This is a genomic window from Halobiforma nitratireducens JCM 10879, assembly GCF_000337895.1.
Classification (GTDB): domain Archaea; phylum Halobacteriota; class Halobacteria; order Halobacteriales; family Natrialbaceae; genus Natronobacterium; species Natronobacterium nitratireducens.
The window spans coordinates 1-56,866 of record NZ_AOMA01000070.1 but is presented as its reverse complement, the minus strand read 5'-3'; the positions used below and the strand labels follow the sequence as shown (position 1 = coordinate 56,866).

At 64.4% G+C, this 56,866-nt stretch carries 52 protein-coding genes, 1 tRNA gene and 3 pseudogenes (1 of these 56 cut by a window edge); 27 read left to right on the top strand and 29 right to left on the bottom strand.

Going from position 1 to position 56,866, the window contains the following annotated elements:
• Positions 1–670: the 3' portion of a threonine ammonia-lyase gene (gene ilvA, locus C446_RS06750; RefSeq protein WP_006672332.1), read on the top strand. Its footprint begins 575 nt before the window's first position; the window shows 670 of its 1,245 coding nt (coding positions 576–1,245); its start codon lies off the left edge, out of view; it ends in the stop codon at positions 668–670.
• 114 nt (positions 671–784) lie between these two features.
• Here ilvA and samp2 read toward each other — a convergent pair whose 3' ends face one another.
• Entirely contained in the window at positions 785–1,012 is a 228-nt protein-coding gene (gene samp2, locus C446_RS06745) for a ubiquitin-like small modifier protein SAMP2 (protein WP_006672331.1), read from the bottom strand.
• Positions 1,013–1,062: 50 nt separating this feature from the next.
• A complete protein-coding gene (locus tag C446_RS06740; RefSeq protein ID WP_006672330.1) occupies positions 1,063–2,223 on the bottom strand; it encodes a bactofilin family protein in 1,161 nt (386 codons plus the stop codon).
• A 131-nt stretch (positions 2,224–2,354) separates the two neighbouring features.
• On the opposite strand from C446_RS06740, the gene C446_RS06735 reads away from it, so the two are divergent.
• A complete protein-coding gene (locus C446_RS06735; RefSeq protein WP_006672329.1) occupies positions 2,355–3,362 on the top strand; it encodes a replication factor C small subunit in 1,008 nt (335 codons plus the stop codon).
• Between the two features lie 68 nt (positions 3,363–3,430).
• On the opposite strand, the pseudogene C446_RS20450 reads toward C446_RS06735, so the two are convergent.
• Positions 3,431–3,597: pseudogene (locus C446_RS20450) on the bottom strand (type II toxin-antitoxin system RelE family toxin); the annotation flags it as partial.
• 199 nt (positions 3,598–3,796) lie between these two features.
• Positions 3,797–6,190 (bottom strand): PAS domain-containing protein, encoded by a 2,394-nt coding sequence (locus C446_RS06720; RefSeq protein WP_006672327.1) that lies wholly within the window; start codon positions 6,188–6,190, stop codon positions 3,797–3,799.
• A 359-nt stretch (positions 6,191–6,549) separates the two neighbouring features.
• On the opposite strand from C446_RS06720, the gene alaS reads away from it, so the two are divergent.
• The 4 genes from alaS to C446_RS06700 all read left to right on the top strand — a co-directional run bounded on the left by alaS (position 6,550) and on the right by C446_RS06700 (position 13,236).
• Positions 6,550–9,324, top strand: coding sequence for an alanine--tRNA ligase (gene alaS, locus C446_RS06715; protein ID WP_006672326.1), 2,775 nt, complete (start codon positions 6,550–6,552; stop codon positions 9,322–9,324).
• A 204-nt stretch (positions 9,325–9,528) separates the two neighbouring features.
• A complete protein-coding gene (locus C446_RS06710; RefSeq protein ID WP_193363527.1) occupies positions 9,529–10,581 on the top strand; it encodes a Bug family tripartite tricarboxylate transporter substrate binding protein in 1,053 nt (350 codons plus the stop codon).
• A 172-nt stretch (positions 10,582–10,753) separates the two neighbouring features.
• Positions 10,754–11,722 carry a hypothetical protein gene (locus tag C446_RS06705; RefSeq protein ID WP_239639472.1) on the top strand — a complete coding sequence of 323 codons (969 nt, stop codon included), beginning with the start codon at positions 10,754–10,756 and terminating at the stop codon, positions 11,720–11,722.
• Positions 11,719–13,236: a tripartite tricarboxylate transporter permease gene (locus C446_RS06700; RefSeq protein WP_006672323.1), complete on the top strand. Its 1,518-nt coding sequence runs from the start codon at positions 11,719–11,721 to the stop codon at positions 13,234–13,236. Before C446_RS06705 ends, C446_RS06700 begins: the two co-directional genes overlap by 4 nt.
• Before the next feature lie 243 nt (positions 13,237–13,479).
• On the opposite strand, the gene C446_RS06695 is transcribed toward C446_RS06700, so the two are convergent.
• Positions 13,480–14,409 (bottom strand): hypothetical protein, encoded by a 930-nt coding sequence (locus C446_RS06695; protein ID WP_006672322.1) that lies wholly within the window; start codon positions 14,407–14,409, stop codon positions 13,480–13,482.
• 187 nt (positions 14,410–14,596) lie between these two features.
• Here C446_RS06695 and C446_RS06690 point away from each other — a divergent pair, with 187 nt between their 5' ends.
• The 3 genes from C446_RS06690 to C446_RS06680 all read left to right on the top strand — a co-directional run bounded on the left by C446_RS06690 (position 14,597) and on the right by C446_RS06680 (position 17,822).
• Positions 14,597–16,087, top strand: coding sequence for a glycosyltransferase family 87 protein (locus C446_RS06690; RefSeq protein ID WP_006672321.1), 1,491 nt, complete (start codon positions 14,597–14,599; stop codon positions 16,085–16,087).
• A gap of 68 nt (positions 16,088–16,155) precedes the next feature.
• Positions 16,156–16,980, top strand: coding sequence for an alpha/beta fold hydrolase (locus tag C446_RS06685; protein WP_006672320.1), 825 nt, complete (start codon positions 16,156–16,158; stop codon positions 16,978–16,980).
• An 86-nt stretch (positions 16,981–17,066) separates the two neighbouring features.
• Entirely contained in the window at positions 17,067–17,822 is a 756-nt protein-coding gene (locus tag C446_RS06680) for a type 1 glutamine amidotransferase (protein WP_006672319.1), read from the top strand.
• A 41-nt stretch (positions 17,823–17,863) separates the two neighbouring features.
• Here the strand turns inward: C446_RS06680 and thrC are convergent, their stop codons facing one another.
• Positions 17,864–19,123, bottom strand: coding sequence for a threonine synthase (thrC, locus tag C446_RS06675; protein WP_006672318.1), 1,260 nt, complete (start codon positions 19,121–19,123; stop codon positions 17,864–17,866).
• A gap of 596 nt (positions 19,124–19,719) precedes the next feature.
• Here thrC and C446_RS06670 point away from each other — a divergent pair.
• On the top strand, positions 19,720–20,220 hold the full coding sequence (locus C446_RS06670; protein ID WP_006672317.1) for a hypothetical protein: 501 nt from the start codon (positions 19,720–19,722) through the stop codon (positions 20,218–20,220).
• Between the two features lie 156 nt (positions 20,221–20,376).
• Here C446_RS06670 and argF read toward each other — a convergent pair whose 3' ends face one another.
• The 10 genes from argF to C446_RS06620 form a co-directional block, all read right to left on the bottom strand.
• The gene (gene argF, locus C446_RS06665; protein ID WP_006672316.1) at positions 20,377–21,288 is read right to left on the bottom strand and encodes an ornithine carbamoyltransferase; all 912 of its coding nucleotides are present in this window, start codon (positions 21,286–21,288) and stop codon (positions 20,377–20,379) included.
• Positions 21,285–22,448: a [LysW]-lysine hydrolase gene (locus C446_RS06660; RefSeq protein ID WP_006672315.1), complete on the bottom strand. Its 1,164-nt coding sequence runs from the start codon at positions 22,446–22,448 to the stop codon at positions 21,285–21,287. The genes argF and C446_RS06660 overlap by 4 nt, the downstream gene beginning before the upstream one ends.
• Positions 22,445–23,599, bottom strand: coding sequence for an aspartate aminotransferase family protein (locus C446_RS06655; protein ID WP_006672314.1), 1,155 nt, complete (start codon positions 23,597–23,599; stop codon positions 22,445–22,447). Before C446_RS06655 ends, C446_RS06660 begins: the two co-directional genes overlap by 4 nt.
• Positions 23,596–24,450: an acetylglutamate/acetylaminoadipate kinase gene (locus C446_RS06650; RefSeq protein ID WP_006672313.1), complete on the bottom strand. Its 855-nt coding sequence runs from the start codon at positions 24,448–24,450 to the stop codon at positions 23,596–23,598. Before C446_RS06650 ends, C446_RS06655 begins: the two co-directional genes overlap by 4 nt.
• Position 24,451: 1 nt before the next feature.
• Positions 24,452–25,534, bottom strand: a complete 1,083-nt coding sequence (gene argC / locus C446_RS06645; RefSeq protein ID WP_006672312.1) for an N-acetyl-gamma-glutamyl-phosphate reductase — start codon at positions 25,532–25,534, stop codon at positions 24,452–24,454.
• Entirely contained in the window at positions 25,534–26,460 is a 927-nt protein-coding gene (lysX, locus tag C446_RS06640) for a lysine biosynthesis protein LysX (protein ID WP_049920076.1), read from the bottom strand. The genes argC and lysX overlap by 1 nt, the downstream gene beginning before the upstream one ends.
• Complete coding sequence (gene lysW / locus C446_RS06635) at positions 26,457–26,621, bottom strand: lysine biosynthesis protein LysW (RefSeq protein ID WP_006672310.1); 165 nt, start codon at positions 26,619–26,621, stop codon at positions 26,457–26,459. Before lysW ends, lysX begins: the two co-directional genes overlap by 4 nt.
• A gap of 251 nt (positions 26,622–26,872) precedes the next feature.
• A complete protein-coding gene (gene argH, locus C446_RS06630) occupies positions 26,873–28,360 on the bottom strand; it encodes an argininosuccinate lyase (RefSeq protein WP_006672309.1) in 1,488 nt (495 codons plus the stop codon).
• 2 nt (positions 28,361–28,362) lie between these two features.
• On the bottom strand, positions 28,363–29,616 hold the full coding sequence (locus tag C446_RS06625; RefSeq protein WP_006672308.1) for an argininosuccinate synthase: 1,254 nt from the start codon (positions 29,614–29,616) through the stop codon (positions 28,363–28,365).
• A gap of 312 nt (positions 29,617–29,928) precedes the next feature.
• Positions 29,929–31,152: a helix-turn-helix transcriptional regulator gene (locus C446_RS06620; RefSeq protein WP_049920075.1), complete on the bottom strand. Its 1,224-nt coding sequence runs from the start codon at positions 31,150–31,152 to the stop codon at positions 29,929–29,931.
• A gap of 111 nt (positions 31,153–31,263) precedes the next feature.
• On the opposite strand from C446_RS06620, the gene C446_RS06615 reads away from it, so the two are divergent.
• The 3 genes and pseudogenes from C446_RS06615 (at position 31,264) to C446_RS06605 (ending at position 32,425) form a co-directional block, all read left to right on the top strand.
• Positions 31,264–31,449: a DUF7554 family protein gene (locus tag C446_RS06615; protein WP_006672306.1), complete on the top strand. Its 186-nt coding sequence runs from the start codon at positions 31,264–31,266 to the stop codon at positions 31,447–31,449.
• Positions 31,450–31,537: 88 nt separating this feature from the next.
• Positions 31,538–31,934: pseudogene (locus C446_RS17875) on the top strand (2'-5' RNA ligase family protein).
• A 140-nt stretch (positions 31,935–32,074) separates the two neighbouring features.
• On the top strand, positions 32,075–32,425 hold the full coding sequence (locus C446_RS06605) for a hypothetical protein (RefSeq protein WP_006672304.1): 351 nt from the start codon (positions 32,075–32,077) through the stop codon (positions 32,423–32,425).
• A 16-nt stretch (positions 32,426–32,441) separates the two neighbouring features.
• Here the strand turns inward: C446_RS06605 and C446_RS06600 are convergent, their stop codons facing one another.
• Positions 32,442–34,619, bottom strand: coding sequence for an ATP-dependent DNA helicase (locus C446_RS06600; protein ID WP_006672303.1), 2,178 nt, complete (start codon positions 34,617–34,619; stop codon positions 32,442–32,444).
• Positions 34,620–35,000: 381 nt separating this feature from the next.
• Between C446_RS06600 and C446_RS06595 the strand changes: the two genes are divergently transcribed.
• The 3 genes from C446_RS06595 to C446_RS20240 all read left to right on the top strand — a co-directional run bounded on the left by C446_RS06595 (position 35,001) and on the right by C446_RS20240 (position 37,035).
• Entirely contained in the window at positions 35,001–35,444 is a 444-nt protein-coding gene (locus C446_RS06595; protein WP_006672302.1) for a hypothetical protein, read from the top strand.
• Positions 35,445–35,512: 68 nt separating this feature from the next.
• Positions 35,513–36,088, top strand: coding sequence for a metallophosphoesterase (locus tag C446_RS06590; protein ID WP_006672301.1), 576 nt, complete (start codon positions 35,513–35,515; stop codon positions 36,086–36,088).
• An 815-nt stretch (positions 36,089–36,903) separates the two neighbouring features.
• Positions 36,904–37,035: a DUF7859 family protein gene (locus C446_RS20240; RefSeq protein ID WP_006672299.1), complete on the top strand. Its 132-nt coding sequence runs from the start codon at positions 36,904–36,906 to the stop codon at positions 37,033–37,035.
• Here the strand turns inward: C446_RS20240 and C446_RS06580 are convergent.
• Positions 37,032–38,045 carry a threonine aldolase family protein gene (locus tag C446_RS06580; RefSeq protein WP_006672298.1) on the bottom strand — a complete coding sequence of 338 codons (1,014 nt, stop codon included), beginning with the start codon at positions 38,043–38,045 and terminating at the stop codon, positions 37,032–37,034. The genes C446_RS20240 and C446_RS06580 overlap by 4 nt on opposite strands.
• Positions 38,046–38,219: 174 nt before the next feature.
• On the opposite strand from C446_RS06580, the gene C446_RS06575 reads away from it, so the two are divergent.
• The 4 genes from C446_RS06575 (at position 38,220) to C446_RS06560 (ending at position 41,206) form a co-directional block, all read left to right on the top strand.
• Positions 38,220–39,233 (top strand): hypothetical protein, encoded by a 1,014-nt coding sequence (locus tag C446_RS06575; protein ID WP_152419390.1) that lies wholly within the window; start codon positions 38,220–38,222, stop codon positions 39,231–39,233.
• Positions 39,230–39,469 carry a hypothetical protein gene (locus C446_RS06570; protein ID WP_006672296.1) on the top strand — a complete coding sequence of 80 codons (240 nt, stop codon included), beginning with the start codon at positions 39,230–39,232 and terminating at the stop codon, positions 39,467–39,469. The genes C446_RS06575 and C446_RS06570 overlap by 4 nt, the downstream gene beginning before the upstream one ends.
• A gap of 73 nt (positions 39,470–39,542) precedes the next feature.
• On the top strand, positions 39,543–40,646 hold the full coding sequence (locus C446_RS06565; RefSeq protein WP_006672295.1) for an aminopeptidase: 1,104 nt from the start codon (positions 39,543–39,545) through the stop codon (positions 40,644–40,646).
• Positions 40,647–40,783: 137 nt separating this feature from the next.
• Positions 40,784–41,206, top strand: a complete 423-nt coding sequence (locus C446_RS06560; protein ID WP_006672294.1) for a universal stress protein — start codon at positions 40,784–40,786, stop codon at positions 41,204–41,206.
• A gap of 255 nt (positions 41,207–41,461) precedes the next feature.
• Here C446_RS06560 and C446_RS06555 read toward each other — a convergent pair whose 3' ends face one another.
• A complete protein-coding gene (locus C446_RS06555) occupies positions 41,462–41,977 on the bottom strand; it encodes a hypothetical protein (protein ID WP_006672293.1) in 516 nt (171 codons plus the stop codon).
• 182 nt (positions 41,978–42,159) lie between these two features.
• Between C446_RS06555 and C446_RS06550 the strand changes: the two genes are divergently transcribed.
• Positions 42,160–42,522 carry a hypothetical protein gene (locus C446_RS06550; RefSeq protein ID WP_006672292.1) on the top strand — a complete coding sequence of 121 codons (363 nt, stop codon included), beginning with the start codon at positions 42,160–42,162 and terminating at the stop codon, positions 42,520–42,522.
• Between the two features lie 237 nt (positions 42,523–42,759).
• On the opposite strand, the gene cysE is transcribed toward C446_RS06550, so the two are convergent.
• Both cysE and C446_RS06540 read right to left on the bottom strand, forming a co-directional pair.
• Complete coding sequence (cysE, locus tag C446_RS06545) at positions 42,760–43,287, bottom strand: serine O-acetyltransferase (RefSeq protein ID WP_006672291.1); 528 nt, start codon at positions 43,285–43,287, stop codon at positions 42,760–42,762.
• 61 nt (positions 43,288–43,348) lie between these two features.
• Complete coding sequence (locus tag C446_RS06540; protein WP_006672290.1) at positions 43,349–44,017, bottom strand: metallophosphoesterase family protein; 669 nt, start codon at positions 44,015–44,017, stop codon at positions 43,349–43,351.
• Positions 44,018–44,170: 153 nt separating this feature from the next.
• On the opposite strand from C446_RS06540, the gene C446_RS19505 reads away from it, so the two are divergent.
• Positions 44,171–44,629: a hypothetical protein gene (locus C446_RS19505; protein ID WP_239639471.1), complete on the top strand. Its 459-nt coding sequence runs from the start codon at positions 44,171–44,173 to the stop codon at positions 44,627–44,629.
• Between the two features lie 213 nt (positions 44,630–44,842).
• Positions 44,843–45,154: a hypothetical protein gene (locus tag C446_RS06530; protein ID WP_152419388.1), complete on the top strand. Its 312-nt coding sequence runs from the start codon at positions 44,843–44,845 to the stop codon at positions 45,152–45,154.
• A gap of 146 nt (positions 45,155–45,300) precedes the next feature.
• On the opposite strand, the gene C446_RS06525 is transcribed toward C446_RS06530, so the two are convergent.
• A complete protein-coding gene (locus C446_RS06525) occupies positions 45,301–45,891 on the bottom strand; it encodes an IMP cyclohydrolase (RefSeq protein ID WP_006672287.1) in 591 nt (196 codons plus the stop codon).
• 234 nt (positions 45,892–46,125) lie between these two features.
• Here C446_RS06525 and C446_RS06520 point away from each other — a divergent pair.
• Positions 46,126–46,198 (top strand) — tRNA-Gln (locus C446_RS06520).
• A 150-nt stretch (positions 46,199–46,348) separates the two neighbouring features.
• Here the strand turns inward: C446_RS06520 and C446_RS06515 are convergent.
• Entirely contained in the window at positions 46,349–47,728 is a 1,380-nt protein-coding gene (locus C446_RS06515; RefSeq protein ID WP_006672286.1) for an oxidoreductase, read from the bottom strand.
• A gap of 121 nt (positions 47,729–47,849) precedes the next feature.
• Here C446_RS06515 and C446_RS06510 point away from each other — a divergent pair, with 121 nt between their 5' ends.
• Positions 47,850–48,125, top strand: a complete 276-nt coding sequence (locus tag C446_RS06510) for a DUF211 domain-containing protein (RefSeq protein ID WP_006672285.1) — start codon at positions 47,850–47,852, stop codon at positions 48,123–48,125.
• A 2-nt stretch (positions 48,126–48,127) separates the two neighbouring features.
• Entirely contained in the window at positions 48,128–48,709 is a 582-nt protein-coding gene (locus C446_RS06505; RefSeq protein ID WP_006672284.1) for a VIT1/CCC1 transporter family protein, read from the top strand.
• A 137-nt stretch (positions 48,710–48,846) separates the two neighbouring features.
• Here the strand turns inward: C446_RS06505 and C446_RS06500 are convergent, their stop codons facing one another.
• The 3 genes from C446_RS06500 to C446_RS06490 all read right to left on the bottom strand — a co-directional run bounded on the left by C446_RS06500 (position 48,847) and on the right by C446_RS06490 (position 53,139).
• A complete protein-coding gene (locus C446_RS06500; protein WP_006672283.1) occupies positions 48,847–49,989 on the bottom strand; it encodes a hypothetical protein in 1,143 nt (380 codons plus the stop codon).
• A 161-nt stretch (positions 49,990–50,150) separates the two neighbouring features.
• Positions 50,151–50,663 (bottom strand): KEOPS complex subunit Cgi121, encoded by a 513-nt coding sequence (gene cgi121, locus C446_RS06495; RefSeq protein ID WP_006672282.1) that lies wholly within the window; start codon positions 50,661–50,663, stop codon positions 50,151–50,153.
• Positions 50,664–50,757: 94 nt separating this feature from the next.
• Positions 50,758–53,139, bottom strand: coding sequence for an ATP-dependent DNA helicase (locus C446_RS06490; RefSeq protein ID WP_006672281.1), 2,382 nt, complete (start codon positions 53,137–53,139; stop codon positions 50,758–50,760).
• Positions 53,140–53,382: 243 nt separating this feature from the next.
• Between C446_RS06490 and C446_RS06485 the strand changes: the two genes are divergently transcribed.
• Positions 53,383–53,991, top strand: a complete 609-nt coding sequence (locus tag C446_RS06485) for a hypothetical protein (RefSeq protein ID WP_006672280.1) — start codon at positions 53,383–53,385, stop codon at positions 53,989–53,991.
• Positions 53,992–54,431: 440 nt separating this feature from the next.
• Here the strand turns inward: C446_RS06485 and C446_RS19930 are convergent, their stop codons facing one another.
• The 3 genes and pseudogenes from C446_RS19930 to C446_RS06480 form a co-directional block, all read right to left on the bottom strand.
• On the bottom strand, positions 54,432–55,082 hold the full coding sequence (locus C446_RS19930; RefSeq protein ID WP_152419387.1) for a DUF6498-containing protein: 651 nt from the start codon (positions 55,080–55,082) through the stop codon (positions 54,432–54,434).
• 49 nt (positions 55,083–55,131) lie between these two features.
• A complete protein-coding gene (locus tag C446_RS18620; protein ID WP_152419386.1) occupies positions 55,132–55,890 on the bottom strand; it encodes a hypothetical protein in 759 nt (252 codons plus the stop codon).
• 224 nt (positions 55,891–56,114) lie between these two features.
• A pseudogene (locus C446_RS06480) lies at positions 56,115–56,866 on the bottom strand (hypothetical protein); the annotation flags it as partial.

Sequence of the window (56,866 nt, the reverse complement as noted above, 5' to 3'; positions counted from 1 at the left end):
CATCTCGGGGATCGCGACCGCATTCGCCGAACTCTCCCCGGAGACTCGCGTCGTCGGCGTCCAGGCCTCGGACGCGGCGACGGTACCGGACAGCCTCCAGAAAGGGACGCCGGTCTCGCTCGAGTCGGTCGACACGATCGCGGACGGGATCGCTACGGGCGGGATTTCCGATCTCACTCTCTCGTTGATCGAGGACCACGTCGACGAGGTGGTGACGGTGACCGACGGCGAGATCGCACGGGCGATCCTGCTTCTGTTAGAACGTGCGAAACAGGTCGTCGAAGGCGCGGGTGCGGCCTCGGTCGCAGCTATCATCAGCGACCAGCTGGACGTCACCGGCGAGACGGTGATGCCGCTGCTCTGTGGTGGCAACCTGGATATGACGATGCTCCAGACGGTACTGGTTCACGCGATGAGTGACCGGGATCAGTTGCTCCGTCTGCGGGTACGGATCGACGATCAGGCTGGGCGGATGGAGGAGATTTCGGGCCTGATCGCCAAACACAACGCCAACATTCGCAACGTCCGCCACGATCGGTCGGCTCCGGAACTCGATGTCGGCGAGGCCCACCTCGTCTTCCAGATCGAGACCAGTGGTGCGGGCCAGTCCCGCGCGATTATCCGTTCGATCCGGGACAACGGGTACGAAGTCAAACACGTCAACGCCTGAAACTGTTAGTCGGAACGACCGGCGTCGTCTCGACTGCTGTCCGACAGTCCGACTGGTTCTGTCTCCGCTGTCGTTGTCGGTACCGGGCACCCGTGAGTCGCTTGCCCAACGACGCTACTGCCGTCCGCCTTTGATCAGCCGCAACACCGTCACCTCGTCGCTCTCGACGGGCTGGTCCTCCGGCACCGGACGACCGTCGACGAGGACGCTCACCTCGTGGGGACTGAGATCGACTTCCCCGAGCAGGTCGGCGTAGGTCGGGTCCGCTCTACGGTCCGTATCCAGCTTCTCGAGGTCGATCTCGTGGCTCCTTTCGCCCTTGACGTCGACGGTGACGCGCATAGGCGCAGTTACGGTGGCGCGGACTTGAGCGCGTCGCTCGCCGTCAGTTTCTAGCCCGATTCGGGCCCTGGCCCGCGCTCGCCCCCGCCGTCGCCCTCGTGGTCGTAATCGTGGTCGTGGTCGTCGAGACCAGCCCGTCGCCGACGCTCTCGAACGGTCCGTCGGTGGCCGTACAGCCCCCAGGCTAGCGCGCCGAGACCGAGCAGGAAGATCAGCAGGTTGAACAGCCCACCGATCCACGGCACCTGGGCGAGCAACGCACCCCCGACGAGGCCGACGACCAAAGCGAGCCACCGGTTCTCGACGCCGCCCACCGAGAGCAGCCACGCCGCGACGGCGAACCGCCCGTAGACGATCCCAACCCAGAGCACCAGCAGGAACGCGAACAGCCCGATCACCGCCAGCGGAATCCCGATCACCGTGATCATGGTGGCGATCAGGAGTATCGGAACGCCGATCAGGACGCCCACTCCGAGCAGCCCCGTCCGCACTGGATCGCTCGCGACCCGATCGGCGACGCCCGCTGAGAACCGCGGAAACAGCGCGAGCAACGCTGCGCCCAACAGCAGGTTCAACACGAGAGCGTACAGCGAGAACAGCCACGAGGCGAGCGGCTGGATCGTCGGCGCGATTTCTTCGCCGACGGCAAGCGTCGAGTCGCGTTCGATCTCGCCTGCGACCGCGTCGGTGTTGCCCTCGAGCGAGCCTCCGTACCGGAGATCGCCCTCGAGTGTGGCCGCCTCACCCAGTTGGATCGTCTCAGCGCCGATCGCCACGTTGTTCGAGACCGTCCCGTCGATCACGACGGTTCCGGCCCCGGCCGAGAGCGTGCCGCCGACGGTCGCCCCGTCGAGAATCTCGAGGCTGCCGGTCGCGGCCTCGACGTTGCCGTCCACGTCGCCACCGATCGTCACGCTCCCGCCGGCAGCCTCGACGTCCCCGCCGACCTCGCCGTCGATCCGGACGTCACCTGCGACGGCGTTTACGTCCCCGGTGACGGTCCCCTCGACGATGACCGTCCCCGCGAACGCCTCGAGGTCGTCGACGGTCTCGCCCTCCTCGACGACGACCGTTGCGCCCGCCTGTGGGCCCATCTGGGCGGCGGTTGCGGTGGTCGCGGCCGTCGCCGGCATCACACAGAGCAGCAGTGCGAGTACCACGACGGTGATCGTCCCCGTCCGCGATCTCGACGGTAGTTGTTCGAACGACATGTTCGCACCTACCTCGAGCAGTTACAAATTACTGTGTGGGGTCACACGAGCGTCGCGACGTTGGGAGTTGGCGGCGAACGGTCGACGGCGGCCTTCGGTCGATTTATTTCCGGGCCGCGCGTTGAGCCGGTATGAGCGAGGCCGACGCCGAGGCGGCGGAGCCGACACCCGGCAAGACCGAAGTCTGGATCGAGAAGTACCGGCCGGAACGGCTCGACGATATCAAGGGCCACGAGAACATCGTGCCGCGGCTCACGCGGTACGTCGAGCAGGACGACCTGCCCCACCTCATGTTCGCGGGGCCGGCGGGTACCGGCAAGACGACCGCAGCACAAGCCATCGCCCGCGAGGTCTACGAGGACGACTGGCAGGAAAACTTCCTCGAGTTGAACGCCTCCGACCAGCGCGGAATCGACGTCGTCCGTGATCGGATCAAGGACTTCGCGCGCTCGTCGTTCGGCGGCTACGACCACCGTATCATCTTCTTAGACGAGGCCGACGCGCTGACCAGCGACGCCCAGTCCGCCCTGCGTCGCACGATGGAGCAGTTCTCGAGCAACACTCGGTTTATCCTCTCGTGTAACTACTCGAGCCAGATCATCGATCCCATCCAGTCGCGGTGTGCGGTCTTTCGCTTTACCGAGTTGACGGACGACGCGATCGAAGCGCAGGTCCGTGAGATCGCCACCGAAGAGGGGATCGAGCTCACCGACGACGGCGTCGACGCCCTGGTCTACGCGGCCGACGGCGACATGCGAAAGGGGATCAACGGTCTCCAGGCTGCGGCCGTGATGGGCGAGACCGTCGACGAGGACACGGTCTTCGCGATCACCTCGACTGCCCGGCCCGAGGAGGTCGAGGAGATGGTCGACCACGCCATCGACGGGGACTTCACCGCCGCGCGAGCCGCCCTGGAGGACCTGCTGATGGACCGCGGACTCGCCGGCGGCGACGTCATCGACCAGCTCCACCGGTCGGCCTGGGAGTTCGACATCCCCGAGCAGGCGACCGTGCGCCTGCTCGAGCGACTGGGTGAAGTCGATTACCGGATTACGGAAGGGGCGAACGAACGGCTGCAACTCGAGGCGATGCTGGCGTCGCTGGCGCTGGAAAACCCCGACGAGGGGCTCGATTCGTAGGACGCTCCCGCTTGGAGCTTCGGTTTCGGTTCCGACCGTTTCGACAGGAAAGAGTGACTGGCGAAGTGGTCACCGACTCGGAGTTTGTATCCGGGATGGTTCTTCAACCGATCGAGAAGGTGGCCTGGAAACTCCCCAATGTCGTCTCACTCGTTGGGAATCCGTTCGTCGTCCTGTCGTTCGAACTGTGCTCGCCTCTCACCCACGTCTCCGTCGGGACGATCTCGTGAGCCACCGTTCAGCCATCACTCCTCGCTGTCGTCCTCGATACCGAGTCGGTCCCTCGCTTCCGCGACCGACATCGTTCGTCCCGCTGTACGTCCGGATAGCTCCGATCGGTCAGTATTCGGACAGAACTGTATCGAGGACAGATTCGGAATTCCGATGGAGTCACAATTGGTGGCGACCGGAGTCTCGAGTGCTCTTCTCACCGATCAGGCCAGATCGAGCGCGTCGACCCCGCGGAACGCGAAGGCCGTGCCGTCCTCGTCCTCCGCGACGCCGACATCCCAGCCGTGATCCGCGGCGATCTCTTCGACGAGATCGAGCTGGAGGCCGGCACCGTCGGCACCGTCGAGTCGACCCGGCGTCGGCGCTTCCTGACGGCCCTCCGGTCCGTCCTCGTTTGCGGGCCGATCGCCGGCGACGTAGAAGCCGTCGTCGGTCGCGCCGACGGTGACGGTGATCGGCTCCGACTCGGCGTCGCCGGCGACCTCCGCGTCGACCGCCGTCTCGAGCACGTACTCGAATAGCTCCCGCAGTCGCTCGCGGTCGGCCTCGAGAACGAGATCGCTTTCGGTGACCAGTTGGGCGTCGCCCGTGTCGACGGTCGCCCAGGCACGTCTCGCCACGTCGCTGACGGCGACGGGCTCGGCCGCCTCCGTATCGGCGACCGTCTCGAGGGCGGTGACTCCCTCCGCGAGCCGGTCGTGTGCGTCGGCGATCGTCCGGAAGTGCTCCTTTTCGCCGGTCTCTTCGGCGAGTTCGAGGTAGCTCCGGGCGACGGTCAGCGACGGGTCGACCTCCTCCCCGAGGAGATCGGTGATCGTCTCGAGGCGGTGGGTCGCGGCGGCGTGCTCGAGTTCGCGGCGCTTGCGTTCGGTCACGTCGTCGTAGACGAGCAGGCCGGTCTCCGTCAGGAGCTGGCCGCCGTCCTCGGTTTCGTCGTCACTGCTTCCCTCCTCGACGACCGTCTCGAGGGGAACCGCCGTCAGCACGAAGTCCTGGACGCCCTCGACGGTCTCCCGGCGGTGGATCAACAGCTGTCGGTCGCCCGATCGCAGCGCCGCCGACAGCGTCTCGGCCCGCTCCTCGAGCCCATCGGGGACGGTGTACTCGGCGATCGGCTCGCCGATCAGCGCGTTCGGATCGGCGTCGAACGTTTCGGCGAAGGCCGCGTTGACGGCCCGGATCACTGCCTGACCGTCCTCGAGTTCGTACCTGACTACGGGATCGGGGACGTTCTCGAACACCCGCTGGAGGCGATCGCGTTCGGCCTCGAGTCGCGTGCAGGCGTCGGCCAGTACGTCGCGTTCGGCTTCCAGTCGCTCCTGTTCCCGACGGACGCGGTCGCGTTCGTTGATCAGCCCTCGCTCGCCCCAGTTGCGCTCGAGGATCGTGGCGGCGTACTCACACAGCGACTCGAGAATCTCGAGGTCTGATTCGTCGCTCGACTGGGCGTACCGATCGGTTTCGACGGCCCCACCGTCGCTCGCGGCTGGGCGTTTCGCCCTCTCGGCTGCGTCACCGGGCGAGTCCACGACCACCTGCAACACACCGACGTCGCCGACCGGCACGCTGTACAGCGACCGAGCGTTCTCGCTGGGTCGCTCGAGTACGTCGTGGAGACCGAGATCGATTCTGACGGCGGAGTCGTTCCGGAACGCACGCCCGAACGGGCTTCGGACCGGCGTCTCGCCGATCGTCTCCTCCGGGATCGCCGGCGCGGTCGCCCGCGGCACGAGGTCGCCGAACTTGACCGTCGCGATCCAGCAGTACTCGTAGCCGAGTACCTCGACTACCTCTTCGATTAGTTGCTCGAAGAGTCGTTCACGGTCCCGACACTCGGCGATTCGCGCCGCGGCCTCGAGGACTGCAGTAGTCGCGCCGCTCGTTTCGCCGTCCCCGGACTCGTCGTCGCCGTCGGCTTCGCCGGTGTCGGCTGTATCCGGTGGGTCGGGGGCGTCCATCCCCGGCGGCGCGTTCGGTCGTTCCTCGAGCCGTCCGGCTCTTTCTCCGTCACCGTCGGCCGGGTCTGACGGGGGTGGGGCCACGCTTTCCCCGGTCGCTCGTTGGGTATCGGTTCTGGTCCCGGTCTGCATCCCGGTCGCTCGTTGGGTATCGGTTCTGGTCCCGGTCTGCATCCCGGTCGCGACGGCGTGACACGCCTTCTCTACCTCGTCGGCCAGGTGGCAGATCGCGTCGTCGGTCCCGCGACGGACGTAACCGTCGACGCCGCCGGCCGCCCGTGCGATCGTCGAGCTGTACGCGTCGTCGGTGAAAACCACGAGCGGCGTCTCGACGCAGGCGTCGGCCACCTCGAGCAGGTCGACGGCGCTTGCCGGTCCGAACCCGGGATTGTCGTTCCCTCGGCGGTCTTCTGCTCGTTCGGCGAACACGACACAGTCGGCTTCCGGCGCGAGTTCGCGGAGCCGCTCGGGGGTTCCGATCGGGTGGACCGTCGGTTCCCGGCTGGCTTCCGTCTCGTCGGTCGTCTCGACGAGCCGTCGTTCGAGTGCCGCTGCTCCCTCGCGGGCCGCCGTTTCGGTCGTGGCCGCGTAGAGGAGTGTTCGGGGGCGGGGACGCGGACGCGGTGACGAGTGTGCCATCGATGACTTCCCAATTGATCGTCTATAGTACTGTCCGTCAGACCGGGGTAAAGGTTCTCTGGCCGCGTCCGACGATTATTTCTACCTGATCTGGATACTATCATTTCTCCACAGAGAGAAATTTGAACTGAGGCCCGGAAAAACATGCATCTGAGACGACGCCGGCTCACTCGAGAGGAGTGGGACCCGTCGACGCGGGCGCTGTCTCCGGACGGCCCTACTTCGAAATGCCTGCGAGACGGCCCCGGCGTCGGCCTGTTTGCGGTTCCACTCCGCCCGTCCGCAACGCCGAGACCGACGTTCTCCACGTGTGAACGTTGCGGAACTGTTTTAGGCGCTGGCTGGTCAACACACGTACAATGAGCGAACTGGCGGACGAGTACCGCCTCGAGTACTTCGAGGAGGAAGGATTTACGCGCAAGGAGTGTCCTACGTGTGGGAACCACTTCTGGACGCGCGACGAAACCCGGGAGACCTGTGGTGAGCCGCCGTGCGAGGAGTACGACTTCATCGGGAACCCCGGTTTCGACGAGGAGTACAGCCTCGAAGAGATGCGGGAGGCATTTCTCTCGTTTTTCGAGGATCACGACCACGACCGGATCGACCCCTACCCCGTCGCGGCCAACCGGTGGCGCGACGACGTCTTGCTGACCCAGGCGTCGATCTACGACTTCCAGCCGCTGGTCACCAGCGGCGAGACGCCCCCGCCGGCCAACCCGCTTACCGTGAGCCAGCCCTGTATCCGGATGCAAGACATCGACAACGTCGGCAAGACGGGCCGACACACGATGGCCTTCGAGATGATGGCCCACCACGCGTTCAACGCCCGCGAGGACGCCGACGCCGAGTACGCCTACGAGGGCGAGGTCTACTGGAAGGACCGCACCGTCGAACTCTGTGATACGTTGCTCGAGGAGATGGGTGCCGACATCGCGGACGTCACCTACATCGAGGACCCCTGGGTCGGCGGCGGCAACGCCGGCCCCGCGATCGAGGTCATCTACAAGGGCCTCGAACTCGCGACGCTCGTGTTCATGTGTATGGAGCAAGACCCCGACGGCGAGTACGAACTCAAAGACGGGAACACCTACTCCTACATGGACACCTACGTCGTCGACACCGGCTACGGCCTCGAGCGGTGGACCTGGATGAGCCAGGGGACGCCGACGGTCTACGAGGCGATCTATCCCGAGATGATCGACTTCCTCAAGGACAACGCGGGGATCGACCACACCGAAGAGGAAGCCGACCTCGTCGCCCGTGCCGCCCGGCTCTCCGGCAACCTGGACATCGACGACGTCGACGATGTCGAGGCCGCCCGCGACGACATCGCCGACCAACTCGGCGTCTCCACCGCGGAGCTTCGCGACCTCGTCGAACCCCTCGAGGACGTCTATGCTATCGCCGACCACTGCCGGACTCTCGCGTACATGCTCGGGGACGGGATCGTTCCCTCGAACGTCGGGACCGGCTATCTCGCCCGGATGGTCCTCCGGCGGACGAAACGGCTCTGTGACAACGTCGGCGTCGACGCGCCGCTGGACGAACTCGTCGACATGCAGGCCGAGCGCCTGGGGTACGAGAACCGCGACACCGTCCGGGATATCGTTCGCACCGAGGTCGAGAAGTACCGCGAGACCCTCGAGCGCGGTGGCCGTCGCGTCGAGAGCCTCGCCGAGGAGTACGCCGAGAAAGGCGAACCGATTCCCCGGGCGGAGCTGATCGAACTCTACGACTCCCACGGCATCCAGCCCGACATGGTCGAAGAGATCGCCGCGGAGGCCGGTGCCGATGTCGATGTACCGGACGACTTCTACAGCCTGGTCGCGGATCGCCACGACACGTCCGAGGCCGTCGAGGAGATGACCGAGGACGAAGACGCGCGGTTCGGGGATCTCCCGGAAACGGAGAAGCTCTACTACGACGATCAACAGCGCACCCAGTTCGAGGCGGTCGTGCTCGATGTCTTCGAGCGTGAGGAGGGCTACGACGTCGTCCTCGACCAGACGATGTTCTACCCCGAAGGCGGTGGCCAGCCCGCCGACACCGGGACGCTCTCGACGGACGATACCACGGTCGAGGTAACGGATGTCCAGATCGAGGACGACGTTATCCTCCACCGGACCGACGAAGACCCCGGCAAGGGTGAGTTCGTCAACGGACAGGTCGACGCTGCCCGTCGCCGCCAGCTTATGAGACACCACACGGCGACCCACGTCGTCATCCACGCCGCTCGTGAGGTACTCGGCGATCACGTCCGTCAGGCCGGCGCACAGAAGGGTGTCGACTCCTCGCGGATCGATCTGCGCCACTACGAGCGGCTCACCCGTACAGACATCAAAGAGATCGAGCGGGTCGCAAACGAGATCGTGATGGAAAACACTGCAGTCACCCAGGAGTGGCCCGATCGCCACGAGGCCGAAGCCGAACACGGCTTCGACCTCTATCAGGGGGGTATCCCGCCGGGCGAACAGATCCGGCTCATCCACGTCGACGAAGACGTCCAGGCCTGTGGCGGTACTCACGTCGCTCGTACCGGCGACATCGGCTCGATCAAAGTCCTCTCGACCGAACGCGTCCAGGACGGCGTCGAGCGTATTACGTTCGCCGCCGGTGGGGCCGCTCTCGAGGCGACCCAGGACAAAGAGGACGCCCTCTACGAGGCCGCCGATATCCTCGATGTCTCGCCGCCAGCGGTCCCCGAGACGGCCGAACGATTCTTCGAGGAGTGGAAGGACCGTGGCAAGCGTATCGAGGACCTCAAAGAACAGCTTGCGGAAGCCAGGGCCGGCGGCGGTGGCGACGCATCGGAAGTCGAACTCGACGGCACGACGGCCGTCGTCGACCGGATCGATGCGGACATGGACGAACTCCGTGCGACGGCAAACGCCATCAGCGAGGACGGGAAGATCGCCGTCATCGGTAGCGGTCTGAGCGGTGCCCAGTTCGTCGTCTCCGTTCCCGACGGCGTCGGCGTCAACGCCGGCGAAGTAGTCGGCGAACTCGCCGCCAAGGTCGGCGGCGGCGGCGGTGGTCCACCGGACTTCGCACAGGGTGGCGGACCGGACGTCGAAGCGCTGGACGACGCCCTCGAGGACGCGCCTGCCGTCCTGCAGAACGTACTGAACGCCTGAGGACGCCTCGGGCGCTGGGTTCCGACGTTGCGCTTCCGAACGGATGTCCGAAGCCGTGTCCGTTTTTGGCTGAATCGAAACCGTTCGAGGCCGGGGTCTTGCTACACACCAGTACCGTCGGTTGACCCCTGATTGATTTCTCTATACCATGTGTGGAATTTTGCAAAGCGTTATATGGGAGTATGACACATGTCCACAAGAATCATGGAGAGACGGCATTTCATCACAGCTGCTGGTGGGACGGCTGCGACCGGATTGCTAGCCGGGTGCCTCGGTGACGAAAACGGTGACGGCGACGATGGCACAGAACCGGCAAACGGCGACGACTTCCCGACGGATTCGCTGACGTGGATGATCCCGTGGGGTGAGGGCGGCGGAACGGACACCTACGCACGTCAGATGGCTCCCCACATGGAGGAGCCGCTCGGTCAATCGATCGAAATCGACAACCGCGAGGGGGCCGGCAGCATGCTCGGCAGCGAGTGGTTAGTCCAGCAGGATTCCGACGGGTACACGTTCGGAACGGTCAATCCGCCGGGATGGAGCTTCACCTGGCGAGCCCAGGAGGTCGACGGCTGGCATCCCGACGACCTCGAGCCGATCGCCCATTCGGGCATTTTCGGCTACACGCTGATCGTCAACGACCAGTACGACATCGAATCGTTCGACGAGCTCCGGGACGCCTACGCCGACGGTGAGATCAGCGGGTTCGGGTACCAGGGAGCCGGCAGCGACAGCCACCTGACGACGTTGATACTGCAGGAAGAGTACGGGCTGGAGTACGATACCGCGGTGCCGTACGACGGCGGCGGCCCGACGATGGAAGCGGTCATCTCCGACGAGGTAGCCGCTGGCTTCGCGACGAATACCTCGGCGGTCGCCGCGGAGGAGTCCGGCGAGGCCAGCGCCGTCGTGAACCTCATGGACATCGACCTCGACGACGTGTTCCCGGGGATCGACCCCATCACCGACTACGGGGACAGCCTCGCTTGGATCACGGAGTTCTACCAGGTACAGGTCGCGCCGCCGGACACCCCAGCAGACGTCCGCGAGACTCTCTCGGACGCGGTACGTCACGCCTGCGAGCACGAGGACACCCAGGAGTGGTCCGAGGAGACCGGCAATATCGTCGAATACGGCGATATGGACGACGCCGCGGACCAGTACGTCGGCAGCGTCGACGAGATCGAACAACAGGTCGACGACGTCATCGGCGGCTTCGACGAATTCCAAGAAATGGTCGAAGCGGAAGACTGAAACCTGTTGACTTCTCTCTCACGAGAGAGCGGAACGCGCTTCCGGGAGGAGTCTCGAGTACATCCTCCCGGGGGAGAAGGTCGCTACTATGGAACGGAACCAGTCTACGATAGATTCGATACGCCGTCGTCTTCGTGTCGCGTTCGACGTCGTTCTCGACGTCGGTGAGAGAGTGCTTCGCGAGCGACCGACCATGGAGCACGTGCTGTTGCTGTCGTTCCTGTTCGTCGGCCTCTACATGTATCGGGGTGCCGGCGAGTTCGCGCCGGCCGCACAGACGTTCCCGCGGCTGATGGCCGGCGGAACGATCCTCCTCTCCGTGCTGTTGCTCGCGCGTAACTACCTCCGGATCGCCGGCCCACTGGTCGGTGCGGTTCTGGGTGTGTACCTCCTGTACGGCGGCATGACGACGTACACGGGAGAGGGCGAGTTCACGGCACAGTTGATCGGCGGATTCGTACTGCTCGCTGTGGCGCTCGTCTTTCGCGAGCGTTTCGGCGCTGCGGTCGAATCGTTCGTCGCGGAATCCGTGCAGGTGATGGGCGACGACGGCACACCGGTCGACGAATCGACGGCGGAGGGTGACGGTCCCGACGCCGCTGGAACTGACCCGACGGACCCAGCCACGGACGAACTCGAGTCCGAGCCGACCCCCACGGCCGAGGAGCCCAAACGCGGCGAGCGGGTCGAACACCTCGAGGCGGACGAATCGGCCGAGACGGCGGCGTCCGACGTAGACACCGATGTCGACCAGCCCGACGCGACGGACGACGAGACCGACTCGGAGGCGATGTACACCTACGACATCGACGATCCGCGTGGCCCTGTCGTCACGGCCCTGCTCTGTGTCGGGTACATGGGGCTGACGTTCACGATCGGGATGCTGTACGCGACGCCGATCTTCGTCGCCGCGTGGGCCCTGTGGGCCAGGATGGACGCGGCCAGGGGCGGAGCACTCGTCGTCCTCAGCTTCGCCGTCGCGTACGCCTTCTACGACCTCATCCAGGACGACATCGCCGTCGGGTGGCTCACCGGCTGGGAGTTGCCACCGCCCGACGAGTTGCTCGAGCTACTCGGGCTCTCGGCCCACGCGGCTGACGCTCTGGGAATCGCGGTGAGAGCGGCGGTGATCGTCCTGTGACGGTCGAATCGTTCTTCGGGGCGGTCGAATCGCTGCTGGTGCTGGAAACGATGCTGTGGTTGCTCGCGGGCGTCCTCGTCGGCATCGTCATCGGCGCGTTGCCCGGTCTCGGGCCGCCGCTAGGGATGGCGATCATCCTGCCGTTGACGTTGCCGCTGGGGGAGATCAACGCGATCATCCTGCTGGTCGGCGTCTACAGCGGCTCGATGTACGGCGGCTCGATCGCCGCCGTGTTGATCAACACGCCGGGGGTGTCGTCGTCAGCGGCGACGATGTTCGACGGCTATCCGATGTCGAAACAGGGGCGAGCAGCCACGGCGCTGTCGATCTCGGCGACGGCGTCGGCGATCGGCGGTCTGTTCACGATCACGGCGCTGATCCTGTTTTCGCCCGCGCTGATCGAGATGGTCCTCGCCGTCGGGACGCCGGAACGGTTCCTCGTCGCGATTCTCGGATTGGCGATGATCACGGTGGTCACTCGCGGATCGATGGCGAAGGGACTGCTCGCCGGCGTCGCCGGGTTGCTGGTCACGACCGTCGGCATCGCCCCGATGTCGCTCGACCAGCGCTACGCCGACACGATGTATCTCTACGACGGGATCGACTTCGTCGCCGTCCTCATCGGCCTGTTTGCGATCGCGGAGATGATGAAACTCGCTGGCCAGAAAGGCGGTATCGCGGACGCCGACGTCACGATCAGCTGGGACGGGGTGGCCGAGGGCGTCAGGACGACGCTCAAACACCCGATTACGCTGTTCAAGTCCGCTAACATCGGGATGATCGTTGGCGCGATCCCCGGTGCGGGCGCGACGGTCTCGAACTTCGTCGCCTACTCCGAGGCGGTCCGTTCCTCCGACGATCCCGACTCGTTTGGCTCCGGAAACGAGGTCGGCGTCATCGCTTCCGAGTCCTCGAACAACGGCACCGTCGCAGGATCGCTCGTGCCCGCGATTTCGTTTGGCATTCCGGGCAGTTCCTCGACTGCCGTCCTGATCGGCGGCCTGCTCATGCACGGCCTCCAGCCCGGTCCGAGCATGTTCCAGCCGGAAGGCGAACTCCAGCTTACGTACGCGATGTTGCTCGCGTTGCTCGTCGGTAACGTCGTGATCATCGTCTTCGGGCTCTCGATGGTGACGCAGCTGGGGTACCTGACGAAGCTCGATACCGACTACATCATTCCGATGGTCGTCGTCCTCTCGTTCCTCGGGACCTACGCGCTCCGGATCAACCCGATCGACATCCTGACCGTGATCGTCTTCGGCATCGTCGGCTTCTACATGGTGCGGTACAACTACTCGGTGATCGCGTTCGTTCTCGGGGTGGTCCTGGGCGATATCGCGGAGGAGAACCTCTATACCGCGCTCCAGCTCTCCGACGGCTCCTTTATGATCTTCGTCAACCCCTTCGAGTACGGTCACTGGCTCGCGCCGATTCTGACGTTCCTGATCGTCGCGATCCTGTTCGGGCCGTTCGTGAAACGGTGGGTTACGACCCGACTCGAGGCGTCGTCCTGAGCGTGGCTATTTTTAAGCAGCGAGAGAATGGCGGCGTTGACGCCGTCATCAGAAATCACAGGTTTCTGATTGCCCGCCAGACGTAGTCCGACGACCGGGCGTGAATCGCGTCACTCGACTCCACAATCCCGAGAAAGCCCGCCTTCCACCCGACCGCAACACGCTATTCGTGTCCCATTCGTGTCTGTCCATTCGGACGGCGTTTCGTGCTTGCAGCGGATGTAGTGTGGCCAACTCCGGCTGTCAGAGCCCGTCGATTGCCGCTTCCATCGCGTCGAGCTGTTCGTCCATCTCGTCCCAGTCCCCGTCGTCCGCTGCTTCGACGGCTTGCTGGAAGTGTCCGATCGCATCGCTGAGCGCCGTCGCCTCCGCGTTCAGTTCGATGACGTCTGCCTCCATGTGAGCCGGCACGTCAGGGTCGGCTTCCAGCTCGTCGAACTGGTCGGCGACGTCTTCGAACTCGCTTTTGGCGTCCGTGACGTGCGTGTCGGCTTTGTCGAACTCTTCCTCCTCGAGCGCCTCGAGTCCCGCCTCGAAAGCCTGCAACCCTCTTGCCATCCCCTCGAGTGCACTGACGATCTCCTCGAGCACGTCCAGCTCGTCGTCGGCCGTCTCGAGTTTGTCCACGCTCACGAGAAGGTCGACGCGGTCTTGAATGGCATCGTGGTCTTCGTCGATCTCCGCTAGGGTGTCGATCAGGCTCGAAAGAGCGTCGTTAGCGGTTTCGAGGGCTTGCTGGCCGTCTTCGGCTGCCTCGATAGCTTCGTCGTGTTGGTCCGCCGCGAGACGGGCGTCGAACACGTCGAGAGCGTTCATCGCGTCGATCAGTGCTTCGGAGAAGCGGGCTGCATCCCGCTGGAACTCGACGAGATCGAGTCCAAGCTCGATCGCATCCTGGAGTTCGTCGTCTTCGGCTCCATCCTCGGCCGCGATCAAGAGCGCTTCCGCTTCGTCGGCCCGCTCTCTAACGCCGCTTATCTCCGCCTGGTCCGGGAGTTCCTCTTCCTCGAGTTCGTCGAACTCACCGATGACCTGGAAGTTCTCGTCGAGTAGCTCGAACGCCTCGTCGACGTCTGCTGTTTCCTCCGCTCCGAGACAGCCCGCAACCACGCCGGTCCCAGCGGCCGTAGCAGCAACCGCCCCCCGTCGGATGACCTCACGCCGTGTGTGCATGCTCGACCGAGTGAACTGGAATCAATTACTTCTTTTTGCCGTTTCTATCATGTAGGAACGAGTGCCCGGAGATAAGAGGCTTCGTACTGAACGCCCTCGGGCGTCGGTGGCTTTTCGACGAGGTCCGGACCTCGAGCCCGAAACACGAACCACAAAAAACGTATACGATCCATTTGATGGCGAGCGTATGAGTCGTCCGATCGTCTCCCGACCCTATCTCGGCGCGTGGCTCGTCCTCCTCTGGTCGGCCGCCGTCGGCTACAGCTCCTACGTCAGTTTTCTTGGGCTCTCGTTCAACCCACTCGAGTGGAGCCCCGACGACCGTCTCGGCGTCAACTACTACGTCTACCACTACTCCGCCGAGGCGTTGCTGGCCGGTGAGGACTTCTATACGGCGACTCCACCCGGCTTCGGTGACCACTTTACCTATCTATACCCTCCGATCACGATCCTCACCTGGGTGCCGTTCACCGCGCTCGATTCCTTCCACGGCTTCCTGTTGTTGACCGCGATCACGATCGCGGTCTCGGCCGCCTCGGCTGTCGCTATCGTCCGCTATATCGAACGCTGGGACCTGACGCTCGGCTGGCTCGACGTCGGGGCGATCTTCGTGTTTTTCCTCGGCGTTCACTCGACGGGGACGCTCAACTTCGGCAACATCAATCTCCTGCTTGCCGCCGGAATCGTCTTCGGCTTTTTCGCGCTCGATCGCGGCCGAGAGATCACCGCTGGCGTCCTCTTCGGCGCGGTCGCGTTGATGAAGGTGTTCCCGGCGCTGGTCGGCCTCTACCTGCTTCGGGTACGCTCGTGGGCCGCTATCGCAGGTGCGACGGCGACCGGTCTGGGAGGGTTGGCCGCCTCCGCGCTCGTCTTCGGTCCCGACACGCTCTACCGCTTTTTCTTCGAAATCCTGCTTCCGCGTAGCGACACGGCCGACTTCGTCGGCGGCTACGCCCCCGACGACACCTACTACGTGACGATCCAGCGGCCGCTCTCTCATCTCATCTGGAACGTCTACCCCGACGCGCCGGCTGCCGTCCTCCCGGTCGCGGCCGCGCTCGTGCTCGGTGCCGTCCTCGCGTACTGTTTCCTCCGACTCGAGACTCGGACCGACCACCTCGTGGCGATCCACGCGACGCTGACGGCGACTGTCATCTTCATGTCCTCGCTGCGGTTCTACCTGGCGCTCGTGTTTTTCTCGTGGGTATCGCTGCTGTACGTCTGGCACGACGAGCCCGACGACCAGCGCCGAGGCCAGGGGGTCGTCCTCGGTATCGGGCTGCTCGCGGTCGCTTACCTCTGGTATGGATCGCTGATCTGGTCGTACTGGCCGCTCGTCGTCGCCTTCTTCACGGCCGGGATCGCGTTGCTGTACGTCTGGTTCGAGGACGCCGTTCCCACACTGTTCGTCGTCGGCGGGCTCGTCGCGAGCATCACGAACCGTCCGTCCTCGATGGTCGCTCAGGTCGAGGGCTACCCCGGCCCGCTCCCGACGATCCTCGAGCCGATCGTCGCCGTCGGCACGCTCCAGTTGTACGGACTGTTGCTCATGCTCGGAGCCTGTCTGCTCTACAAGTACCGCCAGGGGGTCGGCGTCGCCGATGTCCGTGCCGCTGGGCGGACGATCCGTCACGACCTCGAGACCGGGGCGAAGACGGTGCGGGCGCGGTTCGAGTAACGGACTCGTAACGACGAGCGGCGATCGAAACCGTCGCTTTTCTCCCCGCCGCGCCCGTCGGGACGGGTATGCCGACCGCATCGAACGGCGACGTTTCCCTGTTCTACGAACGCGACGGCGACGGCGACGGCGACGAGACCGTCGTCTTCGTCCCCGAGGCCGGCCTCGGCGGCTGGTCGTGGGGGTGGCAACACGCCGCCCTGACCGGTCCCTTCGAGGCCGTCGTCTGGGACCTTCGCGGAACCGGCCGCTCGGACGCCCCGCCCGGCCCCTACGACCTCGAGACGCTGGCTGCCGACTTAGAGGCCGTTCTCGCCGACTGCGGCGTTCGGACGGCCCACGTCGTCGGGCTCGGTCTCGGTGGCACGATCGCGCTGGCGGCCGCCCGTGACTCGAGTTCGAGTTCGAGTTCGAGTTCGAGTCGCATCGAAACCCTATCGCTCGTCGGGACCGCTCCACGCGGGTCGGCGTTCGACCTCGAGTCGCTGTTTGCCCCTCCTGACGACCGAGACGCGCTGCGAAACACGCTCGAGACGACTCTCTCGGCGGAGTTCCGCGAGAAACAGCCGGACGTGATAGACGGCGTCGTCGACTGGCGTGTCGACGGCGACGCCGACCGCGACGGCTGGGACGCACAGGTCGCCGCGCTCGAGGGGTTCGACGCGAGCGAGTGGCTCGTCGAGGTGACCCAGCCCGCGCAGGTGCTCCACGGGACCGACGACGGCCTCGTTCCCGCCGACGCCGGCCGCGACCTCGCACGGGGACTCCCGCGGGGCGAGTTCGTCCCGCTTGAGGGGGCAGGCCATCTCGCGACGATCGAACGATCCCGGACGGTCAACGACCTGCTCGCGGGCTTTCTCGAAGCGCACGCGGAGTTGGACCGCGAGAACTGAGTCGGGGGTGAAACGGGCGTCACCAGTTGCGGCAACGTCGGCACGTCCCCGAAGGCCTATTTTCGTCCAGCACCCAGGGAGTCCCAATGGATCGACTGCGTATTGCCGTCCTGAACGCGGCACATCGGGACGAGAACACGACGCGGAACTTCCGGCGCGAACTCGACGCGTCCCTCTCCGAGTTCGACGTTACCGACGGCGAGGTCCCTAGCGGCTACGACTACGACGGTGCGGTCGTCACCGGATCGCGCTCCTCGGTCTACTGGGACGAGGAGTGGATCGACGCCACCAAAGGCTGGGTCAGCGAAGCGATCGACCGCGGCGTTCCGTTTCTCGGGGTCTGTTGGGGGCACCAGCTGCTGGCCGACGTGTTAGGTGGCACCGTCGAGGACATGGGTGCCTACGAGGTCGGCTACAGTCACATCGAGCGAACCGCCGACTCGCGGCTGTTCGACGGCGTTCCCGAGGAGTTCCTCGCTTTCACCAGTCACTCCGACGAGGTCTCGGATCTCCCACCCGGAGCCGACCCCCTCGCCGAGAACGAGTACTCGAACCACGGCTTCCGGAAAGACCACGTCTTCGGTGTCCAGTTTCACCCCGAGTACGACTCGAAGACCGCACGAGAGCTAGTCCACCGGAAGGAACTCTCCGACGAGCGGCTCGAGTCCATTCTCGCCGAAATCACCCAGGAAAACTACCGCCGGGCCTGCCCAGCGAAACTCGTCTTCGCCAACTTCCTCGGGTACGTCCGTGAGGTTCGAACCGGTTCGGAGTCGGCGGCGAACGCTGCCGGCTCGACGCTCGAGGCCGACGCCGGAACGGAAGCGTCTCGCTCGGATTGACGCGTCGGACGGAGGACGTATCCGTCACGCACGGTTCGCGTTCAATTCTGTACGTGATCCAGGACGCCGTCCGTCTCCGCTGGAACCGGTTCCGGATCGCTTCCCGCGGCCGCGGCGGCGTCGGGATCTTTGAGCAGGTGGCCCGTCGTCAGGCAGGCGACGCGCTCGTCGTCGTCGACGATTCCCTCGGCGCGCAGCTTCCGGAGGCCGGCGACGGAGGCCGCGGAGGCGGGTTCGACGCCGACGCCCTCACTGGCGAGATCACGCTGGGCCTCGGTGATCGCCGCGTCGGAGACGGCGACGGCAGTGCCGCCGGTTTCCCGGATTCCCGGCAGGGCCTTCGGCGCGTTGACCGGGTTCCCGATCCGGATCGCGGTCGCGCGGGTCTCGACGTCGTCCCACCGTCGAACCTCGTCTGCGCCGTTTTCGACTGCTTCGACCATCGGCGCGGCTCCCTCGGCCTGGACGCCAGTCAGTTTCGGCACCTCGCTCTCGGCGAGTGCGCCCGCCTGGACGAGTTCCCGGAACGCCTTGTACAGCGCCGCGGTGTTGCCCGCGTTCCCGACGGGGAGGACGATCCGGTCGGGGAACGCATCGTAGTCCTCGCGGAACGCCTCGAGGATCTCGAGTCCGATCGTCTTCTGGCCTTCGAGCCGGAAGGGGTTCAGGGAGTTCAGCAGGTAGGCCTCGCCCTGCTGGGCGAGGTCCTGGACGATATCGAGACAGGCGTCGAAGTTGCCGTCGACCTCCAGGATGCGAGCCCCGTGGAGACTCGCCTGGGCGACCTTCCCGGCGGCTACTTTTCCCGCTGGCAGCAGGACCAGCGTCTCCATCCCGCCGCGGGAGCCGTAGGCCGCCAGCGCCGCGCTCGTGTTCCCCGTCGACGCACAGGCGAGTCGGTCGACGCCCAGTTCCGTCGCGACGGCGACGCCGACGGTCATCCCGCGATCCTTGAACGATCCCGTCGGGTTCATTCCCTCGTGTTTGATCCGCACTGCCTGGACGCCGATCGACTCCTCGAGCCGGGGCACCTCGTATAACGGCGTCGCGCCCTCCTGGGCCGTCACGCCCTCGGAAAGCGGCAGGGCGTCGGCGTAGCGCCAGACGCCCCTCCCCTCGAAGTCATCGAAGGTCGGGTGGTCCGCGTAGCGCACTTCGAGGAGTCCGTCGCAGTCGTCACAGGTGTAGCGAACGTCCTCGAAGGGAGCAAACGTCGCGCCGCAGTCGATACACTCGAGCCAGACCCCGTCGTCCGCGTCCGCCGGGACGGCCGGCTGTTCGGCCGAGAGACTGAGACTCATTGTCGTCCGGGAGGGTGGCAAAGATAAAAAACGCGTGGATTGCGGCCGCTTCTGACTCCGACCGATAGCGGTTCGTCCGTCACCATCCTACTCGAACCCCACCGTCAACGTGGTTGTGCCGGAGGCGACCGCTATAGTAGCCACTGCAAGTCAGTGCACATCTGATCGCCAGACGGATCGGCGATCAGTGTGCAAATCCCTGCAGTCGGTACTACAGACCCGTCCGGCCGTCGGTGCACAGCCGACCGTGTTCGTGCTACCAATGGTAGCCGATCACGTCAGGTGAAAGGCCAGCAGCGCGGCTGGACCGAGAAGCAGGATGAGCACGCCGAGTAGCTCCCTGAACGACATACTCGTCGTTCGCCGACAGCGACAAATAACCGCTGTCGATAGTTCAACGAAAAGATATCCGTGAAGGCCGCTTCAACAGGCTGTTGACTGCCGCAACGAAGCGTTTCCCCTTCGTCCGTAGCTGCTCGAGCCCGGACAGCCGGTCACGTTTGTTGTCGTCGGCCGGCTACATCACCCTCTCCCTTCGTTCCCACAGTTTGATAACTAGTGCAACGAATACGATGGAGCCATCGGCAGGTCGTCGTATGGGGACGGAACCGGAGATCGACGCGACCGACGAGGCGGAATCGTACCCACCGAACCGCAGCGTCATCACCTACGCGAACTGGCCGCAAGCGGCGGCGATCGGAGGTCTCGCGGGTCTCGCGCGTCCGGCACTTGCTGCACTCGGGGTCGGCTCACCGGCCGGTGTCCTTATCGCGTTGCCCGAATTCCACCTGTGGTGGCTGATCCACGTGGCCTACAGCATCGTGTTCGGGGCCGTGTTCGGAGTCATCGTCTATCACGAACGGCTACGGTCGGCAGCGAAGGCGATACCGACGGGGGCCGTGCTCGGACTCGGCTATGGAGCCGTATTGTGGCTCGTCAACGTCGTGATCGGCTGGAACGTGTTGCTCGCCGGGTACGCGTTCACGACGGCCCAGCAAGTCGACGTTTTCGCAGTCGAACCGATCGTCGACCACCTCCTGTTCGGTCTGTTGCTCGGGCTCGGCTACGCCCTCGTCGTCGGACGGCTGCTCGACTGAGTGGCGTCGAACTCGGGGTCGGGGTTCTTCGCTCCGCATCGGAGCCCTTCGTAGAAGCTCTCACCGCTACGGGGTTTGCCGGTCACTGCCGGCGTACCCGTGACCCGCTTTGCTAGCAGTAGCAGTCTCCTAGCCTTCGGTCCGACATTCGAACGCTCACTCGAGGAGCCAACTCAGAAGCGCCTTCTGTGCGTGTAGTCGGTTCTCGGCTTGGTCGAAGACGATCGAGCGATCGCTCTCGATGACCTCGTCGGTGATCTCCTCGCCGCGGTGGGCCGGCAGACAGTGCATCACCGACGCGTCGGGTGCCTGAGAGAGCAGGTCCGAGCAGACTTGGAACCCCTCGAAGGCGTTCATCCGGACGTCGCGTTCGTCCTCCTGTCCCATGCTGATCCAGACGTCGGTGTAGATGACGTCAGCGCCGGACGCGGCCGCGACGGGATCGTCCGTCAGCGTCGGATCGCCACCCAGTTGGCGGGCGCGCTCGACGACGTCGTCGTCGAGTCCGTACCCGTCCGGCGTCGCGACCGTCAGATCGATGTCCGTCAGCGCGCAGCCGACGGTAAACGACTGGGCGACGTTGTTACCGTCGCCGATCCAGGCCGCCTCGACGTCCTCGAATCCGCCCTCGAGTTCGCGGATCGTCTGTAAGTCCGCGAGCGTCTGGCAGGGGTGTGCGTCGTCGGTCAGCCCGTTGACGACCGGCACGTCGGCGTAGTCGGCGAACACCTCGATGTTCTCGTGTTTGAACACGCGAGCCATCACGGCGTCGACGTACCGCGAGAGCGTCCGCGAGGTGTCTTTCAGCGGCTCCCCACGACCCAGCTGAATGTCGTCTTCGCCGAGGAAAACGGCGTGACCGCCGAGTTGTGTCAGTCCGGTCTCGAAGGAGACCCGCGTCCGAGTGCTTGGCTTCTGGAAGATCATGCCCAGCGTCTGACCTTCGAGGTCCTCGTGGTCCTGGCCGTCGGCCTGGGCGCGTTTGTACTCGTCTGCGCGATCGAGGATCGCACGCAGTTCGTCGGTCGATACGTCGTCGATCTCGAGGAAGTGTCTGACTGTGCTCATTCGTCCGCACCTCCGGCGTCCGAACACGTCGCTGCGACGCGCTCGAGGACGGCCACCGACCGGTCGAACTCGGCCAGCGAGAGCCGCTCGTCGGGCGCGTGATCCAGTTCCGAGTTGCCGGGCCCGTAGGTCGCCATCGGACAGTCCCACGCGCCGGCGTAGATGTTCATGTCGCTGGTGCCGGTCTTGCGAAGCAGCCGGGGATCGCCGCCTTCGGCCCTGATCGCCGCGCGGAACGCACGGGCAATCTCGGTCCGAGGGCTCTCCATCACCGGCGGGATCGGTTCGGCCCACGAGACGGTGCCGATCTCGAGTTCCGATTCGGCGATCTCGCGGACCGTCTCGACGTCCATCGACGGCGGCACCCGTAGCTGAGCCTCGAGGGTCGCTTCCACCGAGAGCCCGTCGTCACTGATCCCACCCTCGACGGCGACCGGTTTGGCGGTCACCTGCTCGAAGACGGGTAGTTCGGCGGCTTCGTCGCCTCCGTCTCGCCGGTCCGCCGGGCCGATGCCGTACTCGTCGGTCTCGAACGCCGCCTCGACGCTCGTCCACCACTCCGTCGCGTGCTGGATCGCGTTGGGTTCCGGGCGCGAGGTGTGGCCCGACTCGCTCGTCGCCACGTAGGTCCCCGCCAGGAACCCACGATAGCCGAGGGTGATGCCGTCGGTGCCGCTTGGCTCACCGTTGACGACCGCCTCGGGTGTTTCTCGCTCGGCGACGAGATGGCGGGCCCCGCGGGAGTTCGTCTCCTCGCCGACGACGCCGACGAACGAGACACCCGTCCGGACGGCGGCGACCGCCATCGCCGCCAGCGGGCCGGTGGCGTCGACGCTGCCCCGGCCCCAGAGGACGTCTTCGCCCTCGTTGTCGGCCACGCCGGCCTCGAGGTCTGCCTCGTCCGCAGGCTCGACTTCGACCGGAATCTCGCCGGGAACGGTGTCGACGTGGGAGGTCAAAAGCACCGAATCGTCCGCAGGTGCGCGGACGTTTCCGACCTCGTCGGTCCAGGCCTCGCGGCCGTGGGCCGCGAAGAACTCGACGAGGCGTTCTGCCGCCGCCCCCTCCTCACCGGACGGCGAGGGAGTCGAGACGAGATCGATCAGCAGGGTCCGTGCGTCCTCGAGCGTGACTGTGGGGTCGTCCATCGATGCGTTCATGACTGGGCCTCCGCTTCCGGAGCGACGACCGCCGTCAGCGCGTCGACGATCCGGTCTGTGTCCGTCTCGTCGATCACGAGCGGGGGCAACAGACGGAGGACCGTCCGGCCCGCCGGCAGCGCGAGCACCTGGTGGTTCATCGCCAGGTCGCGAGCGACGCGGTTGGCCCCACGTTTCAACTCGAGCCCGACGAGCAGTCCCTCGCCGCGGACGTCCCGAACGTCGTCGCCGATGGCTGTCTCGAGTTCGGCCCGGAGGGAGTCGCCCATCTCGGCGGCGTGGGCGGGCCACTCCTCCTCGACGAGCGTGGAGATCGTCGCGTGGACCGCCGCGGAGACGACGGGACCGCCGCTGAACGTCGAGTTGTGGGAGGCCGCGCCGTCGGCGATCCAGCCTCGAACCGCGATGCCGCCGACTGGGAGACCGTTGCCCAGCCCCTTCGCCGTCGTGAGTACGTCGGGCGTGACGCCGACGTTCTGACAGGCCCACATCGAGCCCGTCCGTCCCATCCCGGTCTGTACTTCGTCGAGGACGAGCGCCGCGCCTGCCTCTTCGGTCAACTCGCGGGCGTGCTCGAGGTAGCCCGCCGGCGGGACGTTGATTCCGCCCTCTCCCTGGATCGGTTCGAGGATGACGGCCGCGGTCTCGTCGTCGACGGCCGCGGCGAGTTCCGCGTCGTCGCCGTACGGGACGAACTCGATGTCACCGGCCAGCGGCTCGTACGGGTCCTTGTACGCGTCCTTCCAGGTCGCCGCGAGCGACCCCATCGTCCGCCCGTGGAACGAGCGGGTCGCAGCGACGATCTTCGAGTCGCCGGTTGCCGACCGCGCGAACTTCAGGGCGGCCTCGTTGGCCTCGGTACCGGAGTTGCAGAACCAGGCCGAGTCGAGGCCGTCGGGGGTCGACGCGACGAGCGAGGCGTAGGCGTCCTCGCGGGCCTCGACGGGGAACGAGGAGTCGACGAACGTCAGATCGCCGACCTGCTCCTGAACCGCCTCGACGACCGCGGGGTGGCTGTGTCCCAGCGGTGTGCAGGCGTAGCTCGCCCCGGCGTCCAGATACTCGGTCCCGTCGGGCGTGTAGAGGGACGATCCCTCGCCCCGTTCGAAGGCGATCGGCTTGCTGCCGGAGACGAAGTCGTGGTCGCTCACTGTCCCACCTCCTCGCCGTCGGCGACTGCGCCGGGCTCGAGGGTCGTCCCCTCTCCTGCGAGGGCCTGCGAGATCGGTGCGTCGGCGTTGGCCGTCGCGACCGTTACGCTCGAAGCGCCGCCCTGGAGCGCCTCCTCGGCGGCCATGACCTTCTTCGTCATGAACCCTTCCGCGGCTGATTCGACCGCCTCGAACGCCGCGGGTGTCGCGGCCACGTCGATCTTCGTCGACTCGTCTGCGGGGTCCTCGTAAATCCCCGACACGTCGGTGAGGACGACGAGCTCGGCCTCGAGTGCGCCCGCGATGGCCGCCGCGGCACGGTCGGCGTCGGCGTTGACTGCGGTGTAGCCACCCTCTTTCTCCGCGCCGAGAACCGGAACGGAGACGACGGGCGTGTACCCACTCGAGAGGAGCGTCTCGAGCAGATCGGCGTTGACCGAGTCGATCGTCCCCGAGTGGTCGCCGCGTTTGATCTTCTTCTTGCCGTCTTCCTTCACGCGGACGGCGGACTTGCGTTTCCCCTCGAGCAACTTCCCGTCGGTACCCGAGAGGCCCACGGCGTTGACGCCCTCGTTCTGCAGGCTCTCGACGAGGTCGGTGTTGAGTTTCCCCGGCATCACCATCTTGAAGACGTCCATCGTCTCCGCGTCGGTGAACCGTCCCACTACTCCTCCGGGCGTCTCGACGTACGTGGGCTTCGTGCCGAGATCCTCGAGGGTCTCGTCGACGGCGGTCGAACCGCCGTGGGTGAGGACCACGTCTTCCCCCTCGCCGACCAGCGAGGCGACATCCGCGAGTGCACCTGCGGGATCGACGGCGCGTGCGCCGCCGACTTTCACGACGACCGTCATCTCAGGGTGCCCCCACGGGGTGAAGCCCCGTACACTCGAGTCCGGCCGTCTCCTCGAAGCCGAGCGCGACGTTGGCGGCGTGGACCGCCTGCCCGGCCGATCCCTTCATCATGTTGTCGATCGCCGAGAAGACGACGACGCGCTCGTTCGAGGGATCGAGTTCGAACCCGACCTCGGCGTAGTTCGTCCCGGCGACCGCCTTCGGCTCGGGGTAGCGATACACGCCGGAGCCGCCGGCAGCCATACGGACGAACGGTTCGTCCTCGTAGCAGCCACGATACGCGTTCCAGAGATCGCCCTTCGAGACTGGGTCCGACGGGAAGACGTGGCTCGTCGCGCTCGCACCGCGGACCATGTCCACGGCGTGGCAGGTAAAGGCGACCGAGGTCCCGAGGAACTGCTCGATCTCGGCCTCGTGGCGGTGGCCCGTCGGCGCATACGGACGGACGACGCCCGATCGCTCGGGATGGCTCGAGGCCTCGCCGCCGCCCGCACCGCCCTCGCTCGAGCCGACTTTCACGTCGACGACGACTTGCTCGTCCCCGTCGAGTACGTCGTGCTCGAACAGCGGATACAGTCCCAGAATGGTCGCGGTGGCGTTACAGCCACCGCCGGCGATCAGCTCCGCGCCCTCGAGGTTCTCGCGGTTGATCTCGGGCAAGGCGTACTCGGCCTGTTCTAAGTACGCCGGCGCGTCGTGGCCGTCGTACCACTCGTCGTACTGCGCTTCGCTCTCGAGGCGGAAGTCCGCCGAGAGGTCCACGACGGTGTCGGCGACCTCGAAGAACTCGTCGATCTGTCCCATGGAGACGCCGTGTGGCGTCGCCGCGAACAGGACGTCGACGGACTCGAGGTCGTCGGGTTCCGTAAACCGCAGGTCCGCGCCGCGCAGCGGCGGGTGGACCGAGCCGACGCTCTTGCCGGCCTTCGAGCGACTCGTCACCTCGCTGATCTCGACGTTTGGGTGGCCCGCCAGCAGGCGAAGCAGTTCACCGCCCGTGAAACCGGAGCCGCCGATCACCGTCGCGGTGACGGTCTCGCCGGCGTCGTCAGCCGACAGATCGGCTTCCGTGCCGGCGGCCATCAGACGGTCACCTCGAGTTGATCGTCGTCGGCTCCTGCTTTCTTTTCGAGCCAGTCGACGACGGCGCTGGCGACGTCGGTCTCGACGGCCTCGTCCAGTGCTTTGAACTCGACGGTGTGGTTGACCTCGTGGACCGTATACCGCTGGCCAGACTCCGTCTGGCTGCCCTCCGAGTGTGACTCGGAGACGTCTTCGGTCTCCATCAGATCGACGCCGAGCAGCCCGCCGCCGACGGCGTCGCTCGCCTTCCGGACTAACTCCTGTGCCTCGTCGTCGAGTTCGAAGACATCGGTTTCGGCACCTTTTGCGGCGTTCGTGATCCAGTGGTCCGACGAGCGGACCATCGCCGCGACGGGTTCGCCGTCGGTCGCGAGCACGCGGATGTCACGCCCGGGCTTTTCGACGTACTCCTGGACGTAGAACACCTTGTGCTCGTAGTGGCCAAGCGTCGCCTTGTGCTCTAAGATCGCCTCGGCCGCGTCGGGTGAGTCGATCTTCGCCATCAGCCGACCCCACGAGCCGACGACGGGTTTGAGGACACAGGGGTAGCCGAAGTCCTCGATCGCGTCCATCGCCGTCTCCTTCGTGAACGCGACGCTCGTCTCGGGGGTGGGCACGCCAGCCCCCTCGAGCGCGAGACTGTTCTTTACTTTGTCAGCACACGTGTCCGCTGTCTCGTGGCTGTTGACCACGGGTACTCCGTAAGACTCGAAAAACGTCGTGGCGTACAGGCTGCGGCTCGTGGCGAGACAGCGGTCCACGACGAGATCGAGGTCGGCGAACGCTTCGGGAACCGCCCCGACGTCGAACTCCTGTTTGCGGACGTCGATCTTGATGACCTCGTGGTCGCGCTCGCGCAACTCGCTCAACAGGAGCTTCTCGTCCTTGCGGATCCGTGAGTAGAGAATTCCTATCTGCAATGTCACTCACCCCAGTCCTCTTCGAGCTCGGGGGCCCGCTCGAGGACTGGCGGCTCGGTGTCGACGACTTCCAGCTCGGCACCGCAGGTCGTACAGTCGATGATCTCTCCCGCTTCCAGATCGTCGTGCAGGGACACTTCGGCCCCACACTCGACGCATTCTGTCATTGTACTCTCACCTGGGCGACGATACCCCTTAAACCCTTCGAACCTATAATAAAAATTATATTTCTATACCCGTCTCTAACGACCCCAGAAACACTATCTTACGCACTTTTTATCTATGTATATCATGTGGTTGGTAGTTGTCCCCTCACGGGGACGGCCGCTCCGGCGGGAACCGACGTTCCCGGCCCTGCGGCGTTCGAGACGGCCGCGTTCGCGGCCGTCGGCGTGGCACTCGGTTCTCGAACGGTCGGTCAGACATACTCGTTTACCTCGGTACGGAGCGTTTCGTAGGCCTCTTCGAGCGCGGCTTTGGTCTCCTCGAGAGCAGCCTCCTCGGCCGCCAGCGCGTCACGGGCCGACTCGAGTTGGTCCGCTACCGCGTCCGGTGCTGGCCCGCCCGTGGAGTCGCGGCTCGCGACGCTCTCGACGGGATCGAGCGCGTCTTCGACTGCTGCGGGATCGACGTACGACTCGAGGGGTTCCTCGAGGACATCGTCGGCGGCAGCTTCGATAGCCTCGTAGGTTCCACCGCTCTCCGCGGCGTGAGCGACCATCTCGTGGGCCGTCCTGAACGGCAGTCCGTTCGCGGCCAGCAGGTCGGCGACGCCAGTCGCCGTCGAGAACCCCTCGCCCGCTTCCGCCGCGAGCGCCTCGTCGTTCCACTCCGCGGTGGCGACCGCTCCCGCCGCGACCTCGCTGGCTTCCGTCACCGCGTCGGCTGTCTCCCAGGCGTGGCTCGTCGCACGCTGGAGGTCGCGGTTGTACGCGCGCGGCAGTCCCTTCAGCGTCGTCGTCAGTCCCTGGACCGCGCCCGCGGCGTCGCCCGCAACTGCGCGGACGAGTTCGAGCGTGTCGGGGTTCTTTTTCTGGGGCATGATCGACGACGTCGAGGCGTAGTCGTCCGAGAGGTCGACGAAGCCGCGGTTCGCGAAGACGATGACGTCCTCGGCCAGCCCCGACAGCGTCGTCGCGTGGGTCGACAGCGCCTGGACGGTCTCGAGCAGGAAATCGCGACTCGAGGCGGCGTCCATCGAGTTTTCGATCACGTCCTCGAAGCCGAGCAACTCGGCCGTACGCTCGCGGTCGATGTCGAAGGTCGTCCCCGCGAACGCGGCCCCGCCCAGCGGCGACCGGTTGATCCGGTCGTAGGCCTCGAGGAGGCGTTCGGTGTCGCGGCGAACGGCTCCCTCGTAGGACAGCGCCCAGTGGGCGACCGTCGTCGGCTGTGCGGGCTGGAGGTGCGTGTAGCCGGGCATCACGGTCTCCTGGTGGGTCTCGGCGACGTCCACCAGCGATTCGCGCACGGCGAGGGTCGTCTCGATCGCTTCGAGGACGTCCTCGCGCAGACGGTAGCGGATGCAGGTCGCGACCTCGTCGTTGCGTGATCGCGCGGTGTGCATCTTCCCGCCGTCCTCGCCGATGCGATCGATGACGGCCGTCTCGATGGCCTCGTGAACGTCCTCACCGTCGGGGAGATTCTCGTGACCGCTGACCTCGATCGTATCGAGTGCGGTCAGGATATCACCGGCGACATCGTCGGCGACGATCCCTCGTTCGGCGAGCATCACGACGTGTGCGCGGTCGACCTCGAGGTCGGCCTCGAAGATTCGCCGGTCGGCCTCGAGCGAGGAGAGGAAGCTCCGGGCGGGGCCGCCGCTGAACCGGTCTCGCCGAACGACGCTCTCGTCGTTCTGATCGTCGTCGAGTCCGCCACCGTCGTGAGCGCTCTCCCCGGACATCGTTAGTTTCCGGTCTCTCCGTCGTCGACGTTCCCGCCGTCGGTCGCGAGTTCGACCGGTTCGCTCTCGTCTTCGTCCTCGTCCTCGAGGACGCCGTTTGCCAGACGACGCTGGAACCCGTGGTACTTCGCGACGCCCGTCGCGTCCTCCTGGGCGATCTTGCCGACCGTCTCGGTGTCGAAGGAGGCGTGTTCCGCCGAGTAGGCCGCGTACTCGCTGTCGCGGGCGACGGGACGGGCCTTGCCACCCTCGAAGCGGATCGTCACCGTCCCGGTGACGCGCTTCTGGGTCTCGGCGATGAAGCCCTCGAGCGCGTCGACCAGCGGTGCGTCGACCAGTCCTTCGTAGCCTTTCTTGGCCCACTGCTGGTCGATCTGCTGTTTGAACTCGCGTTCCTCCTGGGTGAGCACGAGCCCCTCGAGGGTCTCGTGGGCGTTCAGCAGCGTCGTCGCCGCCGGATGCTCGTAGTTCTCGCGAACTTTCAGGCCGAGCATACGATCCTCCATCACGTCGGTGCGACCGACGCCGTAGGAACCCGCGAGTTCGTTCAGATACTCGATCAGCTCGACGGGCTCGTACTGCTGGCCGTCGATGGCCACGGGATAACCGTTCTCGAAGGTGATCTCGATCTCCTCGCTCTCGCCGGTCGGCTCGTCGGTCCAGTCGTAGATTTCCGTCGACGGAACGTAGTTCGGGTCCTCGAGGTCGTCGCCCTCGACCGAGCGACTCCAGAGGTTCGTGTCGATCGACCAGTCGCCGCCGCTGCCGCCCTCGACGGGCAGGCCCTTCTCCGCGGCGTACTCCTGTTCCCACTCGCGGGTGAGGCCGAGTTCGCGCACGGGCGCGATCACTTCGAGGTCCGAGTCGCGCCAGACGGCTTCGAAACGCAACTGATCGTTGCCCTTGCCAGTACAGCCGTGGGCGACGCCGTCACAGTCCTGTTCCGTCGCGACCTCGAGGATCGCTTCGGCGATCACGGGACGGGCGAGCGCCGTCCCCAGAGGGTAGCCCTGGTAGGTCGCGTTCGCGCGGACCCCCTCGAGACAGAGGTCTGCGAACTCCGCTTTCGCGTCGACCACGTAGTGGTCCAGATCGAGCGCTTCGGCGGTCTCTTCGGCTTCGTCGAACTCCGATTCTGGCTGGCCGACGTCTACTGTGACGCCGATCACTTCGTCGTATCCGTATTCCTCCTCGAGCAGCGGGACGCAGACGGTCGTGTCCAGGCCGCCCGAGAACGCGAGTGCCACGCGTGTCATGTCGTACTCGAATCCAACGGAAGGATGGTATTAAATTCGTCGGTTTATTTTGCGAAATTTAGTGGTAGAGTGTACTCTAACCGTAAAATTGAGTTTTCAGGGGAGCGGGAAACCGGGGGACGTGGGGGATAGGTATAGTACGGGCTCAAAGGCCCGGTCGCGGTCGTCGCCGTCGTCGAGCGACGGACCCGTCGGTATCGAAACGGATGAGCGCGGAACCGACGGGTCGGCTCATTGGTAGACGGGTATCGCCCGACCCTATTAAAATCTGTCTGCCTCGCAAATGTTACCCGGTCGCGGCCTCCCGTCGCGTTACGCGTCGTCGGTGTTCTCGCTGCGCTCGTCGCCCCCGTCTTCGTCGGGCAGGGCCAGCACGTTCTCGCGGCCGATCCGGAACACCTCGATCTCGCCGTCTTCTCGCAGTCCGCCGACGACCTGGCTCGTCTTCGCCTCCGTCCAGTCCAGTTCCGAGACGACGTCTTGCTGCTTGATCCGACCTCCGCGTTGCTCGAGCAAGCGCAGCACCCGCTCTTCGTTGCTCAGTAGTTCCGGCGGTGGTCCGTCCGGATTACTGCCGTTTGCCCCGGTGGCGTCCGGACCCGTACCCGTACCCGTACCCGTTCCCGCGGCCGTGGCCCCGTTACCCTCTGCTCCCGCCGTATCTGCGTCCTCGTTCGGGGCCAGAATCTCCTGGTGGCGTACCCACCAGCCCGCGGCCCCGACGGTCGCCAGAAGCACCAGTGCGACGATGACGATCAACCACGGACTCGTCGGACCGGGGTCGGGTTCTTCCTCCTGGGCCCCGGCGTCGCCGTTCTCGAGGATTTCGACGTACGGTTCGTCGTCGGCGAACTCCGTGGCATCGCCGTCCCAGAAGACTGACCCGTCCGGCGGATCGTCCGGCATCGGTTCGACGGCTCCGATGACGTACCCCTCCGGCGGGAACAGCCGCAGCGTGGTGTCGTCCGAGAGGGTAAAACCGACCAGCGCATCGCCGGCATCGATGCGGTTCAGCTCCACGTACGCGAAGGAGTGCCATTCGAAGGTAAACTCGACGTGGCCGATCTCCCGCGGTGCGGAACTCGTATCGGTCCTCACCGACGCGTTCCTGATCTCCATGTCGCGTTCGGTGACGTTCTGTCCCGCTTCGAGGATTTCGTTCCAGTCGGCGGCCTCGCTCTCGGCGTACGCGTCAGGATGGGCCTCTACGTCGTCCTGAAGTGCGCTCCAGTTCGACTCGGAGTTGTTCTCGAACCGGTAGTCGACGACGAACGTCGCCGAACCGTTCTCGTGGACGAAGACGTCGATGTGGACCTCGTCGGGAGCGTCGAGTTCGTCGCTCTCCGTGGGCGCTTCCTGTAGCGTCGCATCCGCTATCGCGGGTTCGGTCCCGGCAGATTCGCCGGCCTCGGCGTGGGCACCACCCACGACCTCGCCGGCACTGTCGACCGCGGCCGCCGCGAACGGGACGAACGCCACCGAGCACCCGACCACCACCAGCACACAGAGTAGGGCCCACAGCCCCCTCGCGTCCATTATCTCACAATGCTGGTGCCGAGTAAATAGGTCTTTCCGACTCACCTCCCGTCTCGAGACCGATCTTGTTCGGTTCGGAGTCCTTTTCATCCTCGCTCACCTATATGCGGTATGATCGGTACCCGCGGCAAACTCGCGGTCGACACGCTGCTTACGATCGTCCTCGCGTTGGTTGCCGTGTTACTCGTCTTGCAGATCGTCGGCATCGTCGTCGGCTGGGTCGTCCGGATCGTGATGCCGATCCTACTGCTCGTCATCGCAGCCGTGATCGTTCTCTGGCTGTTCGATCGAATCTGAGACGCCACAGGACGGGCGCGATCACCGACCCGACCGCCGACCGAGAGCGTCAGACTGATACTCGCCACTCCCGTCCGTCCGGACAGTAGTGTACAGCGTCAACGTTCCCGTTCCGGGTCGCGTCCGGACCCTCGCAAACGAACTCTACCCCGAACTCGTCGGGTTCGACGACGTCCGCGAGACTCACTCTTGTCTACTCAAACGCCTCGGCGACGCCGACCACGTCGCCCAGCTCCAGCACCGCGCCCACCGTGCACTCGAGGGCACGCCCGCGGTCGAAGCCCAGGTCACGGGAATCGACTACTTCGCGGACCCGCCGCTTGGAGCCGCGCCCGTCGTCTACCTGGCCGTCGAGAGCCTGTCTCTTATACACATCTCTNCGCTCAGAGATGTGTATAAGAGACAGCTCCTGGACGGTGTCGGAACTCGAGTTCTGGGACGGTCTCGAGAAGCTATCGGTGAGCCGGGTCACTCTGTCTGCCTGAGTCGGTTGCCGTACGGCCCATCCCGATGTCGAAGGCCGTACTGTTCTCGTCTCTCGTTCTCCCGTCCGGAATCACACGACCGCCACTCGAGTCGGGAATCGGCCGGAAACTATTATGCGATGGTGTCGGTACCGCAACGCATGTACCGACGCTCGTTCATGGCGGTCGCGACCGTGGCTCCGCTGGCCGGTTGCACCGGCCTCCTCGGCGGCGGCGTCGACACGACACTCGAGAACGGGGATTTCGTGGACTTCGATGCCGACGAAGGGGCTGATCTGACGGTGTCCGTTACGGTTCAGGAGATCGAACAACCGGACGAAGACGTCGACGCCGAACGGGATTCGATCGGGTTCCAGATCCAACACAACCGGGAGGGCGTGCTCGGCACGTGGTCGATCGAGGACGAGGAGACGTTCGAGGTAACCGTCGAACACGGTGGCGAACACCGGGCGATGGTTACGGGCGGCGTCGCGGACGTGAGCATCGAGTGACTGCCGTCGCGACCGACTACGGGGCCGGCGGTTCGCCGTCGTAGGCGTCGTGACCGCCGAAGAAATTCAGCATCGCGAACTTCAATTTCTCGGGTTCGATATCGATCAACTCCTCGCGCTCCTCGTAGGGAAACGTGCTGTTGACACTGTACCGGCCGATATCCGACTTCGCTCGCTTCGAGTACCGCTGGTCGAGTAGCGCGCGGACACCCACATCCTCGGGCGAGCGGATCACGCGGCCGAGGGCCTGCCGGGTCTTCCTGACCGTCGGAATCTCGACCGCGTATCGCCAGCCGGTTTCGGTCCCGTCGAAGGCGGCGTCGTAGGCTTCCTGGACCGCCTCGGCTCGGTCGTCGAGGTGAGGGTACGGGACGCCGACCACGAGGACGGTGCGGGCGTCCTCGCCGTCGAAACTGACACCTTCGGCGAGGGTCCCCCACAGAGAGGTACACAACACCGCTCCGTCGTCCGCGACGAACTCCCGCCGAATATCCTCGACAGCGACGCCCGGTTCGTCGGTGTAGACGGTCCCCTCACCGCCGAGGCGGCCCTCGAGACGGTCGGCGTACCGTCCCGCCTCGCTGTAGTTGGGGAAGAACGCGAGCGTGTTTCCGGATGTCATCCGGGCGGCGTCGTAGATCGCGTCGGTGACTGCCTCCTGGACTGCGGGGTCGTCGCGATCCGAGGAGAAAAGCGGCGGTGTCTCGACGGCGTACGTGCGGCGGTTCTCTTCGGGGAACTGCAGCCCGTAGGCCATCGTCACCGGGCTCTCGAGGCCGAGCACGTCTTCTGTGACGTCGAACGGCTGTAGCGTCGCGCTCATCAGGACGGTGGCGTAGACCTCCTCGAACAGCCGGCCGGTGACCTGGCGAGGGAGACAGGAGTAGATTTCCGCGCGGCCGTAGACCTCGTCGGTCCCCGCATCGCGCGTGACGGACACAACCGGGTACAGACCGTCGTTGCCTCCCTCGTTCATCCACGCACTCACGAAGCCGGCAGCCTGGAGAGTCTGACACTCCGTCCGGGTCGCGGTCTCGCCCTCGCGGTAGGCCTCCTCGTACTCCTCGTCGAGTTCTTGGCCGAGCGTCATCGCGGCCTCGAGGTCGTCCTCGATCCCCCGCCCGGAGTATCGTTGCAGGAACTCGAGGGTGAGGTCGTCACGGCGGTCCTCGTTGGCGATGGGGACGTCCGCCCAGTTCTCGCCGATCGCCTCCCGTTCACCGAAGCCAAAGGAGTCCTCGTAGGTCTCGACGAGCGCCCGGTGAAACGCCGAGAGGACGTTTCCCGCGTCCTGGGCCCGGGGATCGTCGCTCTCCTCGAGTTCGTCCAGTGCGGACTCGAACGTCCGCTCCGAACAGGTCCGGGTCGCGTGTTCGCGGGCGGCGTCCTCGACGTTGTGGGCCTCGTCGAAGACGGCGATGACATCCTCGGGGTCACGGCCGAGCCACCGGAAGAACTGCTCCCGGATCGTCGAATCGAGCAGGTGGTGGTAGTTACAGACGACCAGATCGACGCCCTCGATCCCCTCTTTCAGGAGTTCGTAGCCGCAGAGTTCCTGGCTCTCGGCGTACTCGTAGATCTCTTCGGGCCGGCGGACGTCCTCGAACAGCCACGCGAAGAAGTCGTCCGTATTTTCGGTCAGGTTGTTCCGGTAGTAGTCACAGACGTTCTGCTCTTCTAAGTCCTCGAGTCGGTCCTCGATCGACTCGAGTTCGTCCATCACCGCCGAGCGGGCGTCGGCCGCGGAGCCGTCGCCGTCCTGGCTCTCCGCGAGGAGTTCCCGCTGGCGGCGCTCGAGCTGGTCCCTCTCTTCCTCGGCGTCGACGATCGCCCGGGTGTTGTCCCGCAGAGTCTGACACTCCTCGTAGCCGACGTCGATGTGACACATCGACCCCTTTCCTTTGAAGACGATCGCGCGGACGTCCTCCTCGCTGGTTATCGCCCGGGCCTCGGCGACGAACTGGCGCATCTGCTGGTGGACGTCCGTCGTGATGACGACGGTCTTGTCGTTCTCGCGGGCGACCTCGAGGGCTGGGACGAGCGAGGACAGCGTCTTGCCGGTCCCGCAGGCCCCTTCGAAGAGGACGTCCTGGCCGCGGGTCAGCGCGTTGTGGATTCGGTCCATCGCCTCACGCTGGTTCTCGTAGGGCTGCTCGTACGGGAAAAAGCGCATGTACCCGGCTGTCTCGGACACGACGAATGATAGGTCGCGCTTCGGGTAAAAGCGTTCGTCTCGACGGGTCGCCAACTCAACGACCCCACCTCCTTCGCTCACCCTGACGGGTTCGCTCGTCGAGGGTAGCGTGGGACCGTCGGTCCCACGAACCATGCGACCGGGTTCCCCCGTTCGCAGATGGGGGTCGTCCGTGGACTCGGCCCCGACTCGTCAGAGTACGTGGTGTCTCCCCGATTCGGCGTCGCTGTCCCGGACTTCAGGGCGTATTGACTGACCCCTCCCACCCGAGGACCGGTGTTTCCGTCGGAGAGACACGCCTGCCACGTTCTTGGCAGCGTTAAAAGCTGGCCGGCTATCGCACGGTACAGACCCATGTGTATCGACCCCGTCCCCCCCGTCATGGCCATTCCGGGCTACGACTCCGGCAGCGTCGCGGAACGGACACACGAGTCCGTCGGAGCGCGCGTCGCCATCGTCGCGGGCGTCGTCCCCGACGGGTTCCGCCTCGAGCGCAGCGGCCGCGATCCGCCCGTCGACGCTCTGGGGGACCCAGTCGATGTCGTCGGTCTCGAGGCGTCGAAAGCCGTCGAAGCGGTCCGACTCACGCTCGTCTACGATCCGTCGCGGCTCCCGCCCGGAGCTAGCCCCACCGACGTTACGGTGGCCGTCCAGACCGGGAACGGGTGGGACCCCCTCGAGTCGACGGTCGACCTCGACGAGACGACGGTGACGGCCGTGCTGAACGACTCGCCGTCGGGCGAGACGATCGTCGCGGGGTACGACGATCGGGATCAGGGTCGGAATCGTGATCAGGGTCGGGACGCGGCCGGACCGACGGAGTAGGCGACTGTGCGTCGCGTAGGGCCGTCCGAAACGGAACAGACGTGTCCGTCCAGTCCCAACTGGCACCCATGACCACGATCGCTATCTTCTCCGACACGCACAGCACCACGGGTCACGAACTCGAGGGCGAGGCCCTAACCGCAGCCCGCGAAGCCGATACTGTCGTCCATGCGGGCGATTTCACGAGCGTGGCTGCACTCGAGGCGTTCCAAGACGAGTGTGGGACGCTCTTTCCGGTCCACGGCAACGCCGACAGCGCCGCGGTCCGTGACCGACTGCCGACGGCCCGGGTGGTCGAGGCAGCCGGCGTTCGGCTCGCCGTCACTCACCGTCGTGATGGCGGCGAAACGGGGCTGGCGATGTTCGGACGATCGCGGGCCGCCGACGTCGTCGTCTCGGGTCACACCCACCGACCGACGCTCGTCGAAACCGAGGATTGTCTGCTGCTCAACCCGGGGAGCCACGCCGACCCGCGCGGGAACCGACCCGGGTTTGCCGTCCTCGAAGAACCCGACGACACGGCCGACGACGCCGGCGGCGAACGGCCGGCAGTGCTCGAGGGGGAGATCAGACAGCCGAACGGCCAACCCGTGGAGTCGTTCACGCTCGAGCGAGACCCGGCCGGTGACCGGGAACAACCGTAAGAACGGGTCTACAGAGAGACAGCGAGAGTGACTCGTGGTCGTACGGAAGACGGTGTCTTCCGTGATGACGAGACGCGAAGCGTCTCGAACCACGTGACCCCGAGGTACTTCACACGAGTCGGAAAACTGTACGAATCGGCTGCACGATCACGGATTCGTCCCGGCTGGCCGGAAATACAGCTCGCAGACAGGAGTCGATACGGGCCGTCCGAGGTCCGGACCGAGAACACGCGGATATCGACGCCAGCGCAGCCGTCGGCACGATACTCGCGACCGATCGGCACCGGCGAACTTGGGGAGGGCCGTCGATGTCAGCGGAACCGTAACGGAGGGCAAGCGGGACCGTGAGGAGAGGGCGGTCCCGCATCGGGGCGGTCAGGGCGGGGTACGGTCAGGTTGGGATTGCGACTGTGGTTGCGTTCGCGTTCGTGTTCGCGTTCGCGCTCTCACTCGAGGTCGGGATCGGGGGGAGGGGCCGATTCGAGGGAGAGCCGTCGCCCGCACCAGCAGGGAACGGCCGACGATGATCGGTCGGACGGGGTCGGTGATCGTTCTCGACCCGCGAGGGGTCGAGTTGGGATGGCGGCCCCGCGTCCCGGCCTCGGACGGGACCGGGACGCGGGACGCAATACTGGCTACGGGGGAACGGATATTATAGGCGGCGCAAAGTAAAAAACGGATTTTACCTAGTGACGGTTCCGGGAGTACCACGTGACTCGTCTATCGGAACGCCGGACTCGAGCCGCCGGACCCCTCCGAGGTGCCGACGAGTCGCGTCGAAACGATTTTGCACGGGGGCGCTGTACCCGTCGGGTATGCTCGAATTCATCCCCGACGATCCCGTCATCATCGCGATCGTCCTGATTCTGCTGTCCCTGATCTTCTTTTCGTACCTGCTGTTACGGCGGACCGTCCTCGAGTTCCGAGACGGGATGCGCGGCCGTTAGATCGCCGCCTCGATCCGCTCGAGGGCCGTTTCGATCTCCTCGTGGGAGACGTTTCGGTGGGTACAGAATCGGACCGTCGTCGGCCCGAACTGCGTCGCCAACACGTCAGCCTCGGCGAGTCGCTCGAGTACCGTCTCGGTTTCGAGCCCGGTCTCCGAGATGTCCGCGAGCACGATGTTCGTCTCCGGCGGCTGGACATCGAAGCCGTCGATCCCGTCCAGTCCCTCGGCGAGCAGGGCCGCGTGCTCGTGGTCCCGCTCGAGGTCGTCGACGTTCTCGAGGGCCTCGAGTCCGGGCGCGGCGATGATGCCGGCCTGACGCATTCCGCCGCCGAAGAGTTTCCGGACGCGACGGGCGTTCTCGATGAACTCCTCGCTGCCGGCGAGCATCGACCCGATCGGCGCGCCCAGCCCCTTCGAGAGACAGAACATCACGGAGTCGACCGGTGCCGTGATCTCGCTGACGGGGACGTCAAGCGCCGTCGCGGCGTTACACAACCGTGCACCGTCGAGATGGACCGGGACGTCCCGTTCGTGGGCGGCCTCGGCCGCCCCAGCGATCTTCTCGGGTGCGATGGCGAGCCCACCGCGAGCGTTGTGCGTGTTCTCGAGCCAGACGAGGCCGGTGCCCGGCCGGTGGAGGTCCTCCTCGACGATGCCGTGTGCGACCTGGTCGGGTGAGAGGACCCCGCGCTCGGCGTCGACCATCCGTACCTGCAGCCCCGAGTGGTCCGCCGCCCCGCCGAGCTCGTACTTCACGACGTGGCTTTTCCGGTCTGCCAGCAATTCTTCGCCGCGCTCGGTGTGGACTCGCGCCGCGATCTGATTGCCCATCGTCCCGGTCGGGACGTACAGGGCGGCGTCGGTTCCGACGAGGTCGGCTGCTTTGCGCTCGAGTTCGTTGACTGTCGGGTCCTCGCCGTAGACGTCGTCACCGACGTCGGCGGTGTATGCGGCGTCGCGCATGCGATCGTCCGGTTTCGTCACAGTGTCCGAACGGAGATCGATCATTGCTGGATTCTCGAGGTGCCGTCGTGGTAACGTTGTCGGACCCAGCCGACTTCTGTATCGGCCACACAGACGCCGTGGACCGAGTGACGTGAGAAGTAGTTACTACGCGCTCGATGAGACGACTGTGGGTGACTATTCGGAAGGTTTACTATTCATTCGTCCGACACGCCGGCCGTGAGCGCTGCCCGCCCTCCCTCCGATTCGGCCGACGATCACCGTCCTGATCGAAGCCCGTTCTTGCGCCACTTCGAGCGCGCTGTGGGCCGGTTTGGCGATCTCCTGTCGTTTCTCGCCGTGCCGCTTTTCGCGACGTTGCTCGAGATCGACGCCGTACGCCGAGCGGTGGCCGGCACAGGCCGTGGCTTCTCCATCGAGTTCAAGTTCCAGTTTCCGTCGCCGTTGCTCGATCTGTGGTCGTTTACCGACCCGCCGGAGCCCGCGACGGGACCACCCTCGCCCGGTCTGGATGGTGACGGTGGCGGAATCGGTGACTCGCCGGGCTCGCCGCCCGCCGGCTCCGCGTCTGGACCCGGTGGCGATACCGTCACCGTCGACCTCCCGTACCGGGCCGAATCGATCCCGCTCGAGGCGATCGGTCCCGACCTGCTCGGCTGGCTGCTGGCGTTGCTGGTCGGATACACCGTCTTCTACTCGGTCGTCTACGCGATCTATCTCGGTGGAATGGACCGTCGGCTCCGGAACGAACCCGTCGCGGTCGCCGACTGTGTGCGCTCGTACACCGGGCGGTTCCTGGTGTACTTCGCAGTCGTTTTCGGCGTCTTTCTGCTCGCCGTGCCGATACTGATCGCGCAACCGATGCTGGTACTTCTCGCCCTGCCCGTCGCGTTGGTGGCGATGTATCTGTTCTACGGCGTCCCGTTCCTGTTCGTCACCGCGGACGCGTCGGTCCGCCAGGCGTTTCGGCGCTCGTACCGGCTCGGTGTCGCCGGTGGTGCGTACCTGCGGTTTGGCCTCTGGCACTTCGCGACCGTCCTGCTCGTCTCGCCCGTGATCTCGGTTGCAGTGACCGGCGGCGGTGCCGCCGGCTTCCTCCTCGGCTCGGTCGTCGCTCTGCCGCTCTCGCTCGTCCTGACCGCTACGACCGTCTCCTTCTTCGACGAACTCGTCGACCGAGACCCGAACGCGTTCGACGAGTCCTCGGGGACGGGTGATCGGATCGACCGATGACCGGACCGACCGACTCCTCGAAGGCCGACGCCCCGGGGAACCCCGCTGCCCGCCACGCCGTCTCGGCGCTGCGACTCGCCGCTCTTGCCCTCGTCGTCGTCGGGTTCGTCGGCTGGGCGGTCGAAGACGCCGCGTTCGCCCTCGAGTCGCCGTACACGATCGCGTTCGGTGCGGGCGTCGCCTGTGCGATCGTCTCGATTTACCTCGGAATTTTCCTGGCCGACGGTGGGGAGTGATCGAACGGTCGCTTTCGCCCTCGAGTAATTTCGATTCGAAAACCGTATGCCGTCGCCACCGGAACTCGATGACATGGACCCCCGAATTCGCGAGCACGCAGAGATCATCGCCAACCACTCCGTCGATCTGCAGGAAGGCGACAACGTCGTCATCGACGCTCACCCCGTCGCCGAGGACCTGGTCGTCGCTCTCCACGAAGTCATCGGCGAGAAGGGAGCCAACCCGTTGACGACGACCAAGCGGGCCGGGAAACGACAGCGGCGTGCGTTCCTCCGGCATTCCGAGGGCGAGTTCGAAACCCCCGAGCACGAACTCGCGTTAATCGAGAACACGGACGTCTACATCGCCGTCCGGGCAAGCGACAACGCCACCCAGACCAGCGACGTCGAACCCGAGACCAGCGCGGCCTACCGACAGGCTCGCCAGCCGATCCTCGAGGAACGACTCGGCATCCGCTGGTGTCTCACCCAGTACCCCGCGCCGGCAAACGCCCAGCTGGCCGAGATGAGCACCGAGGGCTACGAGAACTTCGTCTGGGACGCCGTCAACAAGGACTGGGAGGAACAGCGCGAGCACCAGGCCAACATGGTCGAGATCATGGACCCGGCCGACGAAATCCGTATCGTCAGCGGCGACACGACCGACGTGACGATGTCGATCGACGGCAACCCGACGCTGAACGACCACGGCAAGCACAACCTGCCGGGCGGCGAGGTCTTCACCGCTCCCTTGCCCGACAGCGTCGAGGGTGAAGTGCTGTTCGACATGCCGCTGTACCACCAGGGTCGGGAGATCACCGACGTCTACCTCGAGTTCGAGGGTGGCGAGGTCGTCGACTACTCGGCGGCGAAAAACGAGGAGACCCTGACCGAGGTCCTGAACACCGACGAAGGTGCACGGCGACTCGGCGAACTCGGTATCGGGATGAACCGCGCTATCGACCAGTTCACGTACAACATGCTGTTCGACGAGAAGATGGGCGACACGGTCCACATGGCGGTCGGCCGCGCCTACGACGACACCGTCAGCGAGGACAACGAACAGAACGATTCGGCGGCCCACGTCGACATGATCGTCGACATGAGCGAGGAGTCGTTCATCGAGGTCGATGGGGAAGTCGTCCAGCGAAATGGCACGTTCCGGTTCGAAGACGGCTTCGAAGAGAGCGAGAACTGAGCACCAACGACCCCTTCGTCAGCCGGAGAGCGTAGCGGCCTGTGAGGGGAGTACCGCGACGAACGGAGTGAGTCGACCACTCTCTCGGTTCGGGAGCCGTTCTGTGGCTTTATACTTCCGCGATAACTAGTGGCCATATGGCAGTTCTCGTAGCCTACGATGGCTCCATCCCCGCACAGAAAGCTGTTTCGCGCGCGTTCGAGGAGTATTCCGACGAGGAAATCGTCCTGCTCCGAGTCGTCGAGGCCGCGGGCGGCTCGACCGGTGCGGGAATCAGCCTCGCAAAAGAGGCGCTCAGAGACGAGCGCGAAAAAGCCTCGACGGACCTCGAGGAACACGTCGCGGAGCTCGATGCTGCCGATGGCGTCGAGTACCGCACCGAGATCGCCGTCGGGAACCCGGCCCGCGAGGTCGTCGAATTCGCCGAGAACGAGGACAACGAGATCGAACACATCCTCGTGGGTAGTCACGGCCGCAAGGGGATGTCCCGCGTGTTGCTCGGCAGCGTCGCCGAAACGATCGTGCGACGGGCACCGGTGCCGGTCACCGTCGTCCGTTGATATCGAGCGCGAGCGATCGGGCGGCCGTCGCTTCTCCGACCGCGACTGGGTGTTCGTCATTTCGCCGTCGACGACCCGCGACTCCCCGGTGACGAAACTCGAGTGACCGCCCGTCCGTTGTCCCTCGAGTCGCCGGTCACGACCGCTACGTCCTGGTTGTGGATCGGTGATATTGAGAGGCTAGTTACCAGTTACCAGTTACTAGTTTTGCGACCACAGCGGTCCCACATCGTCCGGGTCCCCGCGTCGCTCCCGTCAGCCGGCGTCGACGACCTCGACGTGACCCCACTGTCCTTCCGGTTGGTACTCACACCGGTAGGTCTCCATCTCGGTGGTCGCCTCGAACGCGAGCGTTTCGATGTCGTCCTCGACGTCGGTTCCGTCTGTACTGTAGTCGCGGACGACGTTTCGGTCGGCGTCCCAGAACGCGACGTTGTGGTGCATCCCGTCCCGGTTTCGCCACGTGAGTTCGTACTCGCGGCCGGCGACGAGCACCAGCGTCGGGTTCTCGACGCGGTCGACGTGGTCGGGCTCGACGCCGACCCAGCCACCGACGTAGCCGTCGAAGCGTATCCGATCGATGTCGCGCCAGCTGTCGGGGTCGGTCGGGCCCTCGGTCGCAGTCGCTTCGTCGACGACGGGTTCCGGCTCGCTTTCCTCGGCCGGCTCTCCTTCGTCATCGAAGCACCCGGCGACTGTCGATACCGCGATCGCGCCACCGAGCCCCCGCAGGAACGTCCGCCGTCGCGTTTCTTTCGCGCTCGAGCCCATCGGTGGGCGTAGGCGACGAAGCTTCATAAGTCGTCTTCAGCCCGTCGTGACTGTCACCGGTGGCGATACGAGAACGCGAGTCGACGACGAGTCACTCACTCCATCGACGCCGTCGTGCGCCGACGAACTCGGGTTGCGTACTCCGGGTCCGTCCTTACCAGTCGCGACGGCGATGAACGGCTATGAGCGATCGATCCGACGAGGCCGCCTACACTCAGCTGACGCCCGATTCCTGGCACCAGAACGAGGGTGGCAACTACTACATCGACTGTCCGGAGTGTGGCTCCGCGGCGACGCTGATGAACGTCGTCAAACACGGCCGCTGTAACGGCTATCTCGACCGACAAGAGAGTGAGACCCAACTCGACGAGGAGCAGTTCGACTGCACTGCCAAGCTGTGGCTCGAACTCGGCTACACCTCCGACCCCGACGCGGAGATGACCGAGGACGCCGTCGGCGAATCGGCGAGCGACATCGAAACCGAGGAAGGCGTTCCAGCGGAAGGCTCGCCGCCGGGCACCGACGGTGCCGTCGACAGCGGGTAGGACGGCTTGCTCGAGAGTTGCCGTGGCGGACTCCCTTGATATAGTCTCCACTGAAACTCATTGTATACCCATCGCACGACAGCTGTACGATCGGTGCGGAAATCGTTTCATACGGATTGCTGGATTGCTGTCCTATTTATCGCCGATCGCAGATCGCTGATCACCGATCTCGTGTGGCGATCGGCGGTAATCGACTACAGTAACCCGTATCAGTCGTTACTGCAGTTCGAATCCGGATCAGTCCTCGGGCTGTCGATCGTCGATCCGAGTCGCTGGCACCCCTGCGACGGTTGCACCCGGTTCGATGTCGTCGGTGACGACCGATCCAGCGCCGACTGCTGCATCCTCGCCGATCGTGATGTCTCCAAGCAGCGTCGCGTTCGCGCCGATCTTCACGCCGTCCTCGATGGTCGGATGTCGTTTCACCGGCTCGTTCGTGTCGCCCCCGAGGGTGACGCCGTGATACATATGGACATCGTTGCCGATCTCGGCCGTCTCACCGATGACGACACCCATTCCGTGATCGATCGTCACTCGCCGCCCGATCGTCGCACCCGGATGAATCTCGACGCCCGTCAGCAGCCGAACGAGCTGGGAGAACAGCCGTGCGAGCAGCTCGAAGCCGCCGTTCCAGAGCCGATGAGCGACCCGGTGGCCCCAGACGGCGTGGACGCCCGGATAACAGAGGGCGACCTCGAGACAGCCTTTCGCCGCCGGGTCGCGATCGCACATCGTCCGTACGTCCTCACGCAGCCGTCTCAGCATGTCGTGGATTGGTTTCCGGGGCACCCGATCTAAAAGGGTTCGTTTCGCGACGCCGGCGTCGTTACTTGCCCCGGACGAGTCGGCTGCCGATTCGCTCCGGCAGATCAGCTTCCTGGACCGCGTCTCGAACGGTCTCGATGTCATACTCGACGCGATGGGTCTCGACGGTCATCGCCTCGAGATCGACCACTGCATAGCCCGCTCGCGGATCGCCGTCGCGTGGCTGGCCGACGCTGCCGGGGTTGAGGACGATCCCTTCCGCGAACTTCTCGACGCCCTGGACGTGTGTGTGACCGAGGACGAGCACGTCCTCGTCCTCGAGCAGTCGCGGCGAGAACTCCTCGGGGTAGGTGTACCGGCTGTACCGATCCGGGTCGTCCGGATGGCCGTGGACGATCTTCAGTCGCCCGTCGCACTCGAGGCGCTCTTTCGGGAGGTCCGCGAGCCACTCGAGTTGTGCCTCCGAAAGCTGCTTGCTGGCGTGTTCGACGCCGGCCTGTGCCATGCCGTTGAACCGAAACGGCGTCGTCGCGGCGACTGCCGCATCGTGGTTGCCCATCACCGCCGGGACCTCACGCTCGCGCAATTCGTCGAGGCAGTCCGCCGGCCAGGGGTTGTAGCCGACGATATCGCCCGCACAGACGAGTTCGTCGACCGACGGCATGTCCTCGAGGACGGCCTCGAGGGCGACCCGATTGCTGTGGACGTCCGAGATGAGTCCGACCTTCACGTCTGATGGTATCCATCGGATCGATATGTATCTTGGGCGAGTTACCGATGCGTCGTTTCCGTTCGACTGCTACCGGCTGACGAACGTCACTGGAGCCCGATCCTTCTCGTGGGTTCCGAAATATTTTGCTGGTGGATTGACATACTCTACGCGATGTCCGAATTGGTCCAGCGGTATGCTCCCGAGAGGCCCGCCAGCCGAACTGTTCTTGCGACCCTCGGGGCGGTGGTCGGTGTCCCGGTTGCGCTGCTTGGACCGCTCGGGCCTGGTCTTCTTCCTGGTCGTCGACTCGCCCTGGCCGTCGCCGGCTGCCTGACCCTGGGCGTCGTCCGCCAGGCCAACGCGGCTCTCGACGCGACGCCGCTTACCGAACCACGAGCGAACTCGGACACGGTCACGGACGCGGGTGCAGACAGCGGCGATTTCGAGATGCCCGTCGAAACTCTTCGCCGGCGGTATCCGGTAGGCGAACTCGAGGACGACGATTTCAACGTCGTCTCGAGGGCCTCCTCGGGAGCGAACACGCCGTGGAACAGGACCGGCTCGAGCCCGAACGGACTCTCGAGATCGAGTGACTGGTCTATCGAACCTTCTCGACTAGTCCGTCTTTGACAGACTGTATTCGAACGAAAGACATTTTTCAAACTGATGCCATTTTCGTCCGTGAAACGTCTCACGCGCCGTCACGCCCTCCAGTTCGGTAGTGTCGCCCTCGGAGCCGCGGTTGCTGGTTGTTCGTCGCTCGGAGTCGGGGCGTCCGAACCGACTCGCCTGACGGGAATACGAGTCGAGAACCGTGATCCGACGGCTCGGACCGTTCACGTATTGCTCCTCGACGGTGACGATCCCGTTTACTGGGACTCGGTCGCGGCGGATGCGTATTCGACCGACAGGGACCGTGGCGACGTGACGGAGTTCGAGGGGGTCCCGACCGAACTCGGAGCCGTCGTCGTCTATGCGTGGCGCGACGATCAGCCCAGAGACGAGTGGGAACGGTTCGACTTCGGGAGCGACGACTCCTCCTGTTTCGAACTCGTGGTCGGGATCGGGTACACTGTTGACGACGAGCGAGGCGAGATCACGATTCTGCAGACAGACGAGTATACCACAGCGAACGAGTGTGCCAGCGAAAGCTAAGAACCTGACAGTTCGTCCGGTCTTACTGTCGGCCAGTTCCGGTGCAACCGCCACCCGGCCAGTTCCGGTGCAACCGCCACCCGGCCAGTTCCGGTGCAACCGCCACCGCACGGCGGTTGTATCGGTAGATCGTACGGCGACCGGTCTCAGTTGCCGTTCTCGATCGCCGTCTCGAACCCGTCGTCGGTCAGCGCCACGCCTGCGGCACAGACCTCGTGTTCGAACTCGAGGCCGTACGCCTCCCGTGCTGCCTCCTCTGCACGTTCGGCGTCGAACTCGAACGCCTCGGGGGAGTCTTTCTCGTAGGTCGCGACCAGCCTCGGCTCCGCGACGGTCTCGACCAGCAGTGCGTCCTTGCGGACCGTTCCGATCAGCGCCTCGCCGCCGTCGTCGATCGTCGCGGCGATGCGTGGCGTGTCGTAGTCGTCTTTCTCGTAATCTAGCGCGAGGAGACTCTCCGCGAGGGCGTCGCGTGCGGGATACCCCAACTCGAGTTTCTCGGCGATCGGGTCGACGTGTGAACCGTTGCCGAACGCGGCCGTCTCGCCGGTCGGCGTCTCGACGACCCGCAGGCAGTTGTAGGAGACGTAGGGGTTGTCAGTCTCCGGCGCGTCTTCGGTAGGACCGACGGTGAGGGCCTCGTCTCGAGCGGTGATCTCGCGGTTCGGGAACGACCGGGAGGAGACGCGGTACGCGCCGACCTCCGGCCCGACGACGACGAATCGTCCGACGTACATACGCGTGGATGCGTGAGGGGAACGAAAAGCCGTGTCGATTCGTCCGTCCGACAGTTCCTGACGCGGCAACCGAGCTGTGACGACTGCGCCGACGGTCTCGAGGCGTCGTCTCGTCTGTCGAGTTCACACGGACGCGACGAGTATGTCCCTCTCCGTGGGGCACGTTCACTACCAAATCGAGGGACGCGAACCGAAAGCGATAAACTATACACGGGCGTATCACTGACTGCGCACAGTCCATTGGGGTAGTGGCCAATCCTGAAGCCTTCTGGGGGCTTCGACCCTGGTTCGAATCCAGGATGGACTACTTCTCCGCCGTTTCGTTTCGAACGACTGGACAGTTCCTTCTCCGGGTCTCCAGTTGAAACGAAGGGGTTACACCCACACCCATACTCACACCGAACCGAGCGCCGACTGTCGTTTCCGATCCCGACCGATCGAATACCCGTCTCGCCCGTCAGTTGTCGTACGCACCGTCTTTCTCGAGCTCACCTCGTTTCCGCACCACGGCTGGCGTCCGACAGATTCCGGGTGCGCCGGTCGCCTGCGGAACGGTACAGTTGTTACAGCTTTCACAGAGAACCCGCGGGTTGCTGTCGAATCCGCCTTTGTCCTTGTTCTTGCCCTTGCCCTTGCCCTCGCGATCGCGATCCCGGTCCAGAAGACGCGCCCCAAGCCGTGGCTCGGCGTAGAACGGGCGTGCCATCCCGACGGCATCGCAGGCCGGTACCGCGTCCCCGGCACCGAGCAATCGGTCCATCCGTTCGCGCTCTCGAATCCCACCTTCCGCGAGGACTGGAATCGACACCGTCTCGCGAACGCGGCGACAGAACTCCTCGTTCCAGGCCGGTTCGAAGCCGTATTGCAGCGACTCGAGCCAGTTGCCGAACGCCACCAGCCGTCGACGGACCGATCCGCCGAAGGCCGCGTCGTACGCCTCGTGGAAGCTCTCGTCGTTCCAGGCCCGGTCGGGGTACTCACCGCGGACGATGCTCATGTCCCAGACGACCGACGCCCGAACGGGAACGACGGCATCGTAGCCGATCCTCTCGAGCCGACGTGCCGTCTCGACCCCGTCCTCGAGCGAGAGGTTTCGACACACGAGGGGTGCCGGCGGCGCGGGCGTTTCGGCCGGCACCTTCGTGACAAGCGGGATGTCTCCTGCTCGGTCCCGGATTTCGTCGTGGACGACGGAGAGAAACTGCACTCGTGCTTCGGGGCTGCCGCCGAACTCGTCGTCACGCCGGTTGTAGAACGGCGAGAGAAACTGCTGGACGATCCCCATGTTCGCCCCCGAGATGTGGATGCCGTCGTAGCCGGCGTCGACGGCGTACGCCGCGGAGCGGCCGAAGTCGGCGGCGAGCTCGTACACTTCGTCGGTCGAGAGCACGTGTGGGTCGTAGGAAAGGGCTCCCAGCCGATCGAGCAGCCGCAACTGCCATGGCGGTTCCGAGACCGCCAGCTGCTCGAGGTCCGGATTCCGCCGTCGGTACTCGGCGTGCCAGGTCTCCATGCTCCGGAGACCGCCGTGCTCGAGTTGCAAGAAGAGTCGACTGCCGTGATCGTGGACCCGGTCGGTTAGCCGCGAGAGTCGAGAGACGAACGCGGGGTCGTGGACCCGGGTCATCCCCGGCGCGGCGCAACCGCCCTCGCCGCGGACGATCGTCGCTCCCTGAAAGACGAGACCGACGCCGGACTCGGCCGCCGGCTCGAGATCCGCGATCAGCGTCTCGACTGCGTCCTGTCCGTTGCCGGCACACTCGAGCAGCGGGGCGCGATACAGCCGGTTCGGGAGTCGAACGCCGCCGATCTCGAGTGGGTCCTCGAGGATGGCCATCGTGTTCGGGGTATCACGGGACGATACAAGAGCGTGCCGTCCGTCGTTCCGAACTCGTCGCGCTACCGTTCCCGACTTCCGAGGTCCGTAGACATTTCAATCCGCCTGTTCATCGTCCGGTATGGCACCGATCACGCGACTCGTGCTCGACGTACTGAAACCGCACGATCCGGGCGTCGTCACGTTTACGACCCAGCTCGCCGACCTCGAGTGTGTCGACGCGGCCACTGCAACGGTCGTCGAAGTCGACGAGACCGTCAAAACGTTGCGGGTGACGATCGAAGGCGACGACCTCGACCTCGAGTCGATCCGCGAGGAGATCCAGGACCTCAGTGCGTCGATCCACTCGATCGATCAGGTCGCGTGCGGCGATCGGACCGTCGAAGACCCCTTCTAGCGATGGCGAGCAGGCTCGATAGAATCCGACGCGTTCTGAGGAAAGACGAGGTCCGTTCTATCTCCCGGCGGTACTTCGTCGCCAACGGGTTCGACGGGACGCTGACCAGCATCGGCGTCGTCGTCGGCGCGTATCTCTCGGGCGTCGCCGACGGCTTCACCGCGATCGCCATCGGACTCGGTGCAGCGGTGGGACTGGGAACGTCCGGCGTCTGGAGCGTCTGGGAGATCGAACGCGCAGAGGCGATGGCCAAACAGGAACGGATCGAACAGGCGATGCTCACCGAACTCGAGGATACACGCGTCCAGCGGGAAAGCCGTGCTGCCCAGATCGTCCACGCGACCGCGAGCGCGTCCGGCCCGATTCTTGCGATTCTGCTGACGCTCTCGCCGCTTGCCCTCGAGGGGGTCGTCTTCACGATGTTCCAGGCGGTCGTGGCCTCTATTGTCGTCGGAATCGCGATCCTGGCGACGTTCGGGGTCTATCTCTCGACGCTGTCCAGACAGCGCTGGTACGTCGCTGCGGTTCGTATGGGTCTTGCGGGGGTCGTCGTGACGGTGATCAACATCTTCTTACCTGGGTAACGACCTCCTGTTTCTCGATCTCACCGTGCTCGAGTCGACCGCGTAATTCGTGATCGATCCAGGGTCGGTGGCCGACTCGAGCGCCCCACCTTCTTCGTCGTCTGCCTAGTTTTCCCGTCCGTTTCGGTATCGTCGCTCTAGCCCTCTTCATCTCCGTCGGCCCCGCTTGCATCCCGCTCGAGCGGTTCGATCGCCGTACCGAGAGCCTCGAGGTCGTCGCCGTCGGGGGTGGCCCACGGGACGAGGTCGCAGCCGTCGCTCGACAGCCCCGCTTCCTGGTCGACGAAAATGGCGGTCGTCATGTCGTACTCACAGCGGACGGCGTCGCCGCCTTCGGGAATCGTCATCGTCTCGCCATTGATCGACATCGCCAACTGGGCGCGCAATTCTGCGTCGGTGACCTCCTCGTTGTCGACGTGGGTCGCGAACCACTCGACGACATCGTCGTTGTCCAACTCGGCGACGAAGGTGATCTCGCGACTCGAGCGGGGTGGGATCGTCGTGTCGTGTGTCGCCTCGCGCAGTTCGATGTCGTGGGCGTCCCACTCGGCGACGAGGTGGTCGTTGAACTCCATCTCACCGGTTAGCGCCGGCGTCGCGAGCGGGTAGGCGTTGGGGTTGTAGAGCTCGTAGGTCAGGTACAGTTCGGTCCGCTTGTCGTCGACCACCCCCCACTCGGCGTCGGTATCGCGAATCTCGAGGGTCGGCTCGAGCAGGTCACGCTGGATGCCCGACCCGGTCGACACCGGCGACAGCGAGTACTCTCCTTCCTGTTCGGCCAGCGCGTCTTCGATCATCGGCTCGAGATCGGTCTCGATCTCGTCCACGTAGGTATGGGAAGGCGACCCCGAGAGCGGCCCCGGGTCGAAGTCGGCATGTGCCGTCACGTCGGCCTCGAGCGTGCTCACCTCGTCGTTCTCGACGTGGGAAACCCACCAGTCCGATAGCTGTCCGTATCGGAGGTCGGTCCGTATATCGGCCGTCGTGTTCCCCGAGGGGGCCGCGACGTCGTCGGCCGACCCCGACGCCAGGTGGACGCCGTTCAGCGCCAGATCGTACTCGAGCGCCAGGTCGTCGGGTTCGATTCCCGTCCCCGGGTTCGGGTTGTCGATCCAGACCGTCGTGAGCACCTCGATACGTTCGTCGTCGACCTCGCCCCACGCGTTGTCCTCGAGGCCGGCGTCCGGAACTCCCACCGCGCCGACGGCGTAGAGTCCGCCGAGGAGTCCGGTGGCACAGACGCCGAGCACGAAGACGATCGCGACGACCTTCTTGAGCATCGTCAAGCTACTGGCGTCGAACTACCATCTGTTTGATGGGTCGTCAACGTGGCGTTCGCCTCCAGCGGTTCCGACGATTGCTGGAAACGGTAGCTGGGACACTGTCTTCTTCCGCGACAACTGCTCTCACGCACGGCCGACCTCGAGCCATCCCCGGCCGGTCACTTCTCGACCTCGAGCAGCGCCACCCGTTCGCGGACCAGGTCGCCCAGCGAGGCGTCGGTCGCGTTCCGCTCGGCGTCGGTGATATCGAAGAACGCACACAGCCGTGTCGCGTCGGTCGACTCGAGCGTCGGCGTTCGTTCCCGCACTGCTTCGAGTTCCGCGACAGCCTCGAGTGCCTCCCGTTCGGCGTCTCGGTCACCGTCTTCGGCGTCGACCAGCACGACGGCGTCCTGTTCGCTGTCGTCGACACCCATCTCGAGGGCGCGATCGATCTGCCGGCGACCGGCAGCGTACAGCAGGATTTCGACGGCTCGGTCGCGGGCGACGTTCTCGCCGCGCTCGATCGCTCTATCGGCGAACTCGACGGCCCGCTCGAGGTGAGCCCGATCCGCGAGGTAGTCGGCGTCGAACGCCTGGATCGTCACTGCGTGGCGGTCGCCGATTTCGCCGAGCGCGGCGACGAACGAATCGAGGTCGTCGATCGTGACCGAACACTCGAGCAGTTCCATTAGAAATCCCCCAGGCTGGACTGGCTATCCTCCGGCCCCTCTGAGTCGGTTNAATCGAGGTCGTCGATCGTGACCGAACACTCGAGCAGTTCCATTAGAAATCCCCCAGGCTGGACTGGCTATCCTCCGGCCCCTCTGAGTCGGTTCGATCCGTCTCGGCCGTCGTTCGAGTGTCGGTTCCGCCTTCGGTCCTGCTCTCCCTCGGATTCGCTGTGTCCCCGCTTGCCGGCTCGACGCCGTCCATCGACGGGTCCTCGCGGCCGGCGTTCTCGAGGATGTTCTCGGCCGTTTTCTGCCCTTTCAGTGCGTCGAGGACGACGCCTTTGTTCGCCGAACGCAGGTCCGCCGGCTCCTCGATGCCGCGCTCGTAGAGGCGACGAGCACGCTTTCGGCCGACGCCGCCGACGCTGACGAGTTCGAGTAACTCTTCGCCGACGCCGTGTTCGACGCGAGCACGCGCCTCGCGGACGGCGACGGTCCACTCGCTGTCGATCTCCTGGGCCAGCGACTCGGCGGCTCCGAGCAGCCACTCGGCGGTGTCGACCTTCCCGCGGAGGTCGCCAGGTCCGATCTCGTATCGCTCGGTGATGCGTTCCTCGTCGTCCTCCTGGGCCCAGTCCTCGAGGAGTTTGCCGGTCTTCAGCGCGGCCAGCCAGTCCTCGAACCGCTCTTCTTCGAACTCGCTTGGAGCGTCGCCCAGCAGTTCGGCCTCGCGCTTGTAGTAGAGTTCGCCGAACTGCTCGTCCTCGCCCGACCGGAGGTAGAGTTCGTACATGTCGGGAGTTCGGGAGACGAGTTGGTACAGCCCGAGTGCCGTGGGCCGTTCGTCCGCACTCTCGAGACCGTGGACGATCTCGGCGGCGCTCATCGGATCGAGATAGAGCCGCGAGACGGTGTGGCCGAGGCTGGTCGCCTCGAGTTCGTCGGCCTCGTCCTCGTCACGTTGTGCTGCGAGGTCCGCCGCGGAGGTAAACGAGCCGGCGTCGGCGTCGTCGGTATCGCCGGTCGTCCCGCCCGACCGGTCGATGAAGTCGTTGCGCTCGAGATAGGCCAGTACGTCGTCTGTCACGGCCGTGAGTCGGCCCGACTCGCTCGACTGGCTCGCGTAGAGGGTCGCCTCGAGGAACTCGAGCAGTCCCTCTCGCGTGCGGGCGAAGCCGGAGGCGATCGTCGCGAGCACGTGGGTCCGCAGGGCGGGCTCGGCGGCGAGTTTCGACCGCACGGGCTCGGGATCGGCCCAGACGTAGCGGTCGAACAGCTCCTCGCTTTCGTCGTGGCTCTTCGCGAGGAGGACGGCCTCACCGTAGGGGTCGAGCCCCGGACGGCCCGCACGGCCCATCATCTGGTGGACCTCGAGGACGTCCAGCGGTGCCATCCCACCTGCCGAGGGGTCGAACCGCCGCCAGTCGCGGACGATCACCCGCCGGGCGGGCGTGTTGACGCCCGCCGCGAGGGTCGGCGTCGCGGAGATGACCTTCAGTAGTCGGTCGCGGAAGGCGTCCTCGACGAGCGACCGCTGGGTACTCGAGAGGCCGGCGTGGTGGAACGCGGAGCCACGCTCGACGCAGTCGGCCAGGTCCGTACTCGTCTCGCTGTCGCTGTCGTTCCGGATATCTTCGGCCAGGTCGGCGAGTTCCGCGCGTTCCTCCGCGGTGAGTTCTTCCCTCGAGACCTGCCCGAGTCGACGGGCTGCGGCCTCCGCGTTCCGCCGGGAGTTGACGAACACGAGCGACGAGCCGTCCTCCTGGAGGATATCGCGGACGAGCGCGGCCTCCTGTTTCTCCGAACCCTCGACGGGCACTTCCCGGGTCGAGCCGTCGTCGAAGTTCAGGGCGTTGCCGTAGTGGACGCCCATCTCGAGGTCGATCGGCCGCCAGTCGGTGTCGATCAATTCGGCGTCGAGCCAGTCGGCGATTTCGTCGGCGTTGCCGACCGTCGCCGACAGCGCGACCTGTTGCATGCCGGGGTTCAGTCGTCGGAGTTTCGCGAGCGTCACCTCGAGGGTCGGCCCGCGCTCGCGGTCGTCGATCAGGTGAACCTCGTCGCTGACGACGCAGGTGAGGTCCGAGAGCCAGTCCGCGCCGTTGCGCACGAGGGAGTCGACCTTCTCGCTTGTGGCGACCACGATGTCCTTCGTGGCGAGCCAGTCGCTGGTCGACTCGTAGTTGCCGGTCGCGACGCCGGTCGTCACGCCGAACTCCTCGTAGGCTTCGAACTCCTCCTTTTTCTCGCTGGCCAGGGCCCGCAGGGGAACGATGTAGAGTGCCGTCCCGCCCCGTTCGACCGCCGACAGCATCGAGAGGGCGGCGATCATCGTCTTTCCGCTGGCGGTCGGCACCGCGGCGACGAGGTTCTCGCCCTCGAGGGCTCCGGCGTCGACGGCCTCGGCCTGTGGTGGGTAGAGTTCCTCGATCCCCTCCTCGCGGAAGTGATCGATCGCCCCGGGCGGGAGCCCCGACAGCTCCTCGACGTTCATTACCCGCGCTTGGCGCGTCCAGTGGTTTAAACTGTCGTCTCCGCTCCGTCCACCTGGTGTGATTCCGACCCCTGGTCCGCGTGCCCGGCGATAGACCGATACCAGTGGCAGNCTTCTAGTCTAGTTAAAGTGACTATTTTAGACGCTAGTGACTACACCGCGATAGGTCGGAGCTAATTTCGAAAGCGTGCAACGGGCTATGTGGCTGAACTTCGTTCCCTTCGACGTATCTATTGCCCGCAGGTGACCGAGTACGACGGCGACAAGACCGCGTTCGTCGACCGCCTCCGCAACTCGCTGAAGCGCTCGATCGAGGATGGCGACCTCACGTACGAGGATCTCGTTGACTTCCTCCGTGACGAGTTCGAGTCCAACGGGCCTGAACGAGCCACCACTTGCATCCGCCACACACTCGAGGGTTTCACGATCTCACCGTGCGCTGGCTACAAGGACAGCCAGGCAGTCCGTGAACGCTGGATCAGCTCGGAGCTCTACCAGGCGCTGCAGTACGAACTCGCGGATCTCCCGTACGAGATCACGCAGGAGGCAACGTTCGGCCGGAGTAGCATCGACCTCCTCATCACCCATGCCCACGACGATCGGAACTATCTTATCGAAGTCAAACTCGCCGGCAACTACAATAGCCGCGAACGATTGCTCTCCCAACTCCGCAAGTACCGGAAGAAGGTGCCGTACCTCCGCCGGTCGTTCGTGTTCATGGTCGCCGAACGCGAGCGCGATCTTCCCGAGAACAAGGCGTCCGTCAAGCACGCCATCCAAGAAGCCGAAGACGAACCACAAACCGAAGTCATCGTGAAACCGCCAACAGGACTCGAGTACAGTGCTGGGTAGCGTGAATGCGACCCTATCAGTCCCATTGATTACGGTCTCCCAATTCCCTCTGAAGTATAGTCAGGTTCGAGATATTTAGTGAGGAAGATCTACGAGAAGCGGTAAATCAGCACGGGTTCATTACGATTGATTTTCATTGGTTGGGTCGTGAGGCATTAGCCACCGTGAGATCGGCCCGGGGGNATCTACGAGAAGCGGTAAATCAGCACGGGTTCATTACGATTGATTTTCATTGGTTGGGTCGTGAGGCATTAGCCACCGTGAGATCGGCCCGGGGGTCATTCGGTGGCGTGTTCGAAACATTGCCCATTCAAGTATGGTTTTTGGTATGATAAACAAGAGTAGGGCTCGGATTTCAGCACCGGTTTCCATACCAATATTTCCGTGGTAAATAATGGGGGAAGTGGTTATTACAATTATCGTCCCGAGGAACGCGATAGTTAGGAACCAATATANCCTGCATTTGACGGTATCTCTGCAACCGTTGCTCCTGTGAAGTGTTCTATATTTTTGTTTACGAATAGGGAAACTAGTATTAGCTGAAAGATACATAAGGCTAGTCCTACAAAGATCGCTTCTGTAGTAGCAGCACTGGAAAGTGTTGTGATGTATTCACCGATTGGTCGGTCGAACCGGCCACCATCAATTTGGGGAGTTGGGTTTGCATAGTCAANAGCAGCACTGGAAAGTGTTGTGATGTATTCACCGATTGGTCGGTCGAACCGGCCACCATCAATTTGGGGAGTTGGGTTTGCATAGTCAATGAGGAGAGTACCAGACAGAGCCCAGAATGTGCCTCCAAAGAAAACTCCTCCAGTAGTGTATTTTGTATTCTTATAATAGATTGGTGGTATATATTTAGTTGGTTGGACAGACCCGGGGCGGTTGGAAACAAGTGGAATTGAAACTGTGAGCGGTGTATTCTCTTCATCTTCATGGGCAGGAGATGCAAAAAGGCAAGCAACTGAATACAAAACAATAAATCCAATCATTTCTAACCAGTAGGCAAATAACACTTCTTGAGTACTAAAATCAAAAATGAGTAGCCCAATCGGAAGGATATTAATCAATACGACCAGGACAAACTTCATATATCCTAAATAGGGGGTGGGGAACAATAAAGGCGTCTATCTGGAAGAATTAGGTGCCGACGCAGCCACTAGCGTTCCCGTTGTAGCATTCTTCTGGATCGATCGTAACACTGGCCCCGACTCCTTTGCATACCTGGCAGTCAATACGATCCCAGCCATCACACGCGTCAGTAGTACAGACATCAAAGTTCAGTTCAATATCTAACGTGGTTCCTACCCCCCAGGAGATATCCACACAGGGTTCAAATTCGAGTGGGACAGCTGGGTGGGTTCGGGCCCTGCCACACCAACCATCTTCTTCGCTTTGAGATATTTCTGCACCCCATAGTTCAAAGTCAGTAGCACCGATACTAACGGTGAAATCAATTGAGACCGAAGTTTCTGTACTGGACTGATTAACACGGATTCCACCAGATACTTCGAAGCTATACCCACCTAAGGAATCTGGAAGACTGGTCTCGTATAGGGTTACATAAAGAGTATCGGACCAACCATGCGTTGTAGGACGTTCTGAGAGGGGGAGGGCGTTCTGATTTTTCCCAGACAGAATCCTAATATCGTCCCGTTTTTCACCGGTGTCCGGGTCATACGCCTCAATTTGAGTCTTTTCCACTATTTCCTCAGGGATTTTTAATTCACCCTCATCATTATGCCATTCTTCTTCATCAAATTCTTCTGGATCAAAGTCGCCTTTTTCATAATCTTCGGTGGCCGCTGCATTACCGCTATAACCCACCAAGGCGGAGCTAAGTCCAGCAGTTGCTAAAATTGCTTTGCGCCGGGGGATGTTTGTATCATCCTGGCCCATACAATCCAAGAATTCGATGACAGGATAAAATATTTTCCCTTATACAATATATTCTAGCCAACACTCCCCCTCCATCATGAATATCTAGAAGAAATATCTATTGGTCGAAATGGCGAGAAAAGCAATTAGGAAACTCTTCAACCCAAATATTATGGTAACAATATACAATTATACCAGCTGCATCAGTGTAAATATTGTTTTGTTGAATAGCTGCTGAATGAGGGTTAGAGTGGCTCACAGAGCTTTTCTATGTTGATGATGGCGAACATGAGGACGATTTCACGGAACTGTCGATACCAGCCCAGCGCTCGCACGGCATCGCCGAGCGAGCGCTTCGCCGTCGAGTACGAAGTTTCCGCCATCCAGCGCTGAGCGTAGCCTTTTGTCCGGATGAGCGCATTATTCCCTGTCGTGAGTGATCTTGATTCACGCTGTAAGATCAGTGGTTCGACACCGAGTGCGTAGAACTCGTATTTGGTGTGCCAGTTGTGGAAGGCTTTGTCAGCCGCCACGGAAAGNGTCAAGAACTGCGAGAGACTCTACATCGGTTAATGTGGTCACTTTCAGTGTCTGGACGCTATTCCCGGATCTCTGACGGTAGTACGATGAAGCAGCGCGTCGATCAAAGAACGTACTGTCGAGAGCGACGTGCCCAGACTGCGGGTGTTGCTGCGCTGAAACGCGCAGCAACGCCCGCCACACCCACATTTTCAGCCGATCGAACGACTTGTAAATCGTGCTGTAATCCNGTTGCTGCGCTGAAACGCGCAGCAACGCCCGCCACACCCACATTTTCAGCCGATCGAACGACTTGTAAATCGTGCTGTAATCCGGCAGCTCGTCCTGATCGAGGGCAAGTACGTCACGAACCTCAGACATGTACTTCAGCCGGTTCGGCGTTTCACGGTAGCTATGGCCCTCTTCGAGCCGAAAACAGTGCAAAACGACGTGTACCCAGCGGGCGAACCCGCCGCTG

Bases quoted from the DNA above. Each gene is read 5' to 3' on its own strand.
- samp2 (WP_006672331.1), bottom strand. From the start codon at position 1,012: ATGCGCGTCACCGTCGACGTCAAGGGCGAAAGGAGCCACGAGATCGAC.
- C446_RS06740 (WP_006672330.1), bottom strand. From the start codon at position 2,223: ATGTCGTTCGAACAACTACCGTCGAGATCGCGGACGGGGACGATCACC.
- C446_RS06735 (WP_006672329.1), top strand. From the start codon at position 2,355: ATGAGCGAGGCCGACGCCGAGGCGGCGGAGCCGACACCCGGCAAGACC.
- C446_RS06720 (WP_006672327.1), bottom strand. From the start codon at position 6,190: ATGGCACACTCGTCACCGCGTCCGCGTCCCCGCCCCCGAACACTCCTC.
- alaS (WP_006672326.1), top strand. From the start codon at position 6,550: ATGAGCGAACTGGCGGACGAGTACCGCCTCGAGTACTTCGAGGAGGAA.
- C446_RS06710 (WP_193363527.1), top strand. From the start codon at position 9,529: ATGGAGAGACGGCATTTCATCACAGCTGCTGGTGGGACGGCTGCGACC.
- C446_RS06695 (WP_006672322.1), bottom strand. From the start codon at position 14,409: ATGCACACACGGCGTGAGGTCATCCGACGGGGGGCGGTTGCTGCTACG.
- C446_RS06690 (WP_006672321.1), top strand. From the start codon at position 14,597: ATGAGTCGTCCGATCGTCTCCCGACCCTATCTCGGCGCGTGGCTCGTC.
- C446_RS06685 (WP_006672320.1), top strand. From the start codon at position 16,156: ATGCCGACCGCATCGAACGGCGACGTTTCCCTGTTCTACGAACGCGAC.
- C446_RS06680 (WP_006672319.1), top strand. From the start codon at position 17,067: ATGGATCGACTGCGTATTGCCGTCCTGAACGCGGCACATCGGGACGAG.
- thrC (WP_006672318.1), bottom strand. From the start codon at position 19,123: ATGAGTCTCAGTCTCTCGGCCGAACAGCCGGCCGTCCCGGCGGACGCG.
- C446_RS06670 (WP_006672317.1), top strand. From the start codon at position 19,720: ATGGGGACGGAACCGGAGATCGACGCGACCGACGAGGCGGAATCGTAC.
- argF (WP_006672316.1), bottom strand. From the start codon at position 21,288: ATGAGCACAGTCAGACACTTCCTCGAGATCGACGACGTATCGACCGAC.
- C446_RS06660 (WP_006672315.1), bottom strand. From the start codon at position 22,448: ATGAACGCATCGATGGACGACCCCACAGTCACGCTCGAGGACGCACGG.
- C446_RS06650 (WP_006672313.1), bottom strand. From the start codon at position 24,450: ATGACGGTCGTCGTGAAAGTCGGCGGCGCACGCGCCGTCGATCCCGCA.
- argC (WP_006672312.1), bottom strand. From the start codon at position 25,534: ATGGCCGCCGGCACGGAAGCCGATCTGTCGGCTGACGACGCCGGCGAG.
- lysW (WP_006672310.1), bottom strand. From the start codon at position 26,621: ATGACAGAATGCGTCGAGTGTGGGGCCGAAGTGTCCCTGCACGACGAT.
- argH (WP_006672309.1), bottom strand. From the start codon at position 28,360: ATGTCCGGGGAGAGCGCTCACGACGGTGGCGGACTCGACGACGATCAG.
- C446_RS06625 (WP_006672308.1), bottom strand. From the start codon at position 29,616: ATGACACGCGTGGCACTCGCGTTCTCGGGCGGCCTGGACACGACCGTC.
- C446_RS06620 (WP_049920075.1), bottom strand. From the start codon at position 31,152: ATGGACGCGAGGGGGCTGTGGGCCCTACTCTGTGTGCTGGTGGTGGTC.
- C446_RS06615 (WP_006672306.1), top strand. From the start codon at position 31,264: ATGATCGGTACCCGCGGCAAACTCGCGGTCGACACGCTGCTTACGATC.
- C446_RS06605 (WP_006672304.1), top strand. From the start codon at position 32,075: ATGTACCGACGCTCGTTCATGGCGGTCGCGACCGTGGCTCCGCTGGCC.
- C446_RS06595 (WP_006672302.1), top strand. From the start codon at position 35,001: ATGGCCATTCCGGGCTACGACTCCGGCAGCGTCGCGGAACGGACACAC.
- C446_RS06590 (WP_006672301.1), top strand. From the start codon at position 35,513: ATGACCACGATCGCTATCTTCTCCGACACGCACAGCACCACGGGTCAC.
- C446_RS20240 (WP_006672299.1), top strand. From the start codon at position 36,904: ATGCTCGAATTCATCCCCGACGATCCCGTCATCATCGCGATCGTCCTG.
- C446_RS06580 (WP_006672298.1), bottom strand. From the start codon at position 38,045: ATGATCGATCTCCGTTCGGACACTGTGACGAAACCGGACGATCGCATG.
- C446_RS06570 (WP_006672296.1), top strand. From the start codon at position 39,230: ATGACCGGACCGACCGACTCCTCGAAGGCCGACGCCCCGGGGAACCCC.
- C446_RS06565 (WP_006672295.1), top strand. From the start codon at position 39,543: ATGGACCCCCGAATTCGCGAGCACGCAGAGATCATCGCCAACCACTCC.
- C446_RS06560 (WP_006672294.1), top strand. From the start codon at position 40,784: ATGGCAGTTCTCGTAGCCTACGATGGCTCCATCCCCGCACAGAAAGCT.
- C446_RS06555 (WP_006672293.1), bottom strand. From the start codon at position 41,977: ATGGGCTCGAGCGCGAAAGAAACGCGACGGCGGACGTTCCTGCGGGGG.
- C446_RS06550 (WP_006672292.1), top strand. From the start codon at position 42,160: ATGAGCGATCGATCCGACGAGGCCGCCTACACTCAGCTGACGCCCGAT.
- cysE (WP_006672291.1), bottom strand. From the start codon at position 43,287: ATGCTGAGACGGCTGCGTGAGGACGTACGGACGATGTGCGATCGCGAC.
- C446_RS19505 (WP_239639471.1), top strand. From the start codon at position 44,171: ATGTCCGAATTGGTCCAGCGGTATGCTCCCGAGAGGCCCGCCAGCCGA.
- C446_RS06525 (WP_006672287.1), bottom strand. From the start codon at position 45,891: ATGTACGTCGGACGATTCGTCGTCGTCGGGCCGGAGGTCGGCGCGTAC.
- C446_RS06515 (WP_006672286.1), bottom strand. From the start codon at position 47,728: ATGGCCATCCTCGAGGACCCACTCGAGATCGGCGGCGTTCGACTCCCG.
- C446_RS06510 (WP_006672285.1), top strand. From the start codon at position 47,850: ATGGCACCGATCACGCGACTCGTGCTCGACGTACTGAAACCGCACGAT.
- C446_RS06505 (WP_006672284.1), top strand. From the start codon at position 48,128: ATGGCGAGCAGGCTCGATAGAATCCGACGCGTTCTGAGGAAAGACGAG.
- C446_RS06500 (WP_006672283.1), bottom strand. From the start codon at position 49,989: ATGCTCAAGAAGGTCGTCGCGATCGTCTTCGTGCTCGGCGTCTGTGCC.
- cgi121 (WP_006672282.1), bottom strand. From the start codon at position 50,663: ATGGAACTGCTCGAGTGTTCGGTCACGATCGACGACCTCGATTCGTTC.
- C446_RS06490 (WP_006672281.1), bottom strand. From the start codon at position 53,139: ATGAACGTCGAGGAGCTGTCGGGGCTCCCGCCCGGGGCGATCGATCAC.
- C446_RS18620 (WP_152419386.1), bottom strand. From the start codon at position 55,890: ATGGGCCAGGATGATACAAACATCCCCCGGCGCAAAGCAATTTTAGCA.